Here is a 57,671-nt window from a genome sequence, read left to right as displayed (position 1 = left end):
CTGATCGACGGTTCCCACGGAAAAGGCGTGAGACGCGCCATGCGCCGGTTCGGAGGTGAATGTTGCATCGCTGGCAACCCATTGCCCTGCAACAAGCTGCTTACCGTGAGGCATAAATGTCATGTCAAACCTTCTGGTTTTGAAGATGGATTAAAATTCGAACGGATCGGTGATGACGCGCCGCCCAAGTGAGAAGGCGTCGCAAACATGGATCATCGGCGAGAGATCGACATCACTCGCGCCTGACTTCACCAGATCCGCCATGCGGACGTAGAGGTTGGCATATTCATGGTTCGACCCCTGTATAACGGGCTCACCGTCGATTTCCAGCCTCTCACCGCCAAGTGACAGCTTTGCGGCGCCCCGGTCGGTTTCCACGTCGATGTCCCACGTCTGGGGTCCTTCCTGACGCCAATCGAAATCGGCAGACATCTGTGCACCTGCCGGATCGGCAAAGGTCAGCGCGGCGGCAATCGGTGTTGCCCGGTTCTGCGGAAACTCCAGTGTCGCCGCGGTGATGTGAACCGGGTAAGGCAGAATTTCCGTCAGTATCGACAACGCGTTGATGCCCGGATCGAAGACGCCCATGCCGCCCGGTTCCCAGATCCATTCCTGACCGGGATGCCAGCGGCGAACATCTTCCTTCCAGGTGATCTTGAGCCGTTTCAGCGTGCGCTCGGCCAGAAACGCCTTCAGCGCAGGCACGCTGTCGGCATAGCGCGAGTGCCAGGTCGCGAACAACGTCACACCGTGCTCCTTTGCCAGAGCTTCCAGTGCGTAGCATTCCGCAAGGCTCTGGCCCGGCGGCTTTTCCAGCATCACGTGCTTGCCGGCTTTCAAAGCCTTGGCCGCATATTCGAACCGCGGTTGCGGCGGAATGGCCAGCGACACCGTGGTGATGTCCGGCCGGTTTTCCAACAATTCGTCGATCGTCTCGAAATGATCGATGCCATCGACCCCGGCGTGCCGGCTGACCGCCGCTTCCAGTTGCCAGTCGGAATTGCCGGCAATTGCCGGAATATGCTGATCGCGGGCGATCTTGCCGATACCCACCAGCGCCAGTTTTTCTGCCATCAATGTGAATCCTTCGGCACGGCCGAGCCGCGGCAGCCTTTCAGAAAGTCGAAGTCGGCGCCTGTGTCGGCACCCTGGACGTGGTCATGGAACAACCGCGCGTAGCCACTGTCCGGAACATGGTGGGACGGTTTCCAGTCTGCAAGCCGTGCGGAGAGTTCCTCTTCGGAGATATCCAGATGAATTTTCCGGTTCGGAACATCCAGTTCGATCATGTCGCCGTTTTTCACGACCGCCAGCGGGCCGCCGGCAGCAGCTTCCGGAGACGTGTGCAGAACAACAGTACCATAGGCCGTGCCGGACATGCGCGCATCGGAGATGCGGACCATGTCGGTAATGCCCTTCTTCAGCACCTTCGGCGGCAGCCCCATGTTGCCGACTTCCGACATGCCCGGGTACCCTTTGGGGCCGCAGTTCTTCAGCACCATGACGCAGGTCTCGTCAATGTCGAGGGCGTCGTCGTTGATCTTGGCCTTGTAGTCGTCGATATCCTCAAAGACCACTGCCCTGCCCTTGTGCTGCATCAGATGCGGCGACGCGGCAGACGGTTTCAGAACGGCGCCATTGGGGGCCAGGTTGCCCTTCAGCACCGCAATGCCACCCTGGCTGGTCAGCGCCTTTTCCGCCGGCAGGATGACATCCTCATTCCAGTTCTTCACGTCCTTGACCTGATCCCACATGGTCTCGCCGGAAACGGTGATGGCATCCTTGTTGAGCATGCCCGCCTCGCCGAGGCGTTTGATCACCACCGGCAGGCCGCCCGCATAGAAGAACTCTTCCATCAGGTATTTGCCGGACGGCATCAGGTTGACGATGGTCGGAATATCCCGGCCGGCCTTGTCCCAATCATCAAGCGAGAGGTCTATGCCGACGCGGCCGGCGATCGCCAGCAGATGGATGACCGCATTGGTCGACCCGCCGATGGCACCATTGGTGCGGATCGCGTTCTCGAAAGCTTCCCGGGTCAGGATGTCGGACGGCTTCAGGTCGTCCTTGACCATCTGAACGATCCGACGGCCGGAGAGATGCGCGATCACCCGGCGACGGCTGTCGACGGCCGGGATGGCGGCATTGCCGGACAAGGCCATGCCCAGCGCTTCGGCCATCGAGGCCATGGTGGACGCGGTGCCCATGGTGTTGCAGCTTCCGGGAGACCGGCTCATGGCGGCCTCGGCCTCCAGAAACTCCTCCTGGGTCATCTCACCCGCCTTCACGGCCTCGGAGAATTTCCAAAGATGCGTGCCGGACCCGACGCGCTCGCCCTGGAACCAGCCGTTCAGCATCGGCCCGCCGGTGACGACAATCGACGGAATATCGACGGAAGCCGCGCCCATCAGCAAAGAGGGCGTGGTCTTGTCGCAGCCGACAAGCAAGACGACGCCATCCAGCGGCGTGCCGCGGATCGCTTCTTCCACATCCATGCTGGCAAGGTTGCGGAACATCATTGCCGTCGGACGCAGCGTGCTTTCACCCGTCGAGAACACGGGGAACTCGACCGGGAAACCGCCGGCCTCATAAATCCCGTGTTTGACACGCTCTGCCAGATCACGCAGATGCGCGTTGCAGGGTGTCAGCTGCGACCAGGTGTTGCAGATGCCGATGACCGGGCGGCCGTCGAAGAGGTCGTCCGGCAGTCCCTGGTTCTTCATCCAGCTGCGGTGATAGATATGGTCGCGGCTGGTGCCGCCGAACCATTCGGTCGACCGCAGCTTGCGCGGCCACTTTGCCGGTTTGAATGCCATGATCTAAAGAACCTTCACTTGAGCAGCCCCAGCGTCCGCAGCCTTGAAGGCCAAGCGGTTTTTCAGGGGGACGCCGAAGCCCGGCGCGGAAATCTCCACCTCATCCCCTTCCCGGCAGGCAATGCCATCGGCAAAGGAAAGCGTTGCCGTGCCGAACATGTGCACATGCAGATCGCCTGGCTGGCGGAAGACGTCATATTTGAAATGATGGTGCTCCAGGTTCGCCAGCGTGTGGGACATGTTGGCTTCACCCGACAGGAACGGCTTTTCCCACAGCACGGCACCATCGCGGTAGATGCGGCTGGTGCCCTCGACCTTCTCCGGAAGCGGACCTACCAGGAGTTCCGGCCCGAAGGAAGCCGGACGCAGCTTGGAATGCGCCAGATAGAGATAGTTCTGGCGTTCCATCACGTGATCGGAAAACTCGTTGGCGAGCGCGAAGCCGACACGGAACGGCGTTCCGTCATCCGCGATCACATAGATGCCGGCAACTTCCGGCTCTTCGCCGCCATCCTCACAGAAGCCGGGGCTGACAAGATCCCCGCCCGGCGCGACGGCGCAAGACCCGTTGCCCTTGTAGAACCACTCCGGCTGAACACCGACTTGCCCAGCCTCCGGGCGCCCGCCCTCCAGACCGAGCTGGAACATCTTCATGCTGTCGGTCATGCTGGCTTCGTCGTTCTTGGCCTTGGCATGCATGGCATCGCGGGTCGCGGCAGACCCGAGATGGGTCAGCCCCGTGCCGGTCAAATGCATGTGGGCAGCGTCCGGGTGGTCGATCGGCAGCAGCAAGCGGCCCTTTGAAGCAAGCTGCTCCAGATCGACGGCCACGCCAAGTTCATGACCACGGATGCATTCGGTCAGGCTCTGGCCCTTTCCGATGGCCTCCTGAACGAGTTCGTAGGTGGAGGCAACGCCCTTCAGGACAGAGGCTTCGCTGCCATTGCGAACGACCACGGCCCGATTGCCGGCATCGTCCAGGATCTGGGAAATCAGCATAGAGTTACCCCTGCTTGTTCTTGTTGTAGACATCGAAAATGACGGCTGCGAGCAGCACGAGGCCCTTGATCATCTGCTGGTAGTCGATACCGATGCCCATGATCGACATGCCGTTGTTGAGCACGCCCATGAGGAATGCGCCGACGACCGCGCCGATGATGGTGCCGACCCCGCCGGACATGGACGCCCCGCCGATGAAGACGGCCGCGATCACATCCAGTTCCAGCGCAAAGCCCGCCTTGGGTGTTGCGGTGTTGAGCCGTGCGGCAAAGACAAGACCCGCTGCGGCAGCCAGCACACCCATGTTCGTGAATGCCAGGAAGGTCAGCCGTTCGGTCTTGATCCCGGACAGTTTGGCAGCCTTCTGGTTGCCGCCGAGGGCGTAGATCCGCCGGCCGACCGTGGTGGTTTCGGTGATGAAGGCATAGATGATCGTCAGGATGCCCATGGTGATCAAGACGTTCGGCAGGCCCCGGAACAGGGACAGTTTGAACATCACGAAAATCAGTGCGGCGGCGATGATCACGTTGCGGACGACGAAGAAGCTGGTGGGCTCGTCCTCGATGCCATAGGCCTTGTTCTGGGCCCGCTGGCGCAGCCCGATCCACACCACCAGGGCCGCGGCGGCGATACCGGTTGCAAGCGCCAGGACGTTGACCTTGCGGGCCCCGAAGAGATCCGCCAGCGCGGCCCCTATGCCCGCCGGGAAAAGATCCGGCACGAAACCGGTGGCGATGATCTGGAATTCCTTCGGAAACGGGCCGACCGACTGACCTTCCAGCAGCCAGAGCGACAGGCCGCGGAAGACAAGCATGCCGGCCAGCGTCACGATGAAGGACGGGATCTTCCAGTAGGCGACCCAATACCCCTGGGCCGCACCGATCAGCCCGCCGATGGCGAGGCACACGATCATCGTCAGATAGGGCGACTGGTCGTAATTGACGATCATGACGGCGGCAAGCGCGCCGATGAAACCCATCACCGAGCCGACCGAGAGGTCGATGTTGCCCGAGACGATGACGATCAGCATGCCGAGCGCCATGATGATGATGTAGGAGTTCTGCAGCAGCAGGTTGGTGATGTTCACCGCACGCAGCAGCGTGCCATCGGTTACGACCTCGAAGAAGGCCATCACCGCGATCAGCGCGAACAACAGACCGTATTGCCGCAAATGCGAGGAGATATACTCGCCGATGCCCTTGGTCTTCACGACCGGCGTCGCATTGGTGTCGTCAGCCAGTTCCATGGGTTCTTCTCTCACTCGTTGACAATGAGCGACATGATGCGCTCCTGGCTCGCATCGCCGGCGGCAAGTTCGCCAACGAGAGCCCCTTCGTTCATGACGTAGATCCGGTCGCACATGCCGAGCAGTTCCGGCATTTCCGACGAGATCATGACAACGCCTTTGCCCTGCGCGGCGAGGTCGTTGATGATGGTGTAGATTTCATATTTGGCACCGACGTCGATACCGCGGGTCGGCTCGTCCAGGATCAGCACTTCGGGAGCGGTGAACAGCCATTTGGCCAGCACCACCTTCTGCTGATTGCCACCGGACAGGTTGACCGTTTTCTGGAACACCGACGGCGTGCGGATCGCCAGCGCTTCCCGGTATCTTTCGGCAACACGGGTTTCCTCGTTGCGCTTGAGAATGGGACCGGAGGAAACGCCGTCCAGGTTGGCCAGCGTCGTGTTGAAACGGATCGTCTCGTCCAGCACCAGACCCAGGGCCTTGCGATCCTCGGTGACGTAGGAAATGCCGGCCGAAATCGCCCGGTCCACGGTGCTGACGTCGATCGGCTGCCCCTTGAGCTTGACCGAACCGGTGATGTTGCGGCCGTAGGAGCGGCCAAAGATGGACATGGCCAGCTCGGTCCGCCCGGAGCCCATCAGCCCGGCGATGCCGACGACTTCTCCAGCCCGGACATTGAAGGAGGCGTTCTTGATCACCCGCCGTTCGGAATGTTCGGGATGCCAGACGCTCCAGTCGGCAACTTCCATCAGGACATCGCCCGGTGTCCGGCTGTGCTCCGGGAACCGGTGGGTCATGTCCCGGCCGACCATGTCGCGGACGATTTCGTCCTCGCTGAGCCCGGCCTTGGCGTCGAGCTTCGAAACGGTCATGCCGTCCCGGATCACGGTCACGCTGTCCGCGACATAGCGGACTTCGTTGAGCTTGTGCGAGATGATGATGCTGGTGACACCTTGCGCCTTGAGCTCCAGCATCAGGTCCAGCAGCTTCCGACTGTCGTTTTCCTGCAGCGCCGCGGTCGGCTCGTCCAGGATCAGCAGCTTCACGTCCTTGGACAGCGCCTTGGCGATCTCGACAAGCTGTTGCTTGCCGACACCGATGGAATCGACCTTGGTCGTCGGCGGCTCCGAAAGACCGACCTTCGCAAGCAGTTCTTCCGTCCGCTGGTTGGTCTTGCGCCAGTCGATCACGCCCTTGCGGGCACATTCGTTGCCCAGGAAGATGTTTTCCGCGATCGAAAGCTGCGGCACCAGGGCAAGTTCCTGGTGAATGATGATGATGCCCTGCTTTTCACTGTCCGAGATGCCGGAGAACCGGGCCGGTTCACCTTCGAAAACGATCTCGCCGTCATATTGTCCGTGCGGATAGACGCCGGACAGAACCTTCATCAGCGTGGATTTGCCTGCGCCATTCTCGCCGACGACTGCGTGAATTTCGCCTTTCTGGACATCCAGATTGACCCGGTCCAGCGCCTTCACGCCGGGAAAGGTCTTGCTGATGTTCTGCATGGAAAGGAGTGCCATCGACCCCGTTCTCCGAATTCCGAGGAAAGAGCCGCCCATCGCGCCGGACAATCAGGGTCCGGGTCCGTTCCGCGCTTCCCAGACTGCCGGGAAGAACGGAATGTTCGTGTCGATGGGCGGTAAGTGCTGCCGGATCAGCGGAGGCTCAATCGCTCTGGATCAAGCCTCCGCAAGTTGACCCTTGTTGAAGGGCTGGAGCATCTTCCGTGCGTTCACTTGAATGCGGGATGCTCCAGGCCGTTATGGGTGTTACTTGACCTGGTCTTCGGTGTAGTAACCGCTGCCGATCAGCACTTCTTCCCAGTTGCTGGCGTCGACGGACACCGGCTCCAATAGGTAGGAGGGAACGACCTTCACACCGTTGTCGTAGGTGGTGGTGTCGTTGATTTCCGGCTCGCTGCCGCCCAGAAGCGCGTCAACCATGCCGACGGTGACGCGGGCCAGTTCGCGGGTATCCTTGAAAACGGTCGAGTATTGCTCGCCAGCCAGGATCGACTTCACGGACGGGACTTCGGCGTCCTGACCGGTGACAATCGGCATCTTCAGATCGCCGGAGCCGTAACCGACCCCTTTGAGAGAAGACAGGATGCCGATGGACAGGCCGTCATAGGGGCTCAGCGCACCATGGAGCTGCTTGTCGGTGTAGTGAGCGGACAGGAGGTTATCCATGCGTGACTGTGCGACAGCGCCGTCCCAACGAAGCGTACCGACCGTATCCATGCCCATCTGGCCGGACTGGATGACGATGGTGCCGTCGTCGATCAGCGGCTGCAGAACGGACATTGCGCCATTGTAGAAGAAGTAGGCGTTGTTATCGTCCGGAGATCCGCCGAAAAGTTCGACGTTGTAAGGGCCGTCACCGAAGCGCTCCTTCAGACCATTCACAAGCGACGTTGCCTGTTGCACGCCGACCTTGAAGTTGTCGAAGGTGGCGTAATAGTCGACGTCGCCGCTGTCGCGGATCAGGCGGTCATACGCGATGACCTTGATGCCGGAAGCTGCGGCATTTTCAAGAGCGTTGGAAAGCGTGGTGCCGTCGATCGCGGCGATGACCAGTACGTCCACACCCTTGGTGATCATGTTCTCGATCTGGGCGAGCTGGTTCGGAATGTCGTCTTCGGCATATTGCAGATCTGCGTCATAGCCGGCTGCAGTGAACTGCTCGACCATGGAATTGCCGTCGGAGATCCAGCGCGCCGAGGATTTCGTCGGCATAGCGATGCCGATGGAGCCTTTGTCCTGGGCCATTGCCGCGCCGGACAGCGCGACGCCGGACATAAGGGTTGCTGCCGCCGCTACTGCGACGAGCGCCTTTGAAACAAATTTCATATCGTCCTCCCGGACCGGATCCCAGCCGGCCCTATTCAGTCACAGGCATTCACGGGTTGATGCCGGGGAGTACAAAATGGAAAACCAACATGACGGTCAAATTATTATTCATTATCATTACATATCGTAATTGATATGAAATGATGGGAATCGGCCATGAGCCTCGACTTGCTACGGCGGGGAATGAAAATCTCCCACCTGCGTTTGCTCGCAGAGCTTGCAAAGCACTCACGCCTCACCGATGCAGCCAACGCTTTGGGCATGTCGCAACCGGCCGCGTCGCGCCTCATTTCCGAAGTCGAGCGGGTTGCGGAGGCCGAGATCTACGTGCGGTCGGGCCGTGGAATCGAGTTGACCGACATCGGCTACAAACTGGCCGAACGCTGCGTGCGCATCCTGCAGGAATTTGCCGATGCAGGACGCGATATCGAGCAGCACAAGTCCGGCCAGAGCGGACACGTCAGCATCGGCTCGGTCACCGGCCCGGCAATCGAATATGTCCTGCCCGCGATTCGGCATGTCCGCCTCAGCTACCCGGATATCTCCATATCGGTGGAAGTCGGCCCCAGTCTCGATCTGGCGCCGATGCTCGAAGATGGCCGCCTCGACTTTTCCCTCAGCCGCGTACCGGTGGACGAGGACCCAGAGCTGTTTGAGGAACGCCCTCTCCTGCGCGAGCCTGCCTGCCTTGTCGCCCGGACGGATCATCCGCTGACGCGCGTTCCCGCGCCCATTCCCGCGGACGCCCTGCTCGGCTTCGACTGGGTGCTGCCACCGGTTGGCGCTCCAATTCGCACGACGACCGAACAGGCGCTGCGGGACAAGGGACTGGGCCTGCCCACCAAGGTTCTGACAACCTCTTCGTTCCTGTTTACGATTGCCACCGTACAGCGCACCAACTCGATCGCGGCCGTTGCCCAGTCTGTCGCTTCCAGCTTTGCCGAAAATGCAGACGGAAGCCCGGGCACCATCACCGCCCTGGAGAGCGAGCTAACGCTGTCGGTCGAGACCTATTCCTTCCTGACCCGGAAAGGACAGGTTCTGACGCCCGTCGCCCGGATTGTGGCACGGGAAGTTCTGCGCGCGATCACCGGTGAAACGGTACTGGCATGACGGCACACGGAGAGCCGCCGCGAAGCAACGTCTTGATATTTTCAGCAAAATTCGTAGGGAGAGTGGTGCCCAGAGCCGGAATCGAACCAGCGACACGCGGATTTTCAATCCGCTGCTCTACCAACTGAGCTATCTGGGCTTGCCTTGCAAGTGGTCCGGGGCGAGCCCCGTTCGCTGAAAGCCCGGTCCTTATAGAGGCTCCCTGAAACCTTGTCCAGCACCCCGGCAAAGTTTTTTGCCCGAGGGCCTCACCTCACCTGTTGAAAACTTTGAAACGAAATAACCGACTGAAATAAAAGTGTTTTCCCGACAGCCCGTACGGCTGAACACCCAATGTGCACCGGGCATGCCGGCAATTGCGGCACCAAGGCATGAGGGCAACAGCCCTGCGGCATCGGTGGTTTGACGGTCCCACATCGGGGGCGGCCTTTGAACGGGGGCCGTCTCGGGAACCGGAAACGAAAGAAGCGCGCCGCGGGTGGCGCGCTTCCAATGACTTTCCAGGGTCTGGAACAGCTTATTTCGCAGTGATCCGATCGTCCGTGTAAGCGGAGTAACCGTTCTTGCTGGCAAGGTAGTCGGAAACCACGTCGGCCAGGTCCGGACCGAAGTCATAGGCATTCATGCCGTTGGTCGCGAAGATCTTGTAGCCGTCGCCACCACCGCGCATGTAGTTGTTGGACACAACGCCGTAGACCTTTTCCGGATCCAGCGGGACGTAGCTGTCGCCTTCCATGACCATGACGTCGGAGATCCGCTCACCCGCGGGTTTGGTCTTGTCGAAGGCGTACTTCAGACCGGCCACCTGCGGGAACCGGCCTGCGCCCTCTTCCACCTGGCTGACGCCGTTCTCAAGTGCTGCGATCACGTCGGAACCCTTGAGTTCGAAAGTGGACAGCGTGTTCTGGAACGGCAGAACCGTCAGGACTTCACCCTTGGTGATTTCGCCGGCATCAATGGAGGCCCGCAGACCGCCGCCGTTCTGGATGGCGATCTGGACACCCTGGCCCTTCACGCGATCCAGCATGGCGTCGGCAACAAGAACGCCCATTTCACAGACCTGGGCCCGGCAGACTTCCCGGTCAGCACCGATGGGTGCATCCGCCTGGGCAACGACTTCCTTGCGGATTTCGTCGAGCGGTTCGGCAAGTTCCTTGATCCGCGAGACCAGTTCCGGGTTTTCCACGATGGTGTTGTCGACGATGATCGGCTCACCGGACGCTTCCGTGATGACGCCATTGTCGTCGAAGGTCACGTTCAGTTCGCCCAGGAACTTACCATAGGCATAGGCCTGCACGACAGCGGTCGGCGTTCCATCCGGACCGTCGATCATGGTCGGATACGGGCCTTCCGCCTTGTCCGATGTGTTCGACAGATAGGTGTTGGTGTGGCCACCGACGATCACGTCGATCCCCGGTGCCTTGGCAGCGACTTCCTTGTCGACCTTGTAGCCGGAATGGCTGAGGACGATGATCTTGTTGACGCCTTCAGCGGCAAGTTTCTCCGCCTCGCGAGTGACGGCTTCGACCGGGTCGGTGAAGGAAACATTCGGGCCGGGGCTGGCCAGCTCGTCGGTGTCTTCCGGTGTCAGACCGATCAGGCCAATTTTTTCGCCGCCGCGTTCGATCACGATCGAAGGCTTCAGCACATCAGCGAGCTGAGGCTCCTTCGAGACATCCGCGTTCGACATCAGGACCGGAAATTCGACCGCGTCCATGAAACCGCGCAGGACTTCAGGTCCGTCGTCAAATTCATGGTTGCCGACGGTCATGCCGTCATAGCCGAGCTTGTTCATGAACTCGGCAGCAGCCTTGCCTTTGTAATAGGTGTAGAACAGCGTGCCCTGGAACTGGTCACCGCCATCGACGAGGATCGTGTTGTTGCTGGCTGCGCGGCGATCCTTGATGATCGTGTCGAGGCGCGCGGTACCACCGAAACATTTGCCTTCTGCATTGTCTTCCGCACTGCAGGTCGAATCGTACTTGTTGATCGGCTCGATGCGGCTGTGAAAGTCGTTGGTGTGCAAGATCGTCAGCGAATAATCGGCATAGGCTGCCGTCGACAGTGCCGTGGTCACGGACAGCACTGCGGCGCTCAGAAAACGTTTTGTCATCGGACCCTCGCCCTTGGATAGGTTGGTTATGCCGTATCAGGAACGAGACGCCTGACGCCGGCTTCCCGGTGTTCTTAAAGACCCACACACGCCCGCAACAAAAGGTATGAACCCACCCGGAAACAACCGGAATTGAGGACGTCAGGATCGCCGGTATAAAAAGATCTTGGTGCAGTTTTATGACAGCTGCAAGTGCCTGACGGCGCGAAACTGAAAAAAATTTTGCCGGATAAATATTTTTGCAGCGCTGCCTAAAAATCGCACAATCCGGCCATCTCTTTCCCATGCCACCCGGTCAGCAGCAGCTCCGAACGGCAATTGGTCAGACGTCCGCAAACCGACAACGGCGTGCCGATCCCGCGTGTTTACGTAAAGGCGTCTGGAAAAGGGGTTTGGATGTGCCTGGGCCTGCCTGCAACACAGACATGACCCGGCATCCATTTCGCCGCTAAACAGTCTTGCAGGCTCTCATGGCCTGCAAGGTCCTCAGGAGCGGTCTTCGTCTGGAAAATTGCTCTCGTCGATATCGTCGGTCTCCACCACCGGAATGGTGTAGCCTTCGGAGAACCAGCGGTTCAGATCGATCTTGGCGCAGCGATCGGAGCAGAAGGGATAATTGTCCGGCGTCGACAACTTCGAGCAGATCGGACAGGGACGCATGCGCCGTTCGGGTTTCTGGCTTTCGGCCATTTCAGTCTCCGGATTTCGGCCTCTAACCAACTGCTGAAAAGCAGCCGGCAATGGGGTGTCGGCTTGCCGAGCGCGGTGCCGGCAGCGTCAGGCTGCCGCGGTCGCCCAGCCCTGATGGACAGGGTAACCGGCCGAACTCAGCAAGTTTGCGGTTTCCACCAGAGGCAGCCCCACCACCGCCGGATAGGAACCGACCAGCTTGACGACAAAACTTCCGGCAAGGCCCTGAATGGCATATCCGCCAGCCTTGCCCCGCCACTCGCCCGAGGAAATGTAGTCGTCCATGTCCTTACGCGTCAGACGCTTGAACCGCACACGCGTTTCGACAAGCTTGGAGCGGACCTTGCCGTTTGCCTCCGCAACCGCCACCCCGGTGAACACCCGGTGGCCACGGCCGGACAAGAGGGACAGGCACATCAGCGCCTGATCGGTCAGTTCCGCCTTGGGCAGGGCCCGCCGGCCGACCGCAACCACGGTGTCGGCAGCCAGCACCACACTGTCCTGCATGGCTTCGGACGCATCGGCCATCTGGCGAACGGCCTCGGCCTTTGCCCGCGCCAGGCGCAGCGCAAGGCTGCGCGGCGTCTCATGCTTTTTCGGCGTTTCGTCGATATCGGCCGGCAAAAGGTGATCCGGCTCCAATCCGATCTGCTGCAGCAGCGCAAGGCGGCGCGGCGAGGCGGAGGCCAGGATCAACTGAGGGGCATTGGTCATTTAAGAGCGAGCCTTGCAGCCGGGGTCACCTTGAAAGATCCGCTTACTTGAAGCGGTAGGTGATCCGCCCCTTGGTAAGATCATACGGGGTCATTTCGACAAGAACCTTGTCGCCCGCCAGAACGCGGATCCGGTTCTTGCGCATGCGCCCTGCCGTGTGGGCAATAATTTCGTGATCATTTTCCAGTTTTACGCGGAACGTCGCATTCGGCAACAGTTCTGTTACGACGCCCGGAAACTCCAGAGCTTCTTCTTTGGCCATTTGATATCCTGAATAAAGCGGGCCCTGCCCGCGGGTGCCCGGGAAACTAACGGATTAGGGAACGAAAGTGAACCTTTCTTTCCATCGCCATGCAAAGAAACTGCCAATTTTCCAAGCTCATCGCGCGGAAGCCGTCTCCTGCAGCCGGCCACGGTCGCCAAAGCTGTCTCCCCGAACCTGGTTTCGCCATTCGTCTTCCAGAATGGCGTAGTAAAACTCTTCGTCCCAGCCGCCCTTGAAGCGCGCATGTTCGCGGAAATGGGCCTCGCGGCGCATGCCCAGGCGTTCCATCACTTTCCAGGAACCCATGTTGCGGGCGTCGCAGCACGCAAAAATGCGGTGGAGGCTGAGGTCCTCGAAGCCAATCTTCAAAAGCGCTCCGGCAGCCTCTGTTGCATAGCCCCTGCCCTTATAGTCCGGGTTCAGGGAAAAGCCGATGGTGCCCTGCAACGCCTCTTCACTGGTGATCCGAAGCGAGGCATCGCCAATCAGCCCCGGCGCTTCCCTTCGTTCGATTGCGAAGGCCAGCGTGCCCTCGCCGCCGAGCCGGCACATTTCCACCCACTCGGTCAGCTTCGTGCGAATCTCTTCCAGGCTGCGCGGTTCCCAGAAATGATACCGCGCTGTCTCCGGCAATGACTGATAGGCGTGAAGGGCTTGCGCATCACCAGCCTCCAGAGGCCGCAACATCAGGCGCTCCGTCATCAGCGGCGCCGTGATTTCAAACTTCATTCCTGTCCTCCGGCATCAGCCGCTCGGCGGCGGCGTCCAGTCGAGCCGCTTCTTGATACGCATCATCAACTGGTCGCGCACGGCGCGGTATTCGTCAAGGATCTGCTCGCGGCTGCCGGTGGCGAGCGTCGGGTCGAGAGTCGGCCAGTATTCGACGTCGACTGATTCCGTCCGCGTCATGTCGAGCGCCTTGTGGTGAGCTTCAGGCGCCAGCGTCACGACGAGGTCGAAGCCGGACTCGTCCAGATCTTCGAACGTCTTGGGAACGTGCTTGCCCATGTCCACACCGATTTCGGCCATCACGGCGTCCACGAAGGGGTCGACCTTGCCGGACCGCACGCCGGCAGAGCGCACGTAGACCTGACCCGGGAAAAGTTTGGCTGTCAGCGCTTCGGCCATGGGCGAGCGTACGGAATTCATTCCGCAGGCAAACAGGACCGCACTCGGACGCATGCCCGGCCCGGACATATCCGTCAGCCCTTCCAGTGCAGGGCGTAGACAAGGGTAAACAGCCGGCGCGCCGTCTGCATGTCGACCTGGATCTTCCCTTCCAGCCGTTCCATCAAAATGGCAGAGCCTTCGTTGTGAACACCGCGCCGGCCCATGTCGATCGCCTCGATCTGGCTCGGCGTCGCGTGACGGATCGCCTCGTAATAGCTGTTGCAGATCAGGTCATAGTCCTTGACGATCTTGCGCAGCGGAGACAGCGACAGAACGTGGGTGACGACTTCCTTGTCGTCATCGGTCCTGATGCGCAAAACCAGCTTCTTTTCGATCACCGACAGGTTGAGCACATAGTTGGTGGGCGGATATCCGACCGGCTGGAACGTGTTTTCCTCAATCAGGTCGTAAATCGCGACCGCGCGGTCGTGTTCCACTTCCGGAGTCGAGCGGGCGATGGAGGCTTCGTCCAAAACCACGTCGACCAGCTTGCCACCGGTTTTCTGCGGTTCGGGATCCGGGTGCGGTTCGCTCATCTGGTCGAAGCCTCTTGTTCAAGTCGGGAGCTATAAATTCAGCCTGATGGAAACAGAGCGCGCGTGCGCCGACAACCCCTCTGATTCACCAAGGGCGATTGCCGCCGGCCCGAGCTGACGCAGGTTATCCGGATTGCATTTCAGGATCGAGGTGCGTTTGACGAATTCCAGCACGCTCAACCCGGATGAGAAGCGGGCAGACCGCGCCGTCGGCAACACGTGATTGGACCCGCCGACATAATCGCCGATGGCCTCCGGCGTATAGTGCCCCAGGAACACTGCGCCGGCATTGCGCACCTTTTTCAGCAGGGCCTCGGGATCGGCGACGGCCAGCTCAAGGTGCTCCGGGGCGATCCGGTTGGCGAGCGGCATTGCTGCCTCCAGATCGTCGACCAGAATGATAGCGCCATAGTCTTGCCAGCTCGCGCGGGCGACATCCTCGCGCGGCAGGGTTTTCAACTGGGCTTCGACGGCAGCTTCCACCTGGCTTGCAAGGTCTTCGCTGTCGGTGATCAGGATAGACTGGGCGGCGGTGTCGTGCTCGGCCTGGGCCAGCAGGTCGGCTGCAAGCCAGTCGGCATTGTTGCCGCTGTCGGCCAGGATCAGCACTTCCGATGGTCCGGCGATCATGTCGATGCCAACCGTGCCAAAGACGCGGCGCTTGGCGGCCGCCACAAAGGCGTTGCCCGGCCCGACGATCTTTGCGACCGGGGCAATGGTCTGCGTTCCATAGGCAAGGGCCGCGACGGCCTGTGCACCGCCAATGCGATAGATTTCCGTGACACCGGCAATTCTGGCAGCGGCCAGCACCAGCGGGTTCAACACCCCGTCCGGGCTCGGCACCACCATGACGATGCGTTCCACGCCCGCAACCTTGGCCGGCACAGCGTTCATCAGAACGGAACTCGGGTAGCTGGCAGTGCCGCCGGGCACATAGATGCCGACGGCTTCGACAGCGGTCCAGAGCGACCCGAGTTCCACGCCGATGGGATCCGTGTAGCGGTCGTCCTTCGGCATCTGGCGGGCATGGTGGGCATGGATGCGGTCGTGAGCGAGCTGCAGGGCGTCCAGCGTCTCCTGCGGAACCTTTGCAAGCGCGGCGTCAATTTCCGTGGCGGAAACCGTCAGTTCGGCCATGCTCTCAGCCTGCAGCCGGTCGAACCTTGCCGTGTAGTCGAGGACTGCCTTGTCACCTTCCGTGCGCACGCGCTCCAGAATATCGCGAACGATCTGGTCGACATCCTCCGACACTTCCCGTTTTCCGGAAAGCAGAGCCTTGAACTGGTCTTCGAAACGGGCGTCGTTGATGTTAAGGCGTAGAACCACGCAATTCTCCATCGTGTGCGGTGCCGGGCACCGTCTGTCATTCCGTGAGGGCAGTCAGCTGAGGTCGTGCTGCGGCAGGTTCGGCGTGGACCAGGCAGCTCCAAGGTCCGACAGTTGCGCCTCGATGCAATCCACCTCAAGCGCGAGGCTGCCCCCACCTGCAAAGGCAAGCTGGATGGTGCCGGCGGGCTCTTCGCCCGGCTCAAAGGTGACGGCGAGCAGTTCCAGAACGGCGCCCTTGGCCTTCTGGTTGATGTTCTGCGCCTTCATGGCCTTTACCTGCGCAAAGGCCAGCGCCGTACGGCGGCGCTCGTGTTCCTTCGATCGCTTGTCGGCTTCCTTGTCCCACACAAACCGGTTCATCACGAACACGGCCTTCTGCTCCTTCGGCAGGTAGCGGATATCCGCGACGGTAATCACGGCGTCCTGCAGATGGGCGGAAAGAACCTGAAGGTCTTCCTGGTCAAGGGCGGCAAGTTTCAGCTGATCCATTTGCTCTTGTTCTGATCCGGTCATGCGTTGTCTGGCAGGACGCATATAAGCGATTTTCTGCCCGGTCCCAAGGTTGTGCCTAATGGGGAATAAGAGATTTGGCAATCTCCAATGCCGCGAAACGTGCCTTGCGGCAACATGGCGTCTTCAAGGACCTTCATCCACCCGCTGGCGCAAGTCCGCCTTGATCTCGTCCAGCGTTGCAATCCGCTTGAAGATGCGCCGGCCAAACCAGAGCCCGAAGACGAGCAAGAAAAAGCCGAGCGACGGCCCGTAGGGCGCCGGAACAATGACCACGGCGAACAAGGCCGCAAAGCGAAGGCAAGCTGGATCAGGAAACGGATTGTCTGTGCATTCATGCAGTCGCTCCAACATCGTCCTTAAGGCTCTTCCGGCGCTGACGAATGACAACCAGCCCCCTTCCGTCTTGCAATCAGGGCACGCATTCAGGAAAGTGACGCCAGAAGATCAGGGCCACACCCTAACACCACTCAAACGCATGGGCACGTGATGCTGAAACGATTGACCTGCCTCGGCCTGCTGGCAGGTAGCCTGGTTCTCTTCCAGCTGCCGACACAGGTTCAGGCACAGGATTTCACCGAAAAGGTGCTCGGAGAGACCATCTACGTGCCGGCCTATTCGAGAGTCTTTTCCCATCCGAACCGGTCGGACCTGCTGGCGGCAACGCTCGCCGTCCACAATGTCGACCCCGAAACCACCATAACGCTTCAGCGCGTCGATTATCACAATGAAGACGGCACCTTGCTGCGCGAGCTGCTTGAGACGCCTGTGGAGCTTGCGCCCCTGCAGTCGAAAACCGTGCTGATCCCCATCAACGACACCTCCGGCGGCGTCGGCGCCAATTTCCTGCTCGTGTGGTCGTCGGCAAGCCCTGCCCTCAGCCCTATCGCCGAGGCTATCATGACCAGCGGCAGCGGCGGCCCGGGGCCCTCCTTCACTTCGCGCGGCCGGGTGATCGCGCGGCAGGAGGCGAAGTAGCTATCAGGGCCTCAAGGTATTCGGGAACCACGGGCTTCTTCGCCGCCCACCGCTACCAGGTGACTTCATCGGCAAGAAGCGTCATGCCCACGCAGCAAATGGCAGGGACGCTGGCCCAGAAACCTGAAGCGTTTCTCAGCAGATTTTAGCTAGGGTCTGGAATCCAACCCGCCCCGACCTCTACAACGCTAATCAAAACCTTGATCAGGCGGAGATGCGCTCGATCTTCGCGCCGCAGCGGGTCAGCTTGTCTTCCAGGCGTTCAAAGCCACGATCAAGGTGATAAACGCGGCTGACCGTCGTTTCACCTTCCGCAGCCAGACCGGCAATGACCAGTGATACGGACGCTCGCAGATCCGTTGCCATCACCGGTGCACCGCGCAGCGTCGCAACGCCGTCGATCGTTGCCGTGCGGCCATCCACGTGGATCTGGGCGCCGAGACGGGCCAGTTCCTGCACGTGCATGAAACGGTTTTCAAAGATGGTTTCGGTGATCCGGCTGGTGCCGCCGGCCTTTGTCATCAGGGCCATGAACTGGGCCTGCAGGTCCGTCGGAAAACCCGGGAACGGTTCGGTGGTGATATCCACCGGCTGGATGCCGTTGCCGTTGCGGTAAACCTTGATGCCGTCAGCGGTCTGCGTGATGTCTGCACCAGTCTGGCGAAGCGTCTCAAGCGCCGTTTCCAGAAGGTCCGAACGGGCGCCTTGCAACAGAACGTCACCGCCGGTCATGGCAACAGCCATTGCGTAGGTTCCGGTTTCGATCCGGTCCGGAACAACCGCGTGATGCGCACCATGAAGGCGCGGCACGCCCTGGATGCGGATGGTCGACGTGCCTTCGCCCTCGATCTTCGCGCCCATGGCCTTCAGGCATTTGGCAAGGTCGACCACCTCCGGCTCGCGCGCGGCATTGACGATTTCCGTCTCGCCGCTGGCCAGCGTTGCCGCCATCATGATGGTGTGGGTTGCACCGACGGAAACCTTCGGAAACTCGACGCGAGCGCCCTTCAGCCCTCCTGGAGCCTTGACGATCACATAACCGCCGTCAATCTCGATTTCGGCGCCAAGCGCGGCCAGCCCGTCGATGAAAAAATCCACCGGCCGCGTGCCGATGGCACAGCCGCCGGGCAGCGAGACGCGCGCCTCATGGCTGCGGGCAACCAGCGGGCCGATCACCCAGAAGCTGGCACGCATCTTGGACACAAGCTCGTAAGGGGCGGTGGTATCGACGATTTCACGGGCGGTCAGGTTCAGCGTCTGCCCGGCAAGGTCGTCCTGGCCGCTGCGCTTGCCGTTGACCGAATAATCAACCCCGTGGTTGGACAGGATCTGCATCAACTGGGCAACGTCACGCAGGCGCGGCACATTGGACAGCGTCAGGGTCTCGTCCGTCAGGAGCGATGCGATCATCAGCGGCAGTGCCGCGTTCTTCGCGCCGGAAATCGGAATGACACCATTCAGCTCCGCACCGCCAACGACCTTGATACTGTCCATGTTTTTCCCCGAACAAAACCGTGCAGAGCGCACGGCCATCCCTTTGCAAACGTCAACAAACTCACATCAAACGTGCGGTCTACACGTAACTTATGGCCCATGCAAGGCAGGCAACAGGCCGCGTTTGGGCAATTTTCAGATCAGGGTATGGCCTGCCAAATGAAGACGGAATGGCAAGGAAAATGTCAAAACCGCATTAAAAAGTGGCGCAAAGCAGCCTCTGTTCCCGATCAAGCACGCCGACGACACGCAAGGACCCCATTTTCATGTCCTTCGGCTTTGAACGGACCAATCCTCTATCGGCGTTGCAAAAGCTTTCAAACGGGTCACATTTCCCGCACTTCCGCAGCTTGAGGACGACCAACTCGCATCAAATCATGCTATCTTCATTCACCGCCTACCGGAAAAGCCCCCACGTTTTGTCAGGCTTGGCGTACCTCAATCGGCATCCCTGTCCTTTGCGGCAGACTTGCGTCGCCGCAGATTGGCCCTCAAGGCTTCCGCCAGCCGGTCTTCCCGGGACTTGGCAGCCGCTTTCTCAGCGGACTTTTCACCGCGCTGTTTCCCAGGTTTCTCGCCCGTTTTTACCGCTGACTTTTTCTGCTGATCTTCGTCGCCCATGGCGTGCTCATCTGGTGATCTCTCGGTCCACCTGTCTAGCAAGCAGCCCGCAGCTTGCCTAGGTGTGCTTTCCAATGAGTTTGTTCACTGCTTGAGGGTCAGCCGAGTGATCGGTGTCTTGAAGTTAATGCCGCCGTGCGGGCGTTGGCAATTGTAGATGCCGAGCCATCGCGGCAGTGCAGCGTTTCGTTGTTCAGAGGTCTTGTACGGAACTCCGTAAGCCCACTCCTCCTGAAGAGTCTTGATGAAGCGCTCCGCCTTTCCGTTGGTTTGAGGCGGATTGGTCTGCCTCAAGGCGCGGAAGCGCAGGAAATGTTGCTCATTTTCAAGCTTTCGCAACTCCGAGGAAGACCAATCCGGTCAAATCCGAAGGACGTGGAAATGGCTTCATTTATTGGGCCAAACTCTAGATGCACCGCCATTCAAGAAGAAGACCTGGTAGGCGCGAGGTGCTTTACCTAAAATTCCAGAAAGGCCGAAAACGCGGTTCAACGTATCGCTTCCGCATTCTCCAAACAGACCGATCCCTCCAAATCCGCCCAACATGAAAACGACCTCACCACGCTTCGGAAGCGAGCTTGACGGAGCATAGGGCTCCTCCGCCCCCGGCGTTCCTGCTCCCTCTCGAGCCTTCGCCGTATCTTATGGCACTTAGGTCTTCACCTTTATATTCATGCTCAGGTTTCCATTCGGACTTCATCAAGGGATCTCGCAGTTCCTCAATGGCAGACAGGTTGCTTTGTTGTCTTAAAAACCAAGCAATCACGCCTCTCCATTTCCAACAGGCATTTGCCTTTTGCCCCACGTAGTCTGCCGTACATTTGTCTGCGGACAGCCGGCGCGTCTCGTATCGGCCCCATCGTCTTACATCACCCCGCTTTGCGCCAGGCCGCGTTCCCCAAAACGCAACCTCTGTTTCATAGCCATCGCATCGGTTAGCTCCTCTCACCCAAGCCCCCCGCCCCACTCCTCAACATCACCGACCGGATTGCCAAATATCCACAAGCGAAAAGCGCCTGAACCCAGCAGCTTGGCGGCCTGATCCGGTCAATCCCCAACGCTTTCTTCGAAGGCCTGAAAGGACACCGGAAAAAAATCCCAAATCACCGCTTGCGTCCCAGATGCTCTTATGGCAAAAGCCCCCTCATTCCGGTCGGCATCGCTGATCGGCACCAGCACTTGCGTCTTGCAAATCAGGCTTTTTCAAGCAACCAGCCAGACGCCGCGCCTGTCCCAAAGACAAGCCAGATGCTGCCGTAGCTCAGGGGTAGAGCACTCCCTTGGTAAGGGAGAGGTCGAGAGTTCAAATCTCTCCGGCAGCACCATCAAGACCTCAATGAAATCAATAACCTGTTGAAACAACAGGGCTTATCTATCCGCCTGTTCCATTGGACTGTTACAGTGGAGCTATGGAAAAGATAGCTGGACACACCCGCTTGTACCGTCGCGGTGCAACGTACTATCACCGCGCTGCAATCCCTCAGGACATTAAAGCGACCTATCCCAAGTCAGAGGAAACATTCTCGCTGGGGACCAAGGACTACCAAGAAGCCCTTCGGCGCGTCCGCGAGGAGGCGGTTAGGGTTGATCGCCGGTTTGACGAGCACCGGCTGGAGCTTTCCAAGTCCGCTCAGCCTGTCCTTGAAGAGCTCTCAGAGGCACAGATCAACCTCATTGGCGACATCTACTACGCCAACCTTCTGGAAGAGGATGAGGCTCTTCGAGAAGAGGAATTCGATTCCAAGTCCTTCGAGGAGCATGCCGACGACATCGTAGATCTTGGAGGCATCAATCGGTACGCCTATGCGCGTGGAGAAGACACTGAAGGCTTTTTCAGGGATGAGGCGGAAGAGGTTCTCAGCTGGACTAATGTTGACTTAAAGCTCGCACCAGAGTCGCCCAGCTGGCGGAAGCTCATCAGGAAGCTGCAAGCTGTCACCATCAAGGCCAATGAAGGGAAGGCAGCCAGAAACCGTGGCGATGTCGTCGAGACGCCCATAGTGCCAACTCAGCAGGTCTCGAAGCCCAGCGCGGCACCAATGCTTTCTGCGGCAATCTCGGATTGGATCCGGGAGAAGTCCCTCGCCTCTTGGGGTGAGAAGACTGCTGACGATCATCGTATCTGGGCGGACCGGTTTATGCTGATCGCTGGCGACCGTCCACTGGATGACTATGCGAAGGCTGATGGAAGGGCTTTCAAGGAGGCACTGCTGAAGCTTCCTCCGAACTGGACCAAGCACCCCCAGCTCAAGGATTTGCCTATCACAGAGGCCGCTACAAGGGCCTGTGAGCTTCGCCTGCAGCCGATGAGCATCACCAACTACAACAAGGTCGTCGGCTTTGTCTCGGCGTTCTGGAACTGGGCTGCAAACAATTTCGACGAGGTAGAAAAGAACCCACTCCAGGGGCTCAAGCTCCGCAAAGAGGCAGCTGCATTCGAGGAGCGAGACTCTTTCACTGCTGATCAGTTGTCCCGGATCTTTCAGGCTCCACTCTATACTGGCTGCAAGAACGCGAAGGCGTGGCGGACCAAAGGCACGCACATCCCGAACAACCTTGGTCTATACTGGGTGCCGTTGCTGTCCCTGTTCACTGGAGCCCGGTCTGGTGAGCTTATCCAGCTCTATGTGAGCGACATCAAGACGGAGAACGGAGTTACCTTCGTCGACATCAACAAACTCGAAGACGACAAGAGGTTGAAGACCAAGGGCTCCCGAAGACGGATTCCAGTTCATCAAGCCCTGATTGATCTCGGCTTCATGAAGTTCGTTGATCACTGCAGAAGTGAGAAGCGTACACGTCTCTTTCCGGAGATGGTCAAGGGCAAGGACGGCTACTACTCATCACCTTTCTCGCGGCAATTCAGGCGCGTTCTGGAGAGCGTTGGAGCGAAGACTAGCAAGAACACCTTCTACAGCTTCCGACATTCCTTTGAAGACGCCTGTCGTGATTCCGGTGTCCCCCGAGATGTCATGTATGCCCTACAGGGGCATGAAGACCCCGGCATGGGTGATCGGTATGGCAGCGGGTACGCGGTCAGTGTTTTGAACGAGCACCTTCAGCGCGTGTCTTACCCCGGAGTGGACCTGTCAAACCTAAGGGCATTAGAATGACTTTCAGAGAGGATCCGGTCGTCTGAAGCCTCACGTAGCCACTTGGATTAGCCGCATCTCTACGTCTAAAACTCATCTATTTTTACCTATTAATTTCAATCAGTTAATCAAAGTTTTCCATAATGGGGGAAGGATACAAGTATCAAAGCCCCCCATATTGGAGAGAAGCGAAAGCGATTGACGTGCTCCCCCGATTGTCAGCGTTTATAAGTTAGCTCTGTTCACGTTGAGGTCCGTTATGGACTGGGTTGCAAATTCGTATGGGGTGAGCCCGTCAAGGCTCGTGTGTGGTCGGTTCAGATTGTAGTCGATCCTCCAGTCTTCAATGATTTTTCTGGCGTTGCGATAGGTGCGGAACAGGTGCTCGTTGAGACATTCGTCTCTCAGGCGCCCATTGAAGCTTTCGACAAAGCCATTCTGCATCGGTTTGCCCGGCGCTATGTAGTGCCATTCCACGCCTCGGTCCTGCTGCCATTTGAGCATGGCGTTTGATGTGAGTTCGGTGCCGTTATCGCTGACGATCATCAAGGGGTATCGACCACGACGCTCTGCGATACCGTCCAGTTCTCGCGATACCCGGGCTCCGGAGATCGAGTTGTCGACCACCGTTGCCAGACATTCGCGGCTGAAGTCATCAATGACACACAGGATTCGGAACCTGCGCCCATCAATCAGGGCATCGGAGACGAAGTCGAGAGACCAACGTTGATTGGCGGCTTGGGGCAAGGGACGGATCCTCGATATCATCTTCGTTGAACGGTTGTGGCGAACGCTGAAATACGCGTGCGTTTTTCCATACGCTTGGGAAACCGATTCAAAGACCAGGGCCAGTATACGAAATTGGATGGACTTTTTTTGAACGCAAGCCTACGCACTTCGTCCTTGGCGTCGGCCGTTGACAGCGAATTCAACAAAACCTACCCGGCAGCAGGCGCAAAGAGTAGCTTAAATTACGCGCAAACATGTCCAATGGATTGGGGATTAGCTCAAATCCACCCTTTTGTTTCTAGATGCCAGCTGACAGCATAACACTGCCTACTCGAAAGGTCGGAAAGTCCTAAATTTTTAGACGGCAATACTGCCTGTGTCACACAGGTCAGCTTAAAACGAAGATGGCGAACGGTACGCCTTTACTTCCAGTGACAGTTTGATATTGGTCTGTGGCAGGTTAGAAAGCCGATACAGAATTTCAAAGTTCAATACATGCAACCGACATTGAGCATCATAATCCCTTCCCACAATAGGGTCGAGCAACTACGCTCTCTCGTAGATCGCTTTCGAAAAATGATGACGGAACTAGACGCGATCAACAACGTAGAGTTGGTCGTGGTCGATGACGGTAGTACCGAACGTTTCTTCAATGAAACCTTCAAAGACGTAATTCTATTGCGGAACGCGACCTGTTTAGGTGCCCCGGCATCTAGAAAACTCGGATTTCGGCGCTCCACAGGAAACTACGTACACTTTCACGATTCTGACGACGACATTTCCGACGATTGGTTAGAAGGCATTCTCAACAGGATCGCAACAACACAATTCGACTTCCTTTTCACTCCACGCGTGGCTCGAACGGCGAGTGATGTAATTGGCAAACTCGAAGAACCAAAAGCTCTTCAGTCACTGTTGTCACTACCGCTTTCGTTAAAGAATTATTTGTCCTACGAAAATTGCGTAGGCCCATTAGGTGCCGTTACATTTTCGAGACGCGCCGTAGCAAAAATGAGTTTTCCTTCGCTGGCATCTTGCCAAGATTGGCATATGTATTGGGAGGCGTTGCAAAAAGACAGTGTATTAATTTATGAGCCAAGAATTTGGCTTGTCTATAATCGGACAGGACTCAATAGAATTTCTTCATCGACTGACCGGAAACGAGCGGGTTTCAATGGCGTAACGAAACTCACGTGCAAAGATCAGAGAAAACGGGTTTTAGTAAATTTTTATCTTAATTTGGACTTTGACGTAAAAAGACAGTTAAACAGCGCACCGCTTAAGCGCTTAATCCACGCCGTTTTGCGTCCGGTTATCTTGGAACTTGCTAGAACCCCCACGCTGGACAAGTTGCTGTTTGGACGAAGCTCATCCTAATGAAAATATCTGATAAATCAGGTTCAAATACCCATAACGGCAAAGACCATATGACGACAATGTTCTCTATTATCATTTGCACATACAACCGAAGCGACATTCTGAGCATTTGCATAAATAGCATTGCAAGACTAAATAAAAATCAAACTTTTGACTACGAAATACTTATTATTGACAACAATTCTAAAGATGCAACGCAGAAGACAGTGCAAGATTTTTTTTTAACGCTCCCTTCTATTCAGCGAAACAAGTGGAGCTACCATCTCGAGAAACTTCAGGGTTTGTCCAACGCTCGGAACAGAGGTGTTTCTGAGAGTAGAGGCAATTGGCTGGTCTTTTTAGATGACGAGTGTGACGTTGATGCCGACTGGTTAGATCGACTCTATTGTGTGATTGGTCACAAGTCGCCCGTCATGGTGGGGGGGCCCTATCGTGGAAAGTATTTACCCGAAATAGACAAACGACACTACGCCAAAGGTTTTCTCGAAAAGTACGGAGACAGCTACCACATCCGCGACGATTGGCAGGAGCGCTGGCTTTCAAAGCCTGGTCTCTCAGGTGGCAACATGGCAATCCGGCGCGATCTACTTAAAAAAGTAGGCACATTCGACCCCAACTTCGGCATGAGTGGATCAAAGACAAGATACGGCGAAGAAACCGAATTGCAGCTGCGAATACTTGCACTATGCCCGAATAACAGCATCTACTTTAGCCCGGATCTTGAATTAATACACTATATTCGACCGGAGAAAACTGGGCTGCTGGCGAGCTTACAAAGCTGCATTCAACGCGCAAAAAATGTCGCAAACCTGCAGCGATCCCACCCGCAATACGCAAGCTCTTCGTCCAATTTATTGTTGTTAAAGTTATGGATTTTGGTTCGTAGAAGCTTTGAGCTAATTATATTTGTTGCAGTCCAGTTTCTTAAAGCGGGAGTAAAAAGAGCCCCCATCTCTCGCCCATGCTACGAAGTCATATATAGCGGAAAATTGCAGGCTTTGGTCCAGGTTGCCTTCTCCGTCGTTGACATTATTCGCCACAATCGACCTTAGGAAGTTTGATTTGAATTCTGCGATTTGTACAATTGTTGTGCCAGCTTACAATGCTGGTTGTTTTTTGCGCTGGACGCTTGATAGCATTGTCGCACAGACGACGAAATCCTTCCGCTGTATCGTCGTGAATGACGGATCAACCGACGACACCCGAGAGATCGCAGAAGAGTTCGCGCGGCGCGACAAACGCATTCAGATTATAAACCATGGCGCCAACTCGGGGCTTTCGGCGGCCCGCAACACGGGCCTGCGCGCAACAACCTCACCATTCGTGTGCTTTCTGGACGCAGACGACCTGATGATGCGAGACAGTCTCGAACTGCGCCTAGCACCGTTGCTTGAGTGTGACGACGAGCACGTGATCGGAAGTTATTGCGGCAGCGTCACAATCCGCGAAGACACAGAAAAACCCCCAAGAAGCAGCTCCTGTATCTTGAAGCCGGTCGATTTTCTCAACACCGGAACACGTTGTCCGTTCAACGCGAACCAGCCACTCTTTTTTGCGGACAAGCTCTGCCGACTTGGCGGCTTCAATGAGAAAATGGTTCAAGCCGAGGACTATGAATTCTGGATGCGCTCCCTACGGGCCGGCTATCGCTTCGTTGCCGTTAAGCGTCACGCCGTAACCTACCGAAGCAGAAGCAGAAGCATGATCCGCCAACAGCCCTTGAAACATCTGGATATTGCTATTCAGCTGAACAAGGCATCTTACATGGACCTGCCGGCTCAGACTTCCTTTGATGCTGATATAACCACCTATACAAAAAAGTGGCCAGTCTATCGGCAACAAGCCGATCTTGCGGGACGAATATTGTCCTTTGTGGGCATGGAAGCAGCCAGAAGGAACCAGGCGGACAACAACGCAGACCTGAACGACCTCGGCGTGATGCTGCGCACGGAATTGCCTGACCTGCATCAAGTTCTGAGCCGGAACGACATCAGGCTTCATCTGAAGACCGGCGTAGCCCGTTTTCACACTGAGCCGCAAAAGAGTCTGGAAATCAATTTTCCGCAGACAACGGCTTTGCTCGAACGCCTCCTGAAAACGGCTCTGAAGGCCCCCCTGCCCTCCAAAGTCGACTCATCCAATACCACATTTCCTTTCACTGATTCCGTCGAATTCAGCGGCTGGAACCTAGGTAAGACCCGACAACCCAGTATCGTCTTCCTTTTGCAGAAGGATTACCACCTAGAAACTCTGGCGCCTGTACTCAAGCACCTCACCACCCGAAACATCGACTGTCACGTCGTAGACCTGTCAAGCCACTGCGGTGATCGTTTTCTCAGGTCCAAAGCGGTAGAGTTGGATATCCCACTCATTGGATTAAGCCCTTTCATGCTAGGGCTCTATGCACCGAAGGTAATTGTTGCCCTCAACGACTGGGATCCATCTGTACGAGCAATTTTCGGTGCCGCACAAGCCGCAGGGATCAAGACAGCTGCGATCGTAGAGGGTATCCAGGACTACTGGGACGCAGACATCAACCGAGACCGAGGCGCTTACCGCATGGCAGATGCGGTCCTTCTTCCCGGCAGTTTTGACAAGCGGTATTTCTCCGACAGTAAGCAGGAGATCCATGTTTGTGGCTTGCCGCGCATTGCGGAGATGAGGTCTGCTCCTCCCCTCCCACTGCCGTCCATCCCGCGAGTGCTCATAAATTCAAACTTTAGCTATGGCGTGCTGGTTGAACATAGAGATGCCTGGCTGACGCAGGCGGTCGAAGCCTGCGAACAGGCAGGACTCGACTGGGTTATTTCCCGGCACCCTGCCGATCTTGGCACGCTACACCAGGACAAGGTGACCCCCGAGACCTTCGATGCGGCGACGCGCAACAGCACGGTGGTCGTGCAACGGTTTGCATCCGGTATACTAGAAGGCCTGGCCCACGGACGGCAGGTCATCTATTTCAATCCCCACGCGGAACAGGTCGACAAGTTCAAGGACCCAATGGGGGCCTATCCGATCGCCGAGACCACGCAGGAGTTGGCCCGCCTTCTTGAAAACGCACCCGGCCTGGCAGAGCTGCATAGGCACGCTTGGCCTGGCTTCCTGGATACGCATTGCGCAAACAGAGAAGGCGTGGAACCTGCCATCGCGATCGCCCGGACCCTCGGCGATCTGTTCGATCAGGTAGAGACGGCGTCTCAAGCCAACGAGTGGAGGACCAATCTGCGCGCGGTCGACATGTTCTCTAGGTCCATGTTTGACACCCGGAAGATCTTGGCGAACATCAGGCCCACGTTCGGCCGGAATACCGGCAAGGTTGAACGCCGGGAAGGGAGGTTCGCCGACGTCCTGATGAGCAGCTCCGTAAACACAATCGTCACCCGATCCAAATTGAAGCTTATCGTGGAGGCCGAGAAGCGCCAGCGTTCCGAAGGGGCCTCCATCAGGAACCTGCACAGGAAAAATCTTCGGGAAGTCCTTCTTCATATCGATGATCATCTCGAGATTTTTTATCACAAGACAAAAGACACTCGGTTGATCGGCCCCGTGATCAGGCAAGCCTCGCGCATCTATGACCATGTCTTCAAAAAATGACGAGACTGCGGGATGGCCGCTAGCATGATGCAAGGCGGCGACTGGTGCAGACCAATAAATTGGCTCTCACTGCTACATGACGCTTCTACAGACCGGGCAACGAGGTGTTCCTCGACAACTACCCCTGCCCCATGATCCGGGCCATTCAAGCTTTGGAACCGTTAATCCAAAGGCATGATCTGACGGGTGTGGCTCACCAGCGCAGGCAAGTACATAGCCTCGGATATTGCCGGCCTCCCTTTCCGATCGCACGTGAACATATCTGCTACTGATCCGGCGCCAGGACTTTATTCTCCCAAGTTCTGACACGACCTGGTGATGAAACCGGGAGTATGTACGCACCTCCTCGCAACGCCTTTTCCAAGGGCCAGTTATTCACAGGGGTACGACACGAACTGTATCTTCGTTGGACAGCAGCCCAGTCAACCGAAACAAGACGACTTTCACTGCTAGATTATTGATTAAAACGTTGACTTTGCCCCCGAATTCAAGACTGGACAAAACACGATCCGTTCGGTATCAAAGCCTAGAAAAGAGGTGATATCCACGCGACGGTGCACTTAACTCATTTCCCACTATCAAGTAAATCAGAAAGCTTCTGATGCGTATAAGTATCGTAATACGTACCCTCAACGAAGCCAAATACCTTTCAGACCTCCTGGAAATGATCGACTCCCAGGAAACGTGCTTCGAAAGCGTTGAGGTTGTTCTGATTGATTCCGGTTCGACTGACAAAACGGTTGAAATCGCATCAAGCTTCGGCTGCCGTATCACCTACATTACGAGACAGGAATTCTCTTTCGGACGTTCGCTCAACAGGGGGTGTGAGTTCAGCACCGGCGACATTCTGGTATTCATTTCGGGACACTGTATCCCAGTCGATAAGCATTGGCTTCAAAATCTCTGCCAGCCGATTGTGGACGGCAAGGTTGTCTATAGCTATGGCCGGCAGATTGGCGACGACGACAGCAACTACAGTGAACGGCGAATTTTCGCCAAGTATTTCCCTGCTCACTCTTCGGTTCCGCAAGACGGTTTCTTTTGTAACAACGCAAACTCCGCTGTCCTTCGCACAGCGTGGGAACAACACCTGTTTGACGAGGAACTGACCGGTCTTGAGGATATGGAACTTGCCAAGCGCCTCGTCGCTGCAGGGTCCAAGATCGGATATGTCGCTGAAGCGCCCGTCTTTCATCACCACCAGGAAACCTGGGCATCTGTGCGTCGCAGGTTTGAGCGTGAGGCTATTGCTCTGCGCATGATCATGCCCGAAGTGCACCTGTCCAAGATCGACGTGCTGCAGTGCATCGTCAGGAGCGTCTACGCCGACTGGCGGTCCGCGATGCGCAACGGAATATCCTCGACCGGTCTTGGCGACATGCTGCGCTATCGCTGGTGCCAATACTGGGGTTCCTATACCGGGAACCATGAACACCGTATTCTTTCTCAGGCAGCCAAGCAGCGTTTTTTCTATCCACAAGTGAGTAAAAAGGCAGAACAAGATGAGTGGCTCAAGCCGATGCGTCGCCCTTCTCCCAATGAAGGCAAATAGCCAGCGGGTAAAGGGCAAGAACTTCCGTCCGCTCAACGGCAAGCCTTTGTTTCGCTGGATCCTCGATTCCCTCCTTTCGCTGGAAGAAATCGACCAGGTTGTCATCAACACCGACGCCCGAGACATCCTTGCGGAAAATGGGCTGGTTGAGTCCGAACGGGTCGTTATCCGCGACCGCAAAGCAGAGCTTTGCGGCGACACCGTCTCTATGAACCTGATCCTTGCCGACGACATCCATAACGTGCCGGCTGAGACCTATCTGATGACGCACACCACCAATCCGATGTTGTCCAGCGAAACCATCCGCACTGCACTGGCAAGTTACCAGGAGGGGGTCACCAAAGGGACGGCAGACTCTCTTTTCACAGTCAACAAAATCCAGACGCGCTTTTACCGTGCGGACGGCAGTCCTGTGAACCACGATCCGGATAATCTCATCCAAACCCAGGATCTCGAACCCTGGTACGAGGAAAATTCCAACCTCTATATCTTTTCCAGCGGAAGTTTCGTTGAAACGAGTGCCCGCATTGGCAAGAAACCGATCCTGTTCGAAATGCAGAAGCTTGAGGCGGTCGACATCGATACACTCGAAGACTGGATGATGGCCGAAGCGGTCGCGAACATGCGGAAAAAACAGGAAGCAGCATGACAAGAGATGTAATCGTAACCTGCCCGCCCATGCTTGGGCAGCTTGACCGATTTACCGATTTCGCAGCCGAGAAGGGGCTAACGCTTCACCCTGCCAACACGACGCAGGTGCTCAGTGAGGACGAACTCTGCGAGCTGATACCGCAGTACGACGGCTGGATCATCGGGGACGACCCTGCGTCGAAGCGCGTTTTCACCGCAGCCCGGAACGGCAAGCTGCAGGCTGCGGTCAAGTGGGGTATCGGCACCGACAACGTCGATTTCGATGCCTGCAAGGAGCTGGGGATTCCCATCATCAACACTCCGGCGATGTTTGGCAGCGAGGTCGCGGATGTGGCAACCGCTTACGTCACCAGCCTGGCCCGCAGCCTGTTCGTGATCGACCGGGGCGTTCGGGCCGGTGGCTGGCCAAAACCCGCAGGTATCAGCCTGGCGGGCAAACGCGCCGGAGTGATCGGCTTCGGCGACATCGGGCACAAGACGGCCTCGCGGCTTCAAGCGCTCGGCATGAAGGTCTGCGTGTACGATCCCGGCATCGGCGGTGACGGCGGTCTTCACGGGGTAGAGCGCGCCAACTGGCCGGACCGTATCGGGGAACACGATTTCCTCGTGTTTACTTGCGCGCTGACCAAGAGCAGCTACCATATGCTCAACGCGAAAACGCTCGCGGACTGCAAGGAAGGGGTCCGCATCGTGAATGTCGCCCGCGGTCCGCTGATCGACGAAACAGCCCTGATTGCTTCACTGGAAAGCGGTCACGTCACGTCCGCCGCGCTGGACGTGTTCGAAGTCGAGCCCCTGCCGCAGGACTCTCCGCTTCGCAAATTCGAAAGTTGCATTTTCGGGTCGCATAACGGGTCGAATACGGTGGACGCCGTAATCAGGGCAAGTCACGAGGCCATAATGAGGCTGGAAGGGTTTTTCCTGGAGACAGCGGCTTCCTGATTGCATTTTCTCTTTGGCGTTGACTGGTTCCACAGGGGCGGTGAACGAAGAGAAACCTGCATGGCAGTCAAAAAACAGCGGCACTAATAACAGCCATTTCCAAAGCAGAATCTGGATTGGAGCAGGTTGGTGCCTGTGCCGTTGTTGCCTAGGTGTGGAATTCAAAGAGTTTGTTCATTCGCATTGAAGATCTGACTCTGGTCGGTAACCAAACTGGAGTGCTACCAAACGTGCCCTCGAGGTGGGCTAGAGTTTTCCGGACCAAATCAGGAACACGGGCTGGCTTCGTGTTCTGATTTCATCAGGTCCATCGGCACTTTGTTGCCGATGGCGCCGTGAGGTCTGTGTTCGTTGTAGTCCTTGCGCCAATCCTCCAACTTTTCGGTTGCATCTGCAAGGCTCAGGAACCAGTGAGCGTTCAGGCATTCCGCCCTGAAACGTCCGTTGAAGGCCTCAATGAAGGCGTTGTCCGTCGGTTTTCCAGGCCTGGAGAAGTCCAGCGTAACGCCCCTTCGATAGGCCCACAGATCGAGATCCCGGGAGATGAACTCGGGGCCTTGATCGACCCGGATCGTCTTGGGATAGCCAACCCGCATGCAGACAGTTTCCAGGGTTCTCACCACATCCTCGCCCCGATAGCTGAAGCGCGGATCAAGCGCCGGGACATAGCGGGAATACGTGTCAATCTCCGTCAGGACGCGTATCTTCCGACCGGTCGCGAGCTGGTCATGCACGAAGTCCATGGCCCAGACATCGTTCGGCCCGACTGCTTCCTGCCGGTCTTCGCGCAGCTTTGCCTTCACCCGGCGCTTGGGGTGCTTGTTCCTCAGTTGCAGGCCCAATTCGTTGTAGATCCTCCGCGTTTTCTTCATGTTGATGACCCAGCCTTCCCGGCGCAGCAATACATGCACGCGCCGGTATCCGAACCGGACGCGCGTCTGGCAAATCTCTCTGATCCGCTGTTCCAAAGCGGCCTGGCCGGATCGACGGGATTTATAGCGATAGGTCGTCGGATCAAACCGGATCACCGCACACGCACGGCGAATGGACACCGACCAGTCCGACCGCATCTCGTCGACCAGCGTTCTCTTCCGGGCAGGCCTCAGAGCTTTCGTTTGACGATGTCCTGGAGCATTTCCTTGTCGAGAGACAAGTCAGCGACGATCTTCTTGAGACGGGCGTTCTCATGCTCCAACTCCCGGAGCCGCTTCATCTCAGACGGCATAAGGCCGGCGTATTTCTTCCGCCAGTTGAAATAGGTCGCCTGGCTGATCCCGGCTTCACGGCAGATCTCCGCAACGGGAACACCTTCTTCGCCACGCTTGACGATGAACGCCTTCTGCGCATCCGAAAACTTCGATGCCATCATCAATTCCGCTCCTTCCCAGCCAGGAAAATCGTCGCGGAAAACTCTAACTCAAATCGGGGGCATTTAGCGGGAGCACATCACACACTGAGTGGCTCTAGTCAGATTGATACGCTCTAATTGTAAACCAGGACAGACAGATCGAGACCGAACGCCGCCATTTCTTTTTGCAGGCTGTCGTTATTCCAAACCGTTTGAAACTCGGAGACAGACCACTTGGGTACAGCGCCCCAACCAACAGGCTTGCCAATTCTTTTCCAGCCAACGGCCCATGATTTCGCCAGTTCTTGCGCCTCAGGTGTTCGGCCGAGGTCTACAAGAACCCTCATGGCCGTCAGCGCGAATTGGTGAAAGAGATCCTGATTTTGCCGGCTGACCTTTTCGAATGCGACCAGGAAGTCCTTGCAGGCAGCCTCACCGGCGGGTGTCAAACTCAATCGGCGCAACGCCTGAAGCAGTATTCCGCCAGCGCTTGATTGCCAGCTACAGAACTTCAACGCTGTTGATGCGAACTCCACAGCGGCGGTGTCGTCTGACCGGCGCAATGCACTGTCGGCGAGCAGTGCATAGGCCGCCGACCCTATAACTTTTCTGAAGGCCTCCAACGGGAAGGGCGCATCCAAGGTTTCATTCCAAGAATTGCCAGAGGCGCCATTCTCGAGAAAGTCCTTCATTGCACCGTCGATCAATTCACCAACATTGACGGAGCCGAGCTGCCACTCGGGGCGGGCATCCGCGAGCACAAACTGATAGCCATCCAAGTTTGACACGAGTTCCGTCAATAACGTGTCTGCTTCGGCAAGTCTGTTCTCCATGCGGTGCGCGGCCGCCATCAGGAGTTTCGGCATTCCGTATTGAGCATAACGGTCAATGATCTCCTGTGTGTAGTCGCAGATGGAACTCTCCAGTTTTTCGCCCATAGCCTGACGGACATGTAGAAGAGCCAGTTCATCAAGCGCTTCGGTGTAGCTTAGTCGTGCCGGTTCTCTCACCACTCTCGACTGAGCGTAGGCTTTTGTCGAACGCGCCAGGAAATGCGACTGGATTATCGGTTCATCGAGTTTGGCGCCCGCCCCCGTAACTGCGATCCTGTCTTCGGCCCGTCGCAGTATCGGGTCAGTCCTCCACTCAGACAAAGTCGCATCCGGGAACCCGTGCCGTGCGAGAAGCACACCCAACTGCAGGGTACGCATTTGCTTCAAGACACCGTTGCGGGTCGGAGGAACAAGGCTGTTCAGTTCCTTGAAAAAGTCCCCGGCCTTGGGAGCAAACTCTTCGGCGTACCTTGGATATTCCTTTATGTGCCTATCAAAGTCATCGGTCATGTTTCGAGAACGGATTGAGTGAATGCATCGATAATCCTGGGAGAATCGAGAAATCGCTCCGCTCGCCGAATCTACGAGCGTCATTGCACCCGCACCCAACGCTTCAAAAACCCGCCAGGACTGCCCAAGGCCGTAGCGGTGGCTGGTTGCTACGAACCTCGAACGCGCCATTAGTTCCTGGTATTCTTGTTCCGGCAGCATGCGGTTCTGCATGATCACCTCATGCTGAGTGCCAACCGACATCAGGGCGCGATTAAACACGGCTTTGTCGTAGTAGAATCCAGAAAGATGTTTCTGGCGGCCGGTCGAAACGACGTCCGTATCTCGACGAATTCGCCGCCAGGCCGCTTCAGCCGAACTCGGCTCCAGAAACTGCCGGTTCACAGGAAGAAGACCCAAATGAGTCAAAATCGGTCCGACAAATGTTGCCCGCCCGAACCTTGCTCTAGCTTCAATGTTTCCCTGTGAACCAAGAGAAACCATCGCATCGAAGACTCGGTACCGTTCCGGGTGCTGCGCGAAATTCCACTCAAAATCGCCTATGAAACCAACTTTCATGCCATCGAAGGCTTCGAGACCGGGAGAAAACCAATGGCTTGGATCAACAAACACGAGATCCATTGCGGTAATCGAACCACGAGGCGGTGCGCCAGTGCTTGCCGGTTTAACCTGAATGCGACCTGTCTCTGGATCAGGCTCGCCGACCGCGGCCCAAATTCCTTGGAATTCGGGAATAAGAACCTCCAGACGAGACAAGGGACCGCCAACAAAAAGCACTTGCAAGGGTTGTTTTGTCCCCAGTTCCTCAAATTCGTATGACAAGCTGGAATTCGCAACGGAGAGGAGTTTCTGGCACGCTTGAAAATCGTCAAGCGTACCGCTTTCCAACCATCGGCACAGCGCGCCAAATAACATGCCTCGGGGACTTGGGACGCTTTGGAAAGAGAAGAGACGCGAGGCCCCTTCCCTGTTGCCCATCATCATTAGCGCGATCGCCGACATTTCAAGGTCGTATCGCGCAAACCGCGTCACCCAAGAAAAGTCACCGCAAATCGACGCCTCTTCAGCGTCCGAGTAATATTCTGCGAGTGCGGACAGCGGTAAGCGGAACTGGTGATTTCCTTGAACATCAAACCGAGATGGCTGCAAATTACTATTCGCTAGTTCCAATTGCACCACGCTAACCTTTGTTGGTTATGCCCCATACATCGACGACTGCCGTGTTTTCCTGAATCTTCAGATCCCGATAGGCCGGATGCGGAGTGCCTACAATAATTCCTTCAGCCCACTGTGTGACCTCTTCAAGCGGGACAAGTTCCGGATCGACCATAACGTATTCGTCGGTACATCTCAGATCTGCACCGTGCCCGCGCAACAACTTGCGAAGCTTGTAAGACAAGGAGTCCCGAATGTCGTCAGAACCCGATTTGAACGACATGCCAAGAATTCCGACCCGTTTTCCCACCAGCGAGCCGCCACATTTCTCTGCTAATTTGTCGACGGCAAATGCAGCGAGGCCTTCGTTGACAAACATGGCTGCCTGTCCCATTTCGAAGGACCGGCGCGCAAAAGCGGCAAGCTGCATGGTGTCCTTCATCAGGCACGGACCGGCAGCAAATCCCGGAGACGGAAAGTCCCGCATACGTGTGTATTCGTGCGTCATGGCGTGCTGGATACGGCCGAAATCAAGACCTTCCTGTTCAGCAAGCATGTAAAACTGATTGGCGGCCGCAAAAGTAATATAACGCCACGCGTTGCAATAAAGCTTGGCGAATTCCGCTTCTTTGGGACGCGTTTCGATCTGCTGGACACCCAGCAAGTCGAATAGCGCCCGTGCCCGTTTCACCGCGCTGGCGGTACAGCCGGAAATGATCTGCGGCAGCGTTTCCATCTCCTGGATCATCTTTCCCTGCACAACGCGTTCAGGGCAAAAGGAAACGTCCGCTTTAACCGACTTGCCAACGATGTCGCTGAGAAGGTCGGTCGTTCCCGGAATCACGGTGCTGCGAAGGATGATCAGGTGTTCATCGCGCAGATAAGGCTTCATTGCATCAACGAGCTTCAGAAGCGGTTCAATTCGCGGATTCAGATACCCGTCGAGCGGGGTCCCGATGGTTATGAACAGCGTTTCGGCATCCTGAATAGCGGATATATCGTCCACGACATGAAGGTTCTTGGCGTTGTATTTGGCAAGCAGTTCATCAGCGCCATCCTCATGAAATGGCATCTTCCCACCGCGAACGATCTCGCGGAATTCCAAGTTGATATCATAAAGGGCCACTTGCAGGCCCTGATCCGCGAAGACCAGACCGAGCGGCAACCCAATGTGACCAAGACCGCCAATAACCAAGACATCATATTTGGACGGCATTGTTTATCCTAAAGTTTCTAGTGTTCCGAGAAAGTGGGTGGGACAGACTGTGCTGCGGTGAGCGTTGCATGCGCGGGTAACTTCGCTAAATTGGGACACAGGCTCCCTCTTAAGGCCTTAAGGGCGAATAACCGGCCTGGGCAGCGGCACAATAAAGCGGCCACCCTGTTTCACAAAATCAGAGTTCGAAACAAAGAAGTCTGCGTAGTTCCAGGACAGCAGAAGGGCCATATCAAATTTTCTTCCCAGGAATTCCTCATCAGAAATCACTGGAATATGACTGCCTGGCGTCAGCTTTCCACATTTCAACGCGTTGTTCTCGGCAACTGCTTCAAGATCTTCAGAAGTAAATCTAGCCGAATTAAGGAGCGTATTACCCTTTGCAGGTGCTGTAAACACACCGATCCGATTACCGGATTCTTTCTGCTTGGCTACTGTTTCGCGAAGCTCCCTGGTCGCGCTTTCGACCTTTTCGGCAAAGCGGTCATAGGGAGCATCTGACATCAGTCCCCAGGCCGCTTCCGCGTCGAGCATCGATTGGACAGATGCCCCCTCTTTTCGCCCGGATCTCTCCAGAGCGACGGTCAAACGCAGAGCCGGGCCCGATGCACCGAATGAAATGCGCTCGGCTTTCACGGCTCGAAGACCGACTCTTCGCAACAGGGCCTTGAGTGGGGTCAGGCCATGGTAGCACAGATGCTCATGGTAAATTGTATCGAAATAAACGCCTTCCATCATGTCGGGCAGGTACGAGCACTCAAACACTGCGAGACCGTCGTCATCCAGCATTTCAGCAAAACCCGACATGAAATTCACCATGTCGTCGACATGCGCGCAAACATTTGTTGCAGTCACTAGCGCAACCGGCCCGTATTCTTCTTTGATCCGCCGCCCGACTTCCTGACCGAAAAAGTCTTTTACAATAATATGCCCCTTCTGCTCAGCGTATTGCCCTGCAGAAGAAGGCTCAACGCCGACCAGACGGAAACGATCCTTGGGGTACCGGTCGAGCATGATGCCGTCATTCGCACCAACGTCAACGATGACCGAATTTTCATTCGGGCTGTAATCGCTCAGCAGTCCGTCAACCAAACCCTGGAAGTGATTCCGCAAGGCTCCAGAGGTGGAGGAAAGGTAGTAATAGTCGTCGAAAACGTCTTGCGCGTTCACCACATCCAGGAGCTGGGAGGAGCCGCAGGACCTGCAGCGAAACAACCTCAAAGGAAAGCTTTGCTCTGTCGGAATATCTTCTGTTTTGACGAAGGCGTTTGAAGGTGGTTGGTCGCCTAGATCCAGAACCAGGCTGAGATCTGACGAACCACACATTCGACATGTATCGTTCTTTTTATAGCGGAAATTCATAAGATAGATTTCACCCGTAGCACCCGGACTGACGAGCATTTCGCTATAGCACTCATTCGCTTTTTTCAACTCCTAACATCAAAACAGTTGAAACTTTAGAACGCGCGAGTCATGTTCGCGGTCTCGTGTGAATAGGAATTCACGACCAAAAGAGTATGTTGCTATGGATGCCCCCGTTGGGCTCCCCTGGCATGACGGCCGCATTTGAGCATGTATGACCGGATGTTGCATAATTTTGGCCAACGACAAAAACTGACTGGCAATGCTCATTGACGAAATTTCAGTGTTGGTAACAGGAGCCCGCAGCGGTCTGGGTCGAGCTCTTTGCGAACGGTTCCGCGCGACTGCGATGACGCGCGAAAACGCTGACGAAATTTTTTCCCAAGATACGAAATATGACTTGGTCATTCATTGCGCTCATAGCAGGGCCAAAGACGTAGATACAGATAGCTTGGACGACTATGCTTCTGATTCCTTCGATCTCACGTCAAAAGTTCTTCGCCTTTGCGAGCAAAAATTTGTTTTGATATCCAGCGTTTCCGTATATCCGCTTGAAGGGCACAGCCTTCGTGAGGATGAGCCGATCAAGTTGGACGACGTGCCCGAATTTTATGGCATAGCGAAGTTGCTGTCAGAGCGGCATGTCGTCAATTGGGCGCATCGAACAGGCGGTAAATTCCTTATTCTAAGGCTGTCATCAACGCTCGGACCGTATTCTCCCGGCAATGTCACCAAGCGCATCTTAACCGGTGCGACCCACTCAGTTCCGTTGTCCGGTGCCTCTCGCTTTAACTACATTTGCCATGATGAAATCGGAGACTTCATGGAGGTGGCGTTGAACCGCTCTGCAGAAGGTTTTTTCAATTTGGCTGCGGCGGACACTGTCACACTGAAGGACGTGGCATGTCTTGCCGGGCGCAACATTGAGTTTGGACCGATCAACTATCAGGCGCCTATCGTCTCCATCGAAAGGGCATGCGGGCTCTTGCCGGCTTGGCGAAAGACCTCTGTTGAGCGTATCAGAGACGCGATCGCGGTTCGCGAGCGGGAAACCGGTTCCAGCAGGCTTTAATTACAAGGAAAATGCGATCATGACCGACACAGGCATTGGTTCGTTGGAAGAGTCCGTTTTGGCGTATGAGGTTTTGAAGCTATCGGAGATCGCAGAGCGTTGCGGCGTTCCGATGTCTTCGGCTGCCGTTACAGACTGGTTTGATGCAGAAAGTCACCTGCGATACCGTCGGCCGACGACTGATGAGCGTGATAAGATTTTGTTGGATGTCGTCGGATTTCTGCAGGATGACTCCCTGAAACGCTCCGGTGCGCACCGTATTGATGCCTGGCGCAAAGGGTGGGGCGAAATCCATGACAGGATTGCCGAGGCATCTTTCGATTACGATACGCTCTGCCCGCAATATTTCAAGTTCGACGCCTTTCGCTTCGACGGGGATTATGCGCTGCGTCAGGACAAGCTGTTCGAGTTCGCGCTCTGCCACGCCGTCAAGACAACACTTTATGCTAACTACATTCAAGATGGCGATCGAATCGTCGATCTGGGAACGGGCAGTGCGGCCAACGTCTACCTGCTTCTGAACATGTTCAAGAGTAGCCAGGTCGTCGGGGCAGACTGGGCAGAGCCCTCGGTTGAAATCACCAACAAGATTTCAACTTACTATGACGGACGTGCTATGGGTGCGCGGTTGGACATGCTGTCGCTTGAAGGGCGTGAAAGCCTCGGAACGTTGACGGACAACGTCGTGCTTTCGGTTCACTCGTTTGAACAGCTTGGTACGCAGTGGCAAGGCATTCTCAAAATGCTGCTCGAGGCAAAGCCGAAAATTTGCATTCAGATCGAGCCAATCTACGAGAATTACGAAGACGAGCCTATTTTCGATGCCCTCGGCCGACTTTACCACAACAAGAGAGGCTACTTGAGAGGCTACCAGACTGAGCTTATGCGTCTCGCCGATGCCAACAAGGTGGAAATCCTGGACCAAAGACGACTTACTTTTGGAACCATGCTGCATGAGCCGTATGGGGTTCTTGTCTGGCGCCCAAAATAAAATGTCGAGAAAGAAGACGTTTCTATCCTCGCCCCACAAGATTTGTCTGTCTACTCCTGCGCCACTGACTGTTAGAGCGCTCTCGTCTGAAGGTGCCCCCTATTATTTCCAATCGAGCGAGTGCAGTTGAATTGTGTCCAGAGTTTCCAGAAACATGAGGTCGTGGTGCGCTTCTCGAGGGTTTAACTAAACTTCTTTGGAAGATATTTGAAGTTGCGCTGTGCGGTGCTTTCGAACAGATGCGCAGAGCGGTGAATGAAAGGAATTGGTCTTGAGTACTGTGTTGGTCACCGGGGGGTTGGGTTTCATCGGTCGGAGCCTCGCTCATGAACTCAGAATGCGTGGAAAAACCGTGCGCATACTGGACAATCAGCTGAGAGGTAATGCGAAGTACCTTGAGGCGGCCGAAGAAAATTACGAGCTAGTGCTTGGTGATATCCGCGAGCGAGAAGTCGTCAAGAAAGCGGTCGAAGGCTGCTCGGAAATTTATCATCTCGCGGCGATTAACGGGACAAAGAATTTTTACAATATTCCCAGGCAGGTCCTGGAAGTCGGCGTGATCGGGACACACCTCCTCCTGGATGAGTCGATATCACAAGGCATAAAAAAATTCCTGTTCATGTCGAGTTCTGAAGTTTATCAGACACCTAAAGTGGTGCCGACTGACGAAAGTGTGGGATTATACCTGCCGGATGCTGTGAACCCTAGGTATTCCTATGGCGGATCGAAAATTGCCGGCGAACTCATGACTATGAACTATTGCCGCGACGCCATGGAAAAAGCGATCGTCGTCAGGCCGCATAACGTGTACGGACCCAATATGGGGTTTGACCATGTTGTACCGGAGTTGGCTATGAAAATTCTTCAGGCAAGGAAGGCCAATCCGCAGGCGAAAACGGTTGACGTGCCGCTTGAAGGGAATGGTGCCGCGTCCCGTTCTTTTGTGTTTATCGACGATTTCGTCAATGGAACGCTTCTGGCGATGGATAAAGGTGAGCATCTGCACACCTATCACGTAGGTACAGATCAAGAAATTTCGATTCTCGATCTGGCAAAACGGATTGCCAAGGCGCTGGAAATCGATACCAACTTCGTGCCTAGCGGACTTCCGTCCGGTGGAACCATGCGCCGTTGTCCTGATATCAGTAGACTAAGGTCCCTGGGATACGAGCCTCAGGTGGAGTTGGACCGCGGACTGGAAATGGCTCTCAATACGGTACGCGATCATTTCGACCAGATGTAAATGCAGGAAAAAGCACTGTCGTAACGCGCAGCGCTACGAACAGACACGCTGCTGATTTAATCTCCAGAAAAGGAAACAAGTGTCATGGCGACAACACCGCGTCTGAAATCACCCGATAAGGCAGCATGTGAGGCGATCCCGCCCTTCGTTGACGCGCGGGGAACAATTCAACCGATCCTGGACTCCCAGATGGGCGGCTGTGCGTTGATAACCTCGAAAGCAGGTGCCATACGGGCAAATCATTACCATCAGTCCGATTGGCATTATAGCTACGTAATTTCAGGCAAGATAAAGTATTATCATCGCCCCGTCGGCAGTGATGAAAAGCCGACAACAGAAATTTTTGAAACTGGAAGCGTTTTTTATTCACCTCCAATGGTCGAGCATGCAATGGAGTTTCTTGAAGATACGACGTTCATCGTTGTCTCCAAGCACTCACGAGACAAGGACGACTACGAGGAAGATGTTATCCGTGTTCCAGACCTGACAAAACTGTAAAGGGCTGTTTCGCGTGGATCTGAAGGTATTTTGTCAGCGCTTTCGCGAGGGAAATCTTGCGGAAAAAAGCGCATTGTCTCGCGGCATCGAGCGATTGGCTGCAGCTCTTTCCGGACAACCCAATCGCATGCTTCCGGCTCTTGGAAGCGATGCAATGGGTAAATTCTACAGGGAGTTGCTCGCGCGCAAGCTTTCGGAAGATTCTCGCATCGACCCCGTATTCTTCGCCGTTTTGCATTTTGCCTGCATCCAACGAGACTTCGAATCTTCGGGTGTTGGGGCACCGAAGCCCCTCGCCCTTCTACTGGATTCGGACTGCTCTACATGGCAGGCGCTAACTCCGGAACTGGCCAACCTTCACTCAAGTTTGGTTCAGCTGGGAACTGGCGGTAAATTTAGAAACAAAACAGCCGGTCTCTCTGCAAGCGGGACCGGTGGAAGCTCTGAGACTTCATGGAAGGTGGACAGTCTCACAACGGAACTGATGCAATCACTTGAACGTGAATACACCGCGCACGTGATAGCTCTGTCCACCAAGAACCCGGCAAAAGCAATTGTAGAAACACTTCAGCGCCTGTCCTCGGCCGCCAATACCGGGACAGTTGTTATTCTGAAAATAAAGTCGAGAGACGTTAAAGACCTCGATGACGCTTTAAAAAGTAAAAATGAGAATATCGAAGTGACCGACTCTCTGGATTGCGGCGCCTTCCAACTGGTTATAATCGAGAATTTTTACAAAAACTTTTCGGACAACACGGTCGATCTCAAGGTTAATCCCGCCATGAGGCCCGTGAATGCCAACAATGTGGATCAGATTTTCTACCCGATAAGGCGTGTCCGTGACATCGCGACAACTGATCAAATCGACGCCGGCAGCCTCGATCGCGTCAAGGAAGCAACGAGTCTTATTCTACGTCCCGAACATAAATTCATCGCAAGCACAAAGCCCAAAGTCATTATGGAGCGCTCCTCCGGCAAGACGGTGGAGCAACTTACCCAGCAGGAATTCCTTATCAAGGACTTGTCCCTGTCATTCCTGCCCAATGCCATTTTCAATGGAATGGGAGTGGCAATCACGCAAGACAACAGGATCTTCGAAGAATCGTTCCTTCCGCCAGTCGACCCCGGCGAATATAGCACTTGGGGACCCAGCTTTCCGCTGAGCGAAGGCAAGGATCAAGCCTACATTGGATTTCTCGACCAAAGGTTTCTGGTCGCGGGGAAGCCCGGGTATTTCCGGCCTCGAAAAAGGCCCGTGCCGTCGAGGACAACTGACGGTCCGGTCCTTTTGGTCGGCGCACTCTACCACCATGTTTATTCGCACTGGTTGATTGATGTTCTGAGCAAGCTCTGGGTGCTCCCTCATCTGGAAAACATGGGATTGGGAGGCATTTCGGTTGCCATATCAGGGCCGCTGTCAGCCAAACAGAAGGAGATGCTTCATTACGCCGGAGTTTCCCAGGATCGGCTGATTGAACTCGGACCGGAAGAATGGGTCGACGGCGATATGTTGCTTGTGCCGAGCAGGCCGGCGCGAATGTATGACTATATCGCTCCCGAGGTCTTCGATCTCTATGACACCATTGCCGACCGCGCATTGGCTTCAATGAAGGTCGATACTTCCGCCTTCCCGAAACGGATATATGCGGCGAGGCAAGTGCGTAGCGGCCGTCGGCGCTGGATAAACGAAGATCGCATCCTGCAGCAATTGGATAAACGGGATTATCGCCCGGTTGAATTCGCCCATCTGTCAGTCGCGGATGAGATTTCGCTGTTCCGAAATGCAGAGTCTATTGCGGCGCCGCATGGCAGCGCGCTGGGAGGGATCGTATTTATGCGGGAGCAGGCAAAAGTTTGCTGTTTTTTTTACCCTGAGTTAATGCGTGTAATCCGGCATCATTTTACGATAACAGCGCACAGAAAACTTGAGCTGCTTGCGGTTGGAGGACAGTCGTTCTCGATGCGCACAGACATGAGCTCCTGGCTCATCGATGAGGACATCGTCGCTGATGGACTAGACCAGTTAGAAGCTTGCTGAGCGAACCGACGAAGGCCCGTTTCGATTAGTCTCCGTTGGCCTGCCTTCAATCTCGTTACTGTGGTTCCGTTTTTACTACTGTTCCCACGGACAAGTATAGGCTGATCTACTGACCGGAACATCGAGTTCTTTTGTATTTGGTCTGTTTCCTTCAGTTGCGATCGGAACAACCGCGGTTCAAAGCGAGGAAAACTCCAGGAGAGCAGCCCAGATAGCGTCCCGCGGGTACGGACGCGACACTTGCCTGACTTCTTTCAATAGTGGTAAGAGAAATCAAATGCCTATCATTGAGATCCTGTCCATTCCCAATAAACCGGTGTAAGAAATGAGCCGCTACTATAGTTTTCTTTCCGAAGTAAGAAGTATACAAGAAGAGAAACGTAAAGAGTTAATTGATAAATTTGAAGATCAAATTGAGGAGGATATTCGGGACAATTATTCAAGAATGATCGGCATCTACAGCTCCATCGGATTTGATGATTCATTCGATGAAGTTGCAAAGCAACTTCTGTTGGCGAGAGAGCGCGAAGAAGCTGCCTTGAAACAGCTCGTGACCGCAGAGCGCGAGAACGAGCGCAAACATTTAATTGCACGGGACCTGCAGGCGCAGAATGCAAAGCTGCGTCAGAAACTGGCAAAAGCAAAGAGACTGAACGTTCCCAGCGTTTCGGACGTGGTTGAAGCCGTAAAGAAATTGCCTGTGCTGAATCTGGTCACGGGATCTAAAAAAAAGCACAATGAATTTTAGCTGCAGGCAATTGAGAGCGATGCCGTCCCGGACAATGCTCTCCTATTCAGTTTCTCAACACTTCTATCCTCAAATGGTGATTTAGATGCCGCTTAGAACTGCCGTCTTGATTGTGGCTATGCCCAACGAAGTGGAAGTGGCGAAACTCTGTATTCAGTCGTTGCTTCCTCAGTTGGAGAGTGATGACGGGGTTTATGTTTTCCTGCATTCTGGAAGTGATAGCGGACTTGAGAATTTTTGTGCGAAATACGACCGTATTAAGTATTTTCAGTCAGACAAAAAATACGGAGTTGCGAGTTCCAGGAATTTTTTATTCTCGAAAATAGACCGATACGCGTTCGACGCAATTGCTCTGTTCGATAGCGATACGATCCTTCCTTCGGATTACCTTGGACGAATAAAAGACTTCTACGGAAGAATGGAGAAGCCGGGCATTGTCGGTCCGGTTGTGCTTAACTATCCGGAAGTCTGTAAACGCCTGGAGCGATTCAAGCAGCCTGCACTCCTGCAGGATCTGGAAGCCGGTCGGAAGTTACCTGCCTCGACGGAAATCAAGAAGGCCATCCAGAGCAAATTCAGTCACGAGTTCGTTGATCATGCTGGCATGGTCGCTGACTACGATTTCGCTTACTTCAACATGGAATTCATCTCTGCTGCGATAACTGAAACGGTATTTCCTTCCTTCAATAATCAGAAGATGAGTTCCGTTAAGCTGCAGGCTAATTTTCACCAGCTCTTTTTTGATGCTGCCCAAACCGAAATCGTCGTCTCAAATATTCCAGGATGTTGTCAGTTCTTCGGAATAGGTCTGGTTGAGGAAATCGGCGAATTGGACGAATTGTTCGATCCTTATGGGTTCGAGGACAGCGACTTTGCAATCCGGGCGCAAAAAGCGGGTTACAGTAATTACGTCGATACGGAAAATGTTCTGTTGCACCGCACTGACCAGCGCCATTCGAAAAGGGTTGCATCTGACCAGCGGCACGCCTTCAGTGTGCTTAAATACCGTGCGTTTGCACACCTTTACGCAAAACACCATTGGGAGCAATTCCCGAATTTGTACTTGAAACGGGTTCTTTACGAGGACCTCAGGTTTTCGCTCACAGACAAACCGACAGGTACGGTTGAGAAACTTACCGCGATAAAACAAGCTTGCCAGCGTATTTACCTGAAGGATCGGGAAAAATACGTCACGAGGATGAGTGGCTTGCCAATACATGAGCAGCGTTTCATGGCGGCTATGGTTCACGCGCTTCCCGGTCTTAAGGCGAATGAAGACATCGAACGATTGGCGAGAGAAGTCTTTACCGAAAACAGCGAAGCCTCCGGCAGAAAATACCCGGCGCGTGTCAATCTTGAAATCTATGAAGAAAAAAGCGTTCTTCTAGACCAGGATCGAAATACGGGAGGTTTCAAGACGGGAAAATATGCAGCCTCCCAACAGGAAAAGATCCCTGAAAAAGACCGGCATCGCCTTGAGTCCTTGCGGGACCGTTTCAGTTCACACCGATGTTTCATCATCGGAAACGGACCGTCGCTCAACAAAACAGACCTGTGGCAGCTGCGTAACGAATATACTTTCGGCGTTAATGGTGTCTACCTTCTTGAACAGATCGCAAATTTCAGGCCAACGTTCTATGCAGTGGAGGACAATCACGTCGTTGATGACAACCTGCCGGAGATTCGCGCACTAGATTGCAAGTACAAATTTTTTCCAAACAAATATAGAGAAGCAGTGGGAGAGCGCGAAAATCACTTTTTCCTGCCGGTGAATTGGGAGTTCTACTACAAGAGCAGCAAGTACTTCTGCGAACCCAGATTCAGTTTTGATATCTCCAAGACAGCCTACGTCGGTCAGACTGTCACATATCTGAACTTCCAGATTGCCAAGTTTCTTGGTTTCAAGGACATTATTCTAATTGGCGTCGATTTCGATTACAAGGTTCCTAAGGACTCCGAAATAAAAGCCAACTCCATTCTTTCCAATGAAGATGATCCAAATCATTTTCATCCAAATTACTTTGGAAGAGGAAAGAAGTGGCATTTACCGAAACTCGAAAATTGCTACAAAGCCTACCAGCACGCCAACAACGTCGCAAAAGAAAACGGTTTTGTGATTCGGGATGCCACCATCGGGGGGAAACTCGATGCCTTTCCAAAGGTTCAGTACAAAGAACTGTTCGAGCGAGATTGCAGTTCAGAAAGACCAAACGCTGCGGTAAAGGTACTCACGCGCCACATCATCGGGCAAGCTCTTCAGGATAAGGGTGGGCTTCATCTGCATTGTGCCGATCTGGTTCCGGATTACGTGGAAGACATCGAGTACTCCGTGAATTCGTTCCAAGAGTTGGACGAATGCAAACTGGAGTCGGGAGAGGGATATAAAGTTGGTGGCACGGATTCGAGGCAGCGGGTCGTGCGTTTCGTTGCTGACTTGGCAGACATCGGACTCGGCGGTGCCGACGCTGTCTGCGTTCCGCTCAGCAAGGATCCCGACGTGGCGAGCCATTCGGTCGAAGATTTACGCAGCCTGCAGGATCCGCATGAAGCTGACCTTGTTGTCTATCCGGGAATTGCGGTGTTAAGCAAGCGTGGCTATTGGCCATTTGGTGGCTTGTCGGGCTTGCCTACCGATCCGGACAAAATCTGCGCGTCTGACCTAATGACACTCAACGGACCTTTAGCCTGGCTGTTCGCAGCAAAGCCGCGCAGCCTGAACAAGTTGGCCGCCTGTCTGACTTTTTCCTCGGCGGCGGGCACTGTAGCGGACCCACTGGAGAGCAATGAGGGCGGTGTGCCGTCCGGGGATTTAATCAAGCATCTGGTTAAATACGAGCGGGCATTCTTCATTAGACGCGACTACATTTTTTTCCCCTGCTGATCATCCCAGTTGGCTACAAGCGTCATTTCTCCGATAAGCTCATTGGTGTCTAGAGTATGTCCACTCTATGTAGGTTCATTCGATTGGAGCGATTGCCTTTGCTGAAAAGGCGGGTTGCGCACGGTGGTGCGATTCCACCACAAGCGTAAGCCAACGCGGTCAGCGGACGAATGAAGTGGTCCTGGTTTTCCGGACAGGTCAGCGGCTTGTTTAAGGTGTATCCAGGTTGGTTTTCATGCCGCCAATTTCAGGTTTCTGTCAGCCCAATATGCCTCCCTCGGGGTTTTGTGCTCAAGGGCTGAATGAGGCCGTTCGGTGTTGTAAAATTTCATCCAGTTACGAATGACACCGTGCGCCTTGAAGCCGTCGGTCAGGTCTTCGAGATAAACCGCTTCCTGCTTCAAGGATCGCCACAGCCGTTCGATGAAGATGTTGTCCATGCACCGGCCACGCCCGTCCATCGAGATGCGTATGCCAGCTTCGGTCAGCGTGGTGATCCAGGCCGATCCAGTGAACTGAGATCCCTGATCGGTATTCATGATCTCCGGCGGTCCGAACCGGGCGATAGCCTCGTTCAAGGCTTCGACGCAGAAGTCGGCGTGCATCGTATTCGACAGCCGCCAGCTCAGAACTTTCCGTGTCGCCCAATCCATAATCGCAACCAGATACAGAAAACCGTGCTTCACGGGGATGAACGTGATGTCCGAACACCAGACCTGGTTCGGCCGGCCGATCGTCATGCCCCGCAGCAGATAGGGATAAACCTTGTGCTGCGGATGCGGTTGGCTGGTTCTCGGCCGTTTGTAGATCGCTTCCAGTCCCATCTTCGCCATCAGACGGCGAACCCGATGGCGGCCGACCACGATACCGTCGCGGCGCAGATAGGCAGCAATCTGTCGGCTTCCAAAAAACGGATATTTGGTGAAGGCCCGGTCGATGGCCTTCATCAATTCCAGCGTTGCCCCGCTGACCCCGACTGGCATGTAGTAGAACGCCGCACGGCTCAACTTCACCAATTTGCATTGCTGACTGATGCTCAGATCCGGATGGTCCCGGCGGATCATCGCCTTCTTCTTTGCCGGGCTCACTTCTTGAGCCCTTGCGCTAAAAAGATCCTATGAGAGCGGCTCTGGCTCTCGGATAGGCTGACCGCGTTAATTTGATACGGGAGGCACACTATGGATCAGTATCACGACGCAAACTCGACGGCCTACGTAGCGATTGAGCTCAGCAAGCGCAGCTGGATCGTCGGCATCGCCCATCCGGACCGCGACAAGCCGTCGATACATCGACTTTCTGGTGGTGACACGAAGGGGCTTCTTCGACGACTGGCCGCTACACACAGCAGTGGGCGTATGATCATTTGCTTTGAGGCCGGGCATGACGGTTTCTGGCTTGCCCGCTTTCTGATCGCCCAAGGCTTTGATGTTCGCGTGCTCGATCCAGCAAGCCTGCAGGTCAATCGCCGGGCGCGACGGGTCAAGACGGATCGTATCGATGCTTTGGCGATGCTCAGGGCGCTGGCAGCACTTGATCGCGGGGAACGTCATGTCTGCGCGCAAGTGCGCATATTGAGCGTCGAAGAAGAAGACGCACGCAGGTCACATCGCGAGCGGGACAGGCTCATCCATGAGCGCACAGCCCACGTCAACCGGATCAAGGGGCTGCTCTTTGCCCAGGGCATTCGTGACGTTGAACCAAGGCAGCGCCGAAACCGCATTGACTTCACCCAACTCCAGACAGCGGAGGGACACAGGCTCCCACGACGTCTTCTCGCGGAATTAAAGCGCGAATATGCCCGCCTGATCATGGTCGAAGATCAACTGCGTGAGGTCGAGAAGGAGCGCGACACAGCCGATGCGCAGTCCCCAGCAGTCGAACAGAAGCGACTGGATCTTGAGCAGCTTCATGGTATCGGCGGAACAGCCTCCGCCATTCTTGCCCGCGAAGTCTTTGCACGAACGTTCGCATCGCGCCGCCATTTGGCGTCGTATCTTGGCCTGACACCGAGCGCATACGACAGCGGAACTGTGACCAAATGCCAAGGCATTTCCAAGGCTGGCAACGCGTGGGCACGGCGCATTCTGATTGAGATCGCCTGGCTCTGGATCAAATATCAGCCAGACAGTCCCCTTTCGCGCTGGTATCTGACTCGAACACAAGGCCAGGGCGGCCGCATGCGCCGGATTATGCTGATCGCACTGGCCCGCAAGCTTGCCATTGTGCTGTGGCGCTACGTGGAAACAGGCGTTCTGCCAGAGAGGGCACGACTGTCACCAACCATGGCATAAACTGAAGAACGAAAGAGCTTCAGACCTCCGGCCAGAGGTCTGAGGGCGGGATGACGGGCGTCGTGTCAACGATTGGCGCACCCTCGGAGCGCCGGCAAAAAGTGTGAACCCGTCCCCGATCCGTCCGCGTGAATGCAAGATTGTGGTCAGCCGTCATGGAGCTACCGGATATAAGTTGATGCGGGCATATCCGCATGACCGTCGCGCAACGATCGAACCGTCCGAACTATAACGTATTAGCACTCGCGCTCTGCGGGTGATGGTGCTTTGCAACCCTATTGACAGAAACGGCCTCATATAAATCGTTCTCGACGCTCAGCCTCCCGATCTTGGCGTGCAATTCCTTGACCTCCGCTTCCGTCGGCCCCTCGGATTTGCCTCCACGGGCGAACACATCCGCCATGCCTTCGACAGCCTGACGTTTCCACGTGCTCACCTGGTTCGGATGTACCTGATACTTGGCTGCGATCTCCTGGATCGTCTTGTCACCCCGCAATGCCTCAAGCGCGACCTTCGCTTTAAACGCGTCCGAAAAATTCCGGCGTTTCGCCATTCTCGTATCCCTTCAAATTAATGGGATACACCTTAGCAACCTGTCCGGATTTCCGGGACCACTTCAGAAAAAGCCCGGCCTTTCGGGTGACACAAAGCAGTCCATCGGCAGCGTTACGCCGCTTGACCGCTGCACCGCATCGCACTTCGCGACGCGCCTCGCCGAGTGAACTGCTTTTCGACATCAAATGATCCTAGAAAGAGCGGACATGCTCTAGGGTGTCATTTGAAGTCAGCTTTGATTTGGAACGCAGTGTCTGTTGTATTTCTTGCTAGACCTTGCTTGATGTAGGGTCTCGATTTGTATTGGGATTACATCAGTGCCCTTGTCTCTGCACGCTCTCGCGTGCCCCGGAGAGAAGTAACCTCTTTCAAGAAATATATATATTGAAAATTATTTCGCTTATTTTGATAAATTAAATAATATCCTCCTAATAGTATCTTCGTAGGTAGAATTTTTCCTTTCCTCATGATCTATATATCTTACGTAATCCAGATATACTGCTGCGAACAAAACTTCGATACTTACCTTTTCACGGCCATTTAATGTTTTTTTCGACCTGTCATTTGTGAGACCCCATCCATTATAAAATGACGCTCCAAAACAATGTACCGTGCAACCAGCCATCACACCTTCGAAGCCGAGTTGGCTGGAAACGCAATACAAGGTCGAACACGCTTCCAGCAAGGACCAAGGATTGATTGGCTCCGCGGTCAGTCTCAACAGGTCGGTCTTGAGCGCTTTCTCCACCTCGGGCTTGGCTTTCGCAATCTCTTGCAGCCTCTCGTATCCAAAATGTCCGGATTTTCTGCCGAGCCTGGCTTCAGGATGGACGCGGACTATTATTTCTGCACCCGGGTTTTCCGTCGCAGCGGCATCCAGCATCTCTGCAAAGGTGTCCTCGCCGGCCATGGCCCCAGCTATCGAAGCATCACCGGCCGTCTGATCGACCACAAGTACGCGATCCTCCGGCCTGGAGGCTTTCAACTGCAGGGCCAACACATCTTGAATTTTGGAGTTATTGTATTTTGAGAGACGCGATTTCCTGAGAGTTTCCATTGAGAGCCGTATTTGAGCAAGCGGCTGCGGCGACGACGCGCGCTTCCTTACCATTGCTTCAAGGTCGCTCGGCTGCCTGGCGTCGTAATAAATCCCCGTCCGGTCCATCACCATGGACAGCGGCTTTTCGCCGCTTCCGGGACTGATCGAGCGCAGAAACCCATCCTCGAAGGCGATATAGGGAATGCCCTGCAATCTTGCGATTTCACGCGCCCGGTCAGCGGTCGGCTTGTGACCCCAGCCAGCTATCGCGTCAACGCCCAACCCCAAAGGAGGAAGCCGGCAAGCTGTGCAGCCGGTCATAAGTTCAACCGCATACCGCAGACGCCAAAGGCCGGATGTCGCAATGCCGATCAGCATGTTTGTGTTCAATCCGGTCCCGGAAAACGGTTTTCGAAGTCACACCCCGATGATCAGGTTCTGTCCCGGACATTGTAATAGAGCAACACGACCACTGACCACAGACCGGCCAGCATCAGGAAAACTGCAAGAGAATAGAGGAACCTGCTCGGATACTGGGCTTCCTCCGAGAGCGTCGGCCGAATGAATGTCGCCAGATAGAGGCTTTTGTTGTCGGCTTCTTGCCTGGCCTTTTCAAGACTCGCCAGCGAGGTCACATAAAGCTGCTGCGCAAATTCCTCTTCCACCGCCAATTCCGAATAGTCGGCTAGCCTAAGGGAGAGGTTATTGCGGCGATCCCCAGCTTCGTCGGAGCCTGTCCCGCCGGTGCCGAGTCGCTTACGAACTGAGGCGATCTCGCCCTGAAGAGCGGCAATCTGCTGGTCCAGCATCCGGATGCGCGGAGAATCCTCGTCAAGATAACTCATCAGGGTGGCCTTCTCAGCCTCGTGGCTGGCCCGCTCCCGGTCGAGGCCAGCGATCATTTCCGCCGCGATTTCCGCATTCGCTTCGGGATCGACTTCCTGCGTTTCCTGACGGTAGGCCAGCATCTGCTTGCGAATTGCCTTGAGCCGCGCCTCGGCTCGCGCGAGCGCTTCCTCGGCATAGCGCACTGACTGACGCCGGTTGGCTTCAGATAGTTTGTTGACCAGGATCTCGCTGCGTTCCAGGATCGCTTCCGCGATCACTACGGAATCTGTCGGCCGGAATGAACGGACATCGACGTATATTACACTGGAAGTCGCATCGAAACTCACGTCGACCATGCCGTTCCAGTAACTGAGTTGGTCTTCGATCGGCAGGTCTGTTCCCATCGAAAAAAGGAAATCCGACGCTTCGCGATTGAAGATCGTCTGCAGATCGAGTTCCTTGGGCAGGTCCTCCAGAATCGCTTGGCTCTGGATGTAGTCCGTGACGATATAGCTATTTGAGGTCGTCGACTCAGATCCGCCGCCGCCGCCCATCACCATGCCGAGAATTTCCATAGGTGCGACAGTATTAGAGCTACGCACCGCGAAAGCTGCGGTGCTGTGATACTGGTCACTCGCCCAAAAAAACATGTAGGCAGAAAAGGCGGCGGAGGGCAGCGCAACAAATAGAAAGAAGCCGAGTATGATCAGTCTGTGCCGGGTCTTCGCAACCGACTTTGCGGTCGTACCCGGAAGGGCGAGATCTAGGAGCTTCTGCGGATCAAGGCCGGATTTCTTCAGACGAGATACGAGTTTACCGTCTTTCTCACGTTTTTTTGCTAACGGGCCATCCTTCTTGGACGGAAGCTTGAAAACGGCGCCTTTAGACCCGGGTGACGCCTCACTCTCAGCTAATTTTTCTGCAGAAGACATTTTTCAAACCTTGAACCGAAGCGGGCAAACCTAGCGGCGAGCCATATTTTCATCATGTAACGCGATGGCATCATCAATGTTAGCAAAATACGTTAACAACCCATCTTCTAGCACAATTCCAGTCGTGCAATAGTCCTTCAATGCAGCGTTGGAATGCGATACCATGATTATGTCTGAATTCTGTAATTTTTCCTCGAAAACGCGCCTACATTTTTTCTGGAAGTTCGAATCGCCTACTGCCGTGATTTCATCCACCAGGTAGTAGTCGAAATCGATACCCATGCTGACCCCGAATGCGAGCCTGGCTTTCATCCCGGACGAGTAACTGTTGACAGGCATATAGTAGGATTTTCCCAGTTCGGCGAAATCCTGCACATAGTTAACAAGTTCATCGGTGTCGTGACCGTAGATACGAGCGACGAAGCGTACGTTCTGTTCCCCGGTTAGAGATCCGTTGAAACTGCCCTGGAACCCAAGTGGAAAAGATACGTTTGCCAAACGAATGATCCGGCCGGACGTCGGTTTGATGGTGCCCGCAATCAGTCTCAGAAGCGTCGACTTTCCCGCTCCATTCCGTCCGAGTAGGCCAACACTACTGCCGCGTGGGACAGTGAAGGATACATCCTTAGCAATGTAGCGCGTCTCACCTTTCAGCTTGAACGCCTTTGTCAGTCGGTCCAGTCGAATCATTTCGACTCTCGCAGTTTTGCATCAAACAACCAAATGAGGAAAAGCCCAAAAACGATCGAAAAAACGGCAAGGCCGACGATATAGGGCATGTCCACGTAATTGGCACGGTAGGTCGGATAAAATCCGGTTCGGAACAATCCGACGACATGCACAAGTGGGTTCCAGAGCAAATACTCCCGAAAGGGATGCGGAACAGTGTCAGGTAGAAAGAACACGCCAGAGATGATGAAAGCCGGCCGGTTGATAATGCCCCAGACCTGCTGATAGGTGCTGCTCAGGTGAAACCAGACTATATTGGAGGCCCCGACACCAGCACCAAGCACTATGGCGATCAAGGACGCCAGCAAGATAGGACCGAGATCGATTTGTTCGAACGGCACCACAAACCATAGCCCTCCGAACAGAAGTAAATTCACGACGAAAAGCGTAGCGACCTGTAGGACAATCCTACCAATAACTGCATCGTAAGGGCGTACGACCGGGTAGTTCAATAAGGCCCTGTTCGCGTCAATGGCCGAAGCAACCTGATCAGACGTCGAACGGTACATGTAAAACGCTGCGTAGCCTGTCGCGAAAAATAACGTAAAACTCCGCCCTAGCGGCGGAACATGAGCGATCCCTGAAAACACCAAGGTAAGGATCGCAATGGTCAACACTGGATCGAGAACGGCCCACATGTATCCGCCAAACTTGTTTCCGTAGCGCGTTGTCATTTCACGTACAACGAGCGCGAAGACTATGGCAAACTGCCGTTGGAGTCCCTTGTGAAGAGGTTCAGAATACAATTACGTCACACCAGATTAGTTTCTTGCGCTGCAGACCGTAAAACGCCGTTGTGTTAGTTTCCAGTCCGATCGGGCGAAATTATGGACCCGCTCATCTAACGGCCCCGCGCCCTTGGGTCAACTTCCACGGAGATGACGTTGGCAACAACAAGCTTCCGATCGCATGATGCGAAGCTGCCGCCGGTGGGCCCGCGTATTGTGGATAAAGTTTTATAGGAGACCTTCCAGAAACGTTCGGGCACAGCGCTGTCAGGCGGACACCGATTGGTCAATGAGCATGACAGCGATCTAGACTCCCTCTTGCCTATTGCCTATCAGTGTTTCGTTCGTATCGAACCCGCGCACTCCAGCATCCAAACCTTTGCCCTACCGAATGGTGTCGGCCGCACCGGCGGCAAGCGCCGTGGCCTGAAACTTATCAGGATTCCATGTCATGCCTAATACCATCGGCCTCGATTTCGGCACCTCCAACACAGTCGCAGTGCTCGCTGACGGGCCTGCGACGACGCCGGTCACGTTTGAGGACGTCTCAAGCAGTTTCACGTCGCTTCCGACCGTGCTCAGTTTTCTCGACCGTGGGCCTGCCAGGGCTTTGAATGCGGAGGTTGGGCCCTGGGCGATCCGGCAGTTTCTCGAGAGCTTTGGGGACGTACGGTTCATCCAGTCGCTGAAGACGTTTGCGGCGAGCCGGGTTTTCAAGGGCACAGGCGTGTTCGGTGTCCGGTTTGAATTCGAAGACCTGATGGCGACGTTTCTGCAGCGGGCGTTCGAGCGGGCCGGAGCGGCGTTTGATCCGGCGGCGACGCGGCTTGTCGTCGGCCGACCGGTGGAGTTTGCCGGGCACAATCCGGATGAGGCTCTGGCGATGGAGCGGTACCGCAAGGCGTTTCAGAAGGTTGGTTTTGAAGACATCCTCTTTGTGATGGAGCCTGTCGGCGCCGCCTTTTCCTATGCGCAATCGCTGGAACAGGATACGACCATCCTGGTTGCCGATCTTGGCGGTGGTACCACCGACTATTCGATCATGCGGTTCGAAACAGAAGCCGGGCACCTGAAGGCCACGCCGCTTGGCCGTGGCGGTGTTGGCATTGCCGGGGATACGTTCGATTACCGCATCATCGACAATGTGGTTCTGCCGAAGCTCGGCAAGGGCACCAGCTACCGGAGCATGGGCAAGATCCTGGAAATACCGCCCAACCTCTTTTCCAATTTCGCCCGCTGGCACATGCTGTCGATCTTCAAGACCTCCGATGATTTCAAGGAAATGAAGAAGCTGCTGCGCTACTGCATCGAGCCGGAGAAGATCGAGCTCTTCATCGACCTTGTGGAAGAGGATCAGGGCTACCCGCTTTACAAATCCGTTTCGGAAACGAAGGCGCTACTCTCAACCGAAGACGAGGCGGAACTGACCTTTGCACCGCTCGGTTCCGACTTCCGGGCAACCGTGAAGCGCGCGGATTTCGATGGCTGGATCGCGCCGGACCTGAAGAAGATGGACCTGGCCCTTGACGTCACGCTGGAAAAGGCCGGTTTGAGCGAAGCCGATATCGACAGGGTGTTCATGACCGGCGGGACCTCCTTCGTGCCCGCGGTGCGCCGCCAGTTCGCCGAGCGGTTTGGGCAGGAGCGGATTTCCGGTGGCAACGAGCTGACGTCCGTTGCCAACGGCCTTGCGCTGATCGGCGCGCGGACGGATGCAGCCGACTGGGCGCTTGCAGCCTAAAATCGCCCGCCTGGATCCGGCTGGCCGAGACTGGCTGAAAGAGAACAGCGGTTCAAACCGCCCTCGCCTTTCAAAAGCCCGGCGGCACCTGTAGCCACAGGCTTACGTCAACATTGTCCCCGGCTGCGATCTTCTCTTTCTTGCGCACGGCAGCCTTCACCGGCAGCAGGAACGAACCGGACGCCTTGTCCGGCCAGATGGTTGTGCTCCATTCAGCCGCGCCGATCCGCGCCTTTACCTTGATCATGCCCCAGGCTCTGCCTTGTCGGCCGCCGGTGAAAAACCGGATTTGTTCGGCACATGTGGTCGGCAATGTCACGAAGGTCCAGCCACCAGGACCGGCGGACAGCCAGAGTTCTCCAGAAAAATCAAGGCGATCAAGCATTTGCAGCAGGCTTCTCCCCGCCAGACCTGTTTCGAAACGCTTTCGTCTGGCAGGACGGAACAACATCAGTCAATCAGATTGATATCCGCCATCAGATCTCCTGCCGTCTCCTGAAGCGCCTCGCTCAGGGTCGCAGGGTCCAGCCCGCTTGGCAGGCGCAGGTCGGCTGAGGCCTTGAACAGCGCTTCTCCCTGCATGGATCCGGTGACGACTTCCGTTTCCAGGTGTTCGATGCTGACACCCTGTTCGGAGAGGACGCGAGTGATATCGCGAAGGATGCCCGGGTGGTCCTGAGACACCAGGTCGAGATGGGCGAATGCGCCTTGCGGCAGTTCGGCACCGGTCTGGTCGGAGCGAAGCGTGATGTCTATGCCATCGGCGGAAAGGGCCTGCAGCTTTTCCACCAGTTCGTCAGCCCGCAACCCTTCGATCGCAATCCGAACGATGCCTGCAAATTCGCCGCCGAGCCGGGCCATGGAGCTTTCGATCCAGTTGCCGCCGGTGCCGGCGATAATGTCTGCCATCCGCTCGACCAGGCCAGGCCGGTCTTTTGCAATGACCGTAAAAACAAGATGAGTTTGCATGATGCCCCGCTTGCGCATTGGAACTCGACGTTCCTACTAGACAGTCTCAACGTGCTGAAAACAAGACTGCAAAATCTCATCTGCGGCTGTGGCCGTGGCGGCGGACAACCGTATAATAGCGACACTGATCCGGTTTCCCTCAAGACATGCTTGCAGATCCCCATTTCGTCTCAATTGATATTGAAAATCAGGTTTTCCCATGAAGCAGACAGAACCCCGCCGCGTCGACAAATTCTGGCTCACGCTCATCGAACGTCCGGCGGTATTCCTTGTTCTGGTGCTGATCGGCCTTGGCATGTTGCCGGTTGCGGTGTGGATGGACTTGCGCGCCGTTTCGGATGCCTCTCTGCGCTCTCAGGCGGTCGATCTGGACCAGGCCATCGGCAAGATCCGGACCTATTACGCGCAAAACGTGATTGCCAGGGTGCAGGAAGCGCCAGACGACATCACCCCGACGCATGAATATCACGACACCCCCGGCGGCATCCCGATCCCGGCAACGCTCTCCATCGAGCTTGGCGAGGTGATCGGTGGAAACGACCATAATCTGCAATACCGCTTCGTGTCGGATCTGCCTT

At 55.6% G+C, this 57,671-nt stretch carries 49 protein-coding genes, 2 tRNA genes and 3 pseudogenes (1 of these 54 running past the window's edge); 20 read left to right on the top strand and 34 right to left on the bottom strand.

Going from position 1 to position 57,671, the window contains the following annotated elements:
- The 7 genes from SIAM614_RS26635 to chvE form a co-directional block, all read right to left on the bottom strand.
- Positions 1-123, bottom strand: partial view of an aldehyde dehydrogenase (NADP(+)) gene (locus SIAM614_RS26635; RefSeq protein ID WP_040441235.1) — the 5' portion only. 1,386 nt of this gene lie to the left of the window's left edge; only the first 123 of its 1,509 coding nucleotides appear in the window; its start codon is at positions 121-123; its stop codon lies off the left edge, out of view.
- 27 nt (positions 124-150) lie between these two features.
- A complete protein-coding gene (locus tag SIAM614_RS26630; protein ID WP_006939369.1) occupies positions 151-1,074 on the bottom strand; it encodes a Gfo/Idh/MocA family protein in 924 nt (307 codons plus the stop codon).
- Positions 1,074-2,816, bottom strand: a complete 1,743-nt coding sequence (araD, locus tag SIAM614_RS26625; RefSeq protein ID WP_006939359.1) for an L-arabinonate dehydratase — start codon at positions 2,814-2,816, stop codon at positions 1,074-1,076. The genes SIAM614_RS26630 and araD overlap by 1 nt, the downstream gene beginning before the upstream one ends.
- A gap of 3 nt (positions 2,817-2,819) precedes the next feature.
- Complete coding sequence (gene araD1, locus SIAM614_RS26620; RefSeq protein WP_006939357.1) at positions 2,820-3,815, bottom strand: AraD1 family protein; 996 nt, start codon at positions 3,813-3,815, stop codon at positions 2,820-2,822.
- Positions 3,816-3,819: 4 nt separating this feature from the next.
- A complete protein-coding gene (mmsB, locus tag SIAM614_RS26615) occupies positions 3,820-5,061 on the bottom strand; it encodes a multiple monosaccharide ABC transporter permease (protein WP_006939354.1) in 1,242 nt (413 codons plus the stop codon).
- A gap of 11 nt (positions 5,062-5,072) precedes the next feature.
- Positions 5,073-6,587 (bottom strand): multiple monosaccharide ABC transporter ATP-binding protein, encoded by a 1,515-nt coding sequence (mmsA, locus tag SIAM614_RS26610; protein WP_006939352.1) that lies wholly within the window; start codon positions 6,585-6,587, stop codon positions 5,073-5,075.
- 249 nt (positions 6,588-6,836) lie between these two features.
- Positions 6,837-7,916, bottom strand: a complete 1,080-nt coding sequence (chvE, locus tag SIAM614_RS26605) for a multiple monosaccharide ABC transporter substrate-binding protein (protein WP_040441234.1) — start codon at positions 7,914-7,916, stop codon at positions 6,837-6,839.
- A 156-nt stretch (positions 7,917-8,072) separates the two neighbouring features.
- Between chvE and SIAM614_RS26600 the strand changes: the two genes are divergently transcribed.
- The gene (locus SIAM614_RS26600) at positions 8,073-9,029 is read left to right on the top strand and encodes a LysR family transcriptional regulator (protein ID WP_040441232.1); all 957 of its coding nucleotides are present in this window, start codon (positions 8,073-8,075) and stop codon (positions 9,027-9,029) included.
- Positions 9,030-9,092: 63 nt separating this feature from the next.
- Here the strand turns inward: SIAM614_RS26600 and SIAM614_RS26595 are convergent.
- The 11 genes from SIAM614_RS26595 to SIAM614_RS26545 all read right to left on the bottom strand — a co-directional run bounded on the left by SIAM614_RS26595 (position 9,093) and on the right by SIAM614_RS26545 (position 16,710).
- A tRNA-Phe gene (locus SIAM614_RS26595) sits at positions 9,093-9,168 on the bottom strand.
- A gap of 378 nt (positions 9,169-9,546) precedes the next feature.
- Positions 9,547-11,142 (bottom strand): bifunctional metallophosphatase/5'-nucleotidase, encoded by a 1,596-nt coding sequence (locus SIAM614_RS26590; protein ID WP_006939346.1) that lies wholly within the window; start codon positions 11,140-11,142, stop codon positions 9,547-9,549.
- A 486-nt stretch (positions 11,143-11,628) separates the two neighbouring features.
- Positions 11,629-11,832: a DNA gyrase inhibitor YacG gene (yacG, locus tag SIAM614_RS26585; protein ID WP_006939344.1), complete on the bottom strand. Its 204-nt coding sequence runs from the start codon at positions 11,830-11,832 to the stop codon at positions 11,629-11,631.
- An 87-nt stretch (positions 11,833-11,919) separates the two neighbouring features.
- The gene (locus tag SIAM614_RS26580) at positions 11,920-12,546 is read right to left on the bottom strand and encodes a Maf-like protein (protein WP_006939342.1); all 627 of its coding nucleotides are present in this window, start codon (positions 12,544-12,546) and stop codon (positions 11,920-11,922) included.
- Between the two features lie 43 nt (positions 12,547-12,589).
- Positions 12,590-12,808, bottom strand: coding sequence for a translation initiation factor IF-1 (infA, locus tag SIAM614_RS26575; RefSeq protein WP_006939340.1), 219 nt, complete (start codon positions 12,806-12,808; stop codon positions 12,590-12,592).
- Positions 12,809-12,925: 117 nt separating this feature from the next.
- Complete coding sequence (locus tag SIAM614_RS26570; RefSeq protein ID WP_006939336.1) at positions 12,926-13,540, bottom strand: GNAT family N-acetyltransferase; 615 nt, start codon at positions 13,538-13,540, stop codon at positions 12,926-12,928.
- 15 nt (positions 13,541-13,555) lie between these two features.
- Positions 13,556-14,008, bottom strand: a complete 453-nt coding sequence (locus SIAM614_RS26565; protein ID WP_006939327.1) for an arsenate-mycothiol transferase ArsC — start codon at positions 14,006-14,008, stop codon at positions 13,556-13,558.
- Between the two features lie 5 nt (positions 14,009-14,013).
- Positions 14,014-14,517 carry a UPF0262 family protein gene (locus tag SIAM614_RS26560; protein WP_006939326.1) on the bottom strand — a complete coding sequence of 168 codons (504 nt, stop codon included), beginning with the start codon at positions 14,515-14,517 and terminating at the stop codon, positions 14,014-14,016.
- A gap of 30 nt (positions 14,518-14,547) precedes the next feature.
- Entirely contained in the window at positions 14,548-15,855 is a 1,308-nt protein-coding gene (gene hisD / locus SIAM614_RS26555; RefSeq protein WP_050789503.1) for a histidinol dehydrogenase, read from the bottom strand.
- A gap of 42 nt (positions 15,856-15,897) precedes the next feature.
- Positions 15,898-16,335, bottom strand: a complete 438-nt coding sequence (locus SIAM614_RS26550; protein WP_006939324.1) for a DUF2948 family protein — start codon at positions 16,333-16,335, stop codon at positions 15,898-15,900.
- Positions 16,336-16,482: 147 nt separating this feature from the next.
- A complete protein-coding gene (locus SIAM614_RS26545; RefSeq protein ID WP_006939323.1) occupies positions 16,483-16,710 on the bottom strand; it encodes a hypothetical protein in 228 nt (75 codons plus the stop codon).
- Positions 16,711-16,845: 135 nt separating this feature from the next.
- Here SIAM614_RS26545 and SIAM614_RS26540 point away from each other — a divergent pair, with 135 nt between their 5' ends.
- Positions 16,846-17,334 (top strand): DUF3124 domain-containing protein, encoded by a 489-nt coding sequence (locus SIAM614_RS26540; protein WP_006939322.1) that lies wholly within the window; start codon positions 16,846-16,848, stop codon positions 17,332-17,334.
- Positions 17,335-17,538: 204 nt separating this feature from the next.
- Here SIAM614_RS26540 and murA read toward each other — a convergent pair whose 3' ends face one another.
- From murA to SIAM614_RS26525, 3 genes and pseudogenes are all read right to left on the bottom strand, one after another.
- Positions 17,539-18,828, bottom strand: a complete 1,290-nt coding sequence (gene murA / locus SIAM614_RS26535) for a UDP-N-acetylglucosamine 1-carboxyvinyltransferase (protein WP_006939321.1) — start codon at positions 18,826-18,828, stop codon at positions 17,539-17,541.
- A 438-nt stretch (positions 18,829-19,266) separates the two neighbouring features.
- Positions 19,267-19,449 carry a hypothetical protein gene (locus SIAM614_RS26530; RefSeq protein WP_006939319.1) on the bottom strand — a complete coding sequence of 61 codons (183 nt, stop codon included), beginning with the start codon at positions 19,447-19,449 and terminating at the stop codon, positions 19,267-19,269.
- A gap of 84 nt (positions 19,450-19,533) precedes the next feature.
- A pseudogene (locus tag SIAM614_RS26525) lies at positions 19,534-19,725 on the bottom strand (integrase core domain-containing protein); the annotation flags it as partial.
- A 974-nt stretch (positions 19,726-20,699) separates the two neighbouring features.
- On the opposite strand from SIAM614_RS26525, the gene SIAM614_RS26520 reads away from it, so the two are divergent.
- Together SIAM614_RS26520 and SIAM614_RS26515 are read left to right on the top strand one after the other, a co-directional pair.
- A tRNA-Thr gene (locus tag SIAM614_RS26520) sits at positions 20,700-20,774 on the top strand.
- An 84-nt stretch (positions 20,775-20,858) separates the two neighbouring features.
- Positions 20,859-22,562, top strand: coding sequence for a site-specific integrase (locus tag SIAM614_RS26515; RefSeq protein ID WP_006939312.1), 1,704 nt, complete (start codon positions 20,859-20,861; stop codon positions 22,560-22,562).
- Positions 22,563-22,766: 204 nt separating this feature from the next.
- Here the strand turns inward: SIAM614_RS26515 and SIAM614_RS26510 are convergent.
- Positions 22,767-23,288 (bottom strand): annotated as a pseudogene (locus SIAM614_RS26510) (integrase core domain-containing protein); the annotation flags it as partial.
- 477 nt (positions 23,289-23,765) lie between these two features.
- Between SIAM614_RS26510 and SIAM614_RS26505 the strand changes: the two are divergent.
- The 6 genes from SIAM614_RS26505 (at position 23,766) to SIAM614_RS26480 (ending at position 31,386) form a co-directional block, all read left to right on the top strand.
- On the top strand, positions 23,766-24,647 hold the full coding sequence (locus SIAM614_RS26505) for a glycosyltransferase family 2 protein (protein WP_006939310.1): 882 nt from the start codon (positions 23,766-23,768) through the stop codon (positions 24,645-24,647).
- Positions 24,647-25,699 carry a glycosyltransferase family 2 protein gene (locus tag SIAM614_RS26500; protein ID WP_006939309.1) on the top strand — a complete coding sequence of 351 codons (1,053 nt, stop codon included), beginning with the start codon at positions 24,647-24,649 and terminating at the stop codon, positions 25,697-25,699. The genes SIAM614_RS26505 and SIAM614_RS26500 overlap by 1 nt, the downstream gene beginning before the upstream one ends.
- 10 nt (positions 25,700-25,709) lie before the next feature.
- Complete coding sequence (locus SIAM614_RS26495; RefSeq protein WP_157140111.1) at positions 25,710-28,241, top strand: glycosyltransferase; 2,532 nt, start codon at positions 25,710-25,712, stop codon at positions 28,239-28,241.
- 601 nt (positions 28,242-28,842) lie between these two features.
- Complete coding sequence (locus tag SIAM614_RS26490; protein ID WP_040441227.1) at positions 28,843-29,793, top strand: glycosyltransferase family 2 protein; 951 nt, start codon at positions 28,843-28,845, stop codon at positions 29,791-29,793.
- Positions 29,780-30,442, top strand: coding sequence for an acylneuraminate cytidylyltransferase family protein (locus SIAM614_RS26485; RefSeq protein ID WP_006939306.1), 663 nt, complete (start codon positions 29,780-29,782; stop codon positions 30,440-30,442). Before SIAM614_RS26490 ends, SIAM614_RS26485 begins: the two co-directional genes overlap by 14 nt.
- On the top strand, positions 30,439-31,386 hold the full coding sequence (locus SIAM614_RS26480) for a phosphoglycerate dehydrogenase (protein WP_040441225.1): 948 nt from the start codon (positions 30,439-30,441) through the stop codon (positions 31,384-31,386). The genes SIAM614_RS26485 and SIAM614_RS26480 overlap by 4 nt, the downstream gene beginning before the upstream one ends.
- 266 nt (positions 31,387-31,652) lie before the next feature.
- On the opposite strand, the gene SIAM614_RS26475 is transcribed toward SIAM614_RS26480, so the two are convergent.
- From SIAM614_RS26475 to SIAM614_RS26455, 4 genes are all read right to left on the bottom strand, one after another.
- Positions 31,653-32,755 (bottom strand): IS3 family transposase gene (locus SIAM614_RS26475; protein WP_085956419.1). Its coding sequence is split into 2 segments (ribosomal slippage): positions 31,653-32,494 and positions 32,494-32,755, totalling 1,104 coding nucleotides; the frame shifts between segments, so codons are not numbered across the junction.
- A 113-nt stretch (positions 32,756-32,868) separates the two neighbouring features.
- Entirely contained in the window at positions 32,869-35,253 is a 2,385-nt protein-coding gene (locus SIAM614_RS26465) for a glycosyltransferase family protein (protein WP_157140110.1), read from the bottom strand.
- 4 nt (positions 35,254-35,257) lie between these two features.
- Positions 35,258-36,448 (bottom strand): nucleotide sugar dehydrogenase, encoded by a 1,191-nt coding sequence (locus SIAM614_RS26460; RefSeq protein WP_006939296.1) that lies wholly within the window; start codon positions 36,446-36,448, stop codon positions 35,258-35,260.
- 117 nt (positions 36,449-36,565) lie between these two features.
- Positions 36,566-37,879 (bottom strand): class I SAM-dependent methyltransferase, encoded by a 1,314-nt coding sequence (locus SIAM614_RS26455; protein ID WP_157140109.1) that lies wholly within the window; start codon positions 37,877-37,879, stop codon positions 36,566-36,568.
- A gap of 193 nt (positions 37,880-38,072) precedes the next feature.
- Here SIAM614_RS26455 and SIAM614_RS26450 point away from each other — a divergent pair, with 193 nt between their 5' ends.
- The 7 genes from SIAM614_RS26450 (at position 38,073) to SIAM614_RS30900 (ending at position 47,281) form a co-directional block, all read left to right on the top strand.
- Positions 38,073-38,882: an NAD-dependent epimerase/dehydratase family protein gene (locus SIAM614_RS26450; protein WP_006939292.1), complete on the top strand. Its 810-nt coding sequence runs from the start codon at positions 38,073-38,075 to the stop codon at positions 38,880-38,882.
- A 19-nt stretch (positions 38,883-38,901) separates the two neighbouring features.
- Positions 38,902-39,873 (top strand): hypothetical protein, encoded by a 972-nt coding sequence (locus tag SIAM614_RS26445; protein WP_006939290.1) that lies wholly within the window; start codon positions 38,902-38,904, stop codon positions 39,871-39,873.
- A 280-nt stretch (positions 39,874-40,153) separates the two neighbouring features.
- Positions 40,154-41,116: an NAD-dependent epimerase/dehydratase family protein gene (locus SIAM614_RS26440; RefSeq protein WP_267871953.1), complete on the top strand. Its 963-nt coding sequence runs from the start codon at positions 40,154-40,156 to the stop codon at positions 41,114-41,116.
- Positions 41,117-41,200: 84 nt separating this feature from the next.
- Entirely contained in the window at positions 41,201-41,614 is a 414-nt protein-coding gene (locus SIAM614_RS32255; protein WP_157140108.1) for a polysaccharide biosynthesis C-terminal domain-containing protein, read from the top strand.
- A gap of 13 nt (positions 41,615-41,627) precedes the next feature.
- Positions 41,628-43,652: a glycosyltransferase family 61 protein gene (locus SIAM614_RS26430; protein WP_157140107.1), complete on the top strand. Its 2,025-nt coding sequence runs from the start codon at positions 41,628-41,630 to the stop codon at positions 43,650-43,652.
- Positions 43,653-43,977: 325 nt separating this feature from the next.
- Positions 43,978-44,400 (top strand): hypothetical protein, encoded by a 423-nt coding sequence (locus SIAM614_RS26425; RefSeq protein ID WP_157140106.1) that lies wholly within the window; start codon positions 43,978-43,980, stop codon positions 44,398-44,400.
- A gap of 85 nt (positions 44,401-44,485) precedes the next feature.
- Positions 44,486-47,281, top strand: a complete 2,796-nt coding sequence (locus tag SIAM614_RS30900) for a 6-hydroxymethylpterin diphosphokinase MptE-like protein (RefSeq protein WP_006939275.1) — start codon at positions 44,486-44,488, stop codon at positions 47,279-47,281.
- Positions 47,282-47,514: 233 nt separating this feature from the next.
- Here the strand turns inward: SIAM614_RS30900 and SIAM614_RS26415 are convergent, their stop codons facing one another.
- Positions 47,515-48,369 (bottom strand): IS3 family transposase, encoded by an 855-nt coding sequence (locus SIAM614_RS26415; protein ID WP_006939273.1) that lies wholly within the window; start codon positions 48,367-48,369, stop codon positions 47,515-47,517.
- A gap of 90 nt (positions 48,370-48,459) precedes the next feature.
- On the opposite strand from SIAM614_RS26415, the gene SIAM614_RS26410 reads away from it, so the two are divergent.
- Complete coding sequence (locus SIAM614_RS26410; RefSeq protein ID WP_006931135.1) at positions 48,460-49,572, top strand: IS110 family RNA-guided transposase; 1,113 nt, start codon at positions 48,460-48,462, stop codon at positions 49,570-49,572.
- Positions 49,573-49,798: 226 nt separating this feature from the next.
- On the opposite strand, the gene SIAM614_RS26405 is transcribed toward SIAM614_RS26410, so the two are convergent.
- From SIAM614_RS26405 to SIAM614_RS26385, 5 genes are all read right to left on the bottom strand, one after another.
- The gene (locus SIAM614_RS26405) at positions 49,799-50,125 is read right to left on the bottom strand and encodes a transposase (protein WP_006931134.1); all 327 of its coding nucleotides are present in this window, start codon (positions 50,123-50,125) and stop codon (positions 49,799-49,801) included.
- A gap of 402 nt (positions 50,126-50,527) precedes the next feature.
- Positions 50,528-51,544 (bottom strand): capsular polysaccharide export protein, LipB/KpsS family, encoded by a 1,017-nt coding sequence (locus SIAM614_RS26400; RefSeq protein ID WP_006939271.1) that lies wholly within the window; start codon positions 51,542-51,544, stop codon positions 50,528-50,530.
- Positions 51,545-51,597: 53 nt separating this feature from the next.
- Complete coding sequence (locus tag SIAM614_RS26395; RefSeq protein WP_157140105.1) at positions 51,598-52,926, bottom strand: RkpR, polysaccharide export protein; 1,329 nt, start codon at positions 52,924-52,926, stop codon at positions 51,598-51,600.
- Positions 52,927-52,956: 30 nt separating this feature from the next.
- On the bottom strand, positions 52,957-53,616 hold the full coding sequence (locus SIAM614_RS26390) for an ABC transporter ATP-binding protein (RefSeq protein ID WP_006939263.1): 660 nt from the start codon (positions 53,614-53,616) through the stop codon (positions 52,957-52,959).
- Complete coding sequence (locus tag SIAM614_RS26385; RefSeq protein WP_006939261.1) at positions 53,613-54,401, bottom strand: ABC transporter permease; 789 nt, start codon at positions 54,399-54,401, stop codon at positions 53,613-53,615. Before SIAM614_RS26385 ends, SIAM614_RS26390 begins: the two co-directional genes overlap by 4 nt.
- Before the next feature lie 433 nt (positions 54,402-54,834).
- On the opposite strand from SIAM614_RS26385, the gene SIAM614_RS26380 reads away from it, so the two are divergent.
- Positions 54,835-56,124 carry an Hsp70 family protein gene (locus SIAM614_RS26380; RefSeq protein WP_006939259.1) on the top strand — a complete coding sequence of 430 codons (1,290 nt, stop codon included), beginning with the start codon at positions 54,835-54,837 and terminating at the stop codon, positions 56,122-56,124.
- 70 nt (positions 56,125-56,194) lie between these two features.
- On the opposite strand, the gene SIAM614_RS26375 is transcribed toward SIAM614_RS26380, so the two are convergent.
- On the bottom strand, positions 56,195-56,509 hold the full coding sequence (locus tag SIAM614_RS26375) for a DUF1905 domain-containing protein (RefSeq protein WP_040441219.1): 315 nt from the start codon (positions 56,507-56,509) through the stop codon (positions 56,195-56,197).
- Between the two features lie 65 nt (positions 56,510-56,574).
- Positions 56,575-57,093: a glycine cleavage system protein R gene (locus SIAM614_RS26370; RefSeq protein WP_040441243.1), complete on the bottom strand. Its 519-nt coding sequence runs from the start codon at positions 57,091-57,093 to the stop codon at positions 56,575-56,577.
- Positions 57,094-57,292: 199 nt separating this feature from the next.
- Here SIAM614_RS26370 and SIAM614_RS26365 point away from each other — a divergent pair.
- A pseudogene (locus SIAM614_RS26365) lies at positions 57,293-57,671 on the top strand (adenylate/guanylate cyclase domain-containing protein); the annotation flags it as partial.

Origin of the sequence: Roseibium aggregatum IAM 12614, from assembly GCF_000168975.1 — a bacterium.
Classification (GTDB): Bacteria; Pseudomonadota; Alphaproteobacteria; order Rhizobiales; family Stappiaceae; genus Roseibium; species Roseibium aggregatum.
The sequence above is the reverse complement of the archived record's forward strand: the minus strand, read 5'-3'. Positions and strand labels throughout refer to the sequence as shown.

Excerpts from the sequence above, each read along its gene's own strand:
- SIAM614_RS26630 (WP_006939369.1), bottom strand. The coding sequence starts at position 1,074 with ATGGCAGAAAAACTGGCGCTGGTGGGTATCGGCAAGATCGCCCGCGAT.
- araD (WP_006939359.1), bottom strand. The coding sequence starts at position 2,816 with ATGGCATTCAAACCGGCAAAGTGGCCGCGCAAGCTGCGGTCGACCGAA.
- araD1 (WP_006939357.1), bottom strand. The coding sequence starts at position 3,815 with ATGCTGATTTCCCAGATCCTGGACGATGCCGGCAATCGGGCCGTGGTC.
- mmsB (WP_006939354.1), bottom strand. The coding sequence starts at position 5,061 with ATGGAACTGGCTGACGACACCAATGCGACGCCGGTCGTGAAGACCAAG.
- mmsA (WP_006939352.1), bottom strand. The coding sequence starts at position 6,587 with ATGGCACTCCTTTCCATGCAGAACATCAGCAAGACCTTTCCCGGCGTG.
- chvE (WP_040441234.1), bottom strand. The coding sequence starts at position 7,916 with ATGAAATTTGTTTCAAAGGCGCTCGTCGCAGTAGCGGCGGCAGCAACC.
- SIAM614_RS26600 (WP_040441232.1), top strand. The coding sequence starts at position 8,073 with ATGAGCCTCGACTTGCTACGGCGGGGAATGAAAATCTCCCACCTGCGT.
- SIAM614_RS26590 (WP_006939346.1), bottom strand. The coding sequence starts at position 11,142 with ATGACAAAACGTTTTCTGAGCGCCGCAGTGCTGTCCGTGACCACGGCA.
- yacG (WP_006939344.1), bottom strand. The coding sequence starts at position 11,832 with ATGGCCGAAAGCCAGAAACCCGAACGGCGCATGCGTCCCTGTCCGATC.
- SIAM614_RS26580 (WP_006939342.1), bottom strand. The coding sequence starts at position 12,546 with ATGACCAATGCCCCTCAGTTGATCCTGGCCTCCGCCTCGCCGCGCCGC.
- infA (WP_006939340.1), bottom strand. The coding sequence starts at position 12,808 with ATGGCCAAAGAAGAAGCTCTGGAGTTTCCGGGCGTCGTAACAGAACTG.
- SIAM614_RS26570 (WP_006939336.1), bottom strand. The coding sequence starts at position 13,540 with ATGAAGTTTGAAATCACGGCGCCGCTGATGACGGAGCGCCTGATGTTG.
- SIAM614_RS26565 (WP_006939327.1), bottom strand. The coding sequence starts at position 14,008 with ATGTCCGGGCCGGGCATGCGTCCGAGTGCGGTCCTGTTTGCCTGCGGA.
- SIAM614_RS26560 (WP_006939326.1), bottom strand. The coding sequence starts at position 14,517 with ATGAGCGAACCGCACCCGGATCCCGAACCGCAGAAAACCGGTGGCAAG.
- hisD (WP_050789503.1), bottom strand. The coding sequence starts at position 15,855 with ATGGAGAATTGCGTGGTTCTACGCCTTAACATCAACGACGCCCGTTTC.
- SIAM614_RS26550 (WP_006939324.1), bottom strand. The coding sequence starts at position 16,335 with ATGGATCAGCTGAAACTTGCCGCCCTTGACCAGGAAGACCTTCAGGTT.
- SIAM614_RS26545 (WP_006939323.1), bottom strand. The coding sequence starts at position 16,710 with ATGTTGGAGCGACTGCATGAATGCACAGACAATCCGTTTCCTGATCCA.
- SIAM614_RS26540 (WP_006939322.1), top strand. The coding sequence starts at position 16,846 with ATGCTGAAACGATTGACCTGCCTCGGCCTGCTGGCAGGTAGCCTGGTT.
- murA (WP_006939321.1), bottom strand. The coding sequence starts at position 18,828 with ATGGACAGTATCAAGGTCGTTGGCGGTGCGGAGCTGAATGGTGTCATT.
- SIAM614_RS26530 (WP_006939319.1), bottom strand. The coding sequence starts at position 19,449 with ATGGGCGACGAAGATCAGCAGAAAAAGTCAGCGGTAAAAACGGGCGAG.
- SIAM614_RS26515 (WP_006939312.1), top strand. The coding sequence starts at position 20,859 with ATGGAAAAGATAGCTGGACACACCCGCTTGTACCGTCGCGGTGCAACG.
- SIAM614_RS26505 (WP_006939310.1), top strand. The coding sequence starts at position 23,766 with ATGCAACCGACATTGAGCATCATAATCCCTTCCCACAATAGGGTCGAG.
- SIAM614_RS26500 (WP_006939309.1), top strand. The coding sequence starts at position 24,647 with ATGAAAATATCTGATAAATCAGGTTCAAATACCCATAACGGCAAAGAC.
- SIAM614_RS26490 (WP_040441227.1), top strand. The coding sequence starts at position 28,843 with ATGCGTATAAGTATCGTAATACGTACCCTCAACGAAGCCAAATACCTT.
- SIAM614_RS26485 (WP_006939306.1), top strand. The coding sequence starts at position 29,780 with ATGAAGGCAAATAGCCAGCGGGTAAAGGGCAAGAACTTCCGTCCGCTC.
- SIAM614_RS26480 (WP_040441225.1), top strand. The coding sequence starts at position 30,439 with ATGACAAGAGATGTAATCGTAACCTGCCCGCCCATGCTTGGGCAGCTT.
- SIAM614_RS26460 (WP_006939296.1), bottom strand. The coding sequence starts at position 36,448 with ATGCCGTCCAAATATGATGTCTTGGTTATTGGCGGTCTTGGTCACATT.
- SIAM614_RS26450 (WP_006939292.1), top strand. The coding sequence starts at position 38,073 with ATGCTCATTGACGAAATTTCAGTGTTGGTAACAGGAGCCCGCAGCGGT.
- SIAM614_RS26445 (WP_006939290.1), top strand. The coding sequence starts at position 38,902 with ATGACCGACACAGGCATTGGTTCGTTGGAAGAGTCCGTTTTGGCGTAT.
- SIAM614_RS32255 (WP_157140108.1), top strand. The coding sequence starts at position 41,201 with ATGGCGACAACACCGCGTCTGAAATCACCCGATAAGGCAGCATGTGAG.
- SIAM614_RS26425 (WP_157140106.1), top strand. The coding sequence starts at position 43,978 with ATGAGCCGCTACTATAGTTTTCTTTCCGAAGTAAGAAGTATACAAGAA.
- SIAM614_RS30900 (WP_006939275.1), top strand. The coding sequence starts at position 44,486 with ATGCCGCTTAGAACTGCCGTCTTGATTGTGGCTATGCCCAACGAAGTG.
- SIAM614_RS26410 (WP_006931135.1), top strand. The coding sequence starts at position 48,460 with ATGGATCAGTATCACGACGCAAACTCGACGGCCTACGTAGCGATTGAG.
- SIAM614_RS26405 (WP_006931134.1), bottom strand. The coding sequence starts at position 50,125 with ATGGCGAAACGCCGGAATTTTTCGGACGCGTTTAAAGCGAAGGTCGCG.
- SIAM614_RS26400 (WP_006939271.1), bottom strand. The coding sequence starts at position 51,544 with ATGCTGATCGGCATTGCGACATCCGGCCTTTGGCGTCTGCGGTATGCG.
- SIAM614_RS26395 (WP_157140105.1), bottom strand. The coding sequence starts at position 52,926 with ATGTCTTCTGCAGAAAAATTAGCTGAGAGTGAGGCGTCACCCGGGTCT.
- SIAM614_RS26390 (WP_006939263.1), bottom strand. The coding sequence starts at position 53,616 with ATGATTCGACTGGACCGACTGACAAAGGCGTTCAAGCTGAAAGGTGAG.
- SIAM614_RS26380 (WP_006939259.1), top strand. The coding sequence starts at position 54,835 with ATGCCTAATACCATCGGCCTCGATTTCGGCACCTCCAACACAGTCGCA.
- SIAM614_RS26375 (WP_040441219.1), bottom strand. The coding sequence starts at position 56,509 with ATGCTTGATCGCCTTGATTTTTCTGGAGAACTCTGGCTGTCCGCCGGT.
- SIAM614_RS26370 (WP_040441243.1), bottom strand. The coding sequence starts at position 57,093 with ATGCAAACTCATCTTGTTTTTACGGTCATTGCAAAAGACCGGCCTGGC.